The organism is Amycolatopsis halotolerans (assembly GCF_042647905.1).
Lineage (GTDB): Bacteria > Actinomycetota > Actinomycetes > Mycobacteriales > Pseudonocardiaceae > Amycolatopsis > Amycolatopsis halotolerans.
Map to the genome: position 1 here is coordinate 56709 of NZ_JBHRWI010000002.1, position 56363 is coordinate 113071.

53 protein-coding genes (2 of these 53 cut by a window edge) are annotated in these 56363 nt (G+C 69.0%); 22 read left to right on the forward strand and 31 right to left on the reverse strand.

Going from position 1 to position 56363, the window contains the following annotated elements:
- The 4 genes from ACFORO_RS00995 to ACFORO_RS01010 all read right to left on the reverse strand — a co-directional run.
- A protein-coding gene (locus tag ACFORO_RS00995; protein ID WP_377873966.1) for an SDR family NAD(P)-dependent oxidoreductase crosses the window boundary here: on the reverse strand, positions 1-364 show its 5' end (the start). 392 nt of this gene lie to the left of the window's left edge; the window shows 364 of its 756 coding nt (coding positions 1-364); its start codon is at positions 362-364; its stop codon lies beyond the left edge, outside the window.
- Complete coding sequence (locus ACFORO_RS01000; protein WP_377873967.1) at positions 361-1002, reverse strand: PaaI family thioesterase; 642 nt, start codon at positions 1000-1002, stop codon at positions 361-363. Before ACFORO_RS01000 ends, ACFORO_RS00995 begins: the two co-directional genes overlap by 4 nt.
- Positions 1002-1775, reverse strand: a complete 774-nt coding sequence (locus tag ACFORO_RS01005) for an SDR family oxidoreductase (RefSeq protein ID WP_377873968.1) — start codon at positions 1773-1775, stop codon at positions 1002-1004. The genes ACFORO_RS01000 and ACFORO_RS01005 overlap by 1 nt, the downstream gene beginning before the upstream one ends.
- A gap of 95 nt (positions 1776-1870) precedes the next feature.
- Positions 1871-2473 carry a TetR/AcrR family transcriptional regulator gene (locus tag ACFORO_RS01010; RefSeq protein ID WP_377873969.1) on the reverse strand — a complete coding sequence of 201 codons (603 nt, stop codon included), beginning with the start codon at positions 2471-2473 and terminating at the stop codon, positions 1871-1873.
- Between the two features lie 142 nt (positions 2474-2615).
- On the opposite strand from ACFORO_RS01010, the gene ACFORO_RS01015 reads away from it, so the two are divergent.
- The gene (locus ACFORO_RS01015; protein WP_377873970.1) at positions 2616-4121 is read left to right on the forward strand and encodes an FAD-binding protein; all 1506 of its coding nucleotides are present in this window, start codon (positions 2616-2618) and stop codon (positions 4119-4121) included.
- Positions 4118-4891, forward strand: coding sequence for a class I SAM-dependent DNA methyltransferase (locus ACFORO_RS01020; protein ID WP_377873971.1), 774 nt, complete (start codon positions 4118-4120; stop codon positions 4889-4891). The genes ACFORO_RS01015 and ACFORO_RS01020 overlap by 4 nt, the downstream gene beginning before the upstream one ends.
- A 124-nt stretch (positions 4892-5015) precedes the next feature.
- On the opposite strand, the gene ACFORO_RS01025 is transcribed toward ACFORO_RS01020, so the two are convergent.
- From ACFORO_RS01025 to ACFORO_RS01045, 5 genes are all read right to left on the reverse strand, one after another.
- Positions 5016-5936, reverse strand: coding sequence for a VOC family protein (locus tag ACFORO_RS01025; RefSeq protein ID WP_377873972.1), 921 nt, complete (start codon positions 5934-5936; stop codon positions 5016-5018).
- 28 nt (positions 5937-5964) lie between these two features.
- Positions 5965-7149 carry an acyl-CoA dehydrogenase family protein gene (locus ACFORO_RS01030; RefSeq protein WP_377873973.1) on the reverse strand — a complete coding sequence of 395 codons (1185 nt, stop codon included), beginning with the start codon at positions 7147-7149 and terminating at the stop codon, positions 5965-5967.
- Between the two features lie 100 nt (positions 7150-7249).
- Positions 7250-8860 (reverse strand): class I adenylate-forming enzyme family protein, encoded by a 1611-nt coding sequence (locus ACFORO_RS01035; RefSeq protein ID WP_377873974.1) that lies wholly within the window; start codon positions 8858-8860, stop codon positions 7250-7252.
- Between the two features lie 90 nt (positions 8861-8950).
- The gene (locus ACFORO_RS01040; RefSeq protein WP_377873975.1) at positions 8951-9436 is read right to left on the reverse strand and encodes a nuclear transport factor 2 family protein; all 486 of its coding nucleotides are present in this window, start codon (positions 9434-9436) and stop codon (positions 8951-8953) included.
- 1 nt (position 9437) lies between these two features.
- Positions 9438-10286, reverse strand: coding sequence for an LLM class F420-dependent oxidoreductase (locus tag ACFORO_RS01045; RefSeq protein ID WP_377873976.1), 849 nt, complete (start codon positions 10284-10286; stop codon positions 9438-9440).
- Between the two features lie 159 nt (positions 10287-10445).
- Here ACFORO_RS01045 and ACFORO_RS01050 point away from each other — a divergent pair, with 159 nt between their 5' ends.
- The 4 genes from ACFORO_RS01050 (at position 10446) to ACFORO_RS01065 (ending at position 13563) form a co-directional block, all read left to right on the forward strand.
- The gene (locus ACFORO_RS01050; protein ID WP_370936035.1) at positions 10446-11270 is read left to right on the forward strand and encodes an IclR family transcriptional regulator; all 825 of its coding nucleotides are present in this window, start codon (positions 10446-10448) and stop codon (positions 11268-11270) included.
- Between the two features lie 105 nt (positions 11271-11375).
- The gene (locus ACFORO_RS01055) at positions 11376-12524 is read left to right on the forward strand and encodes a Rieske 2Fe-2S domain-containing protein (protein WP_377873977.1); all 1149 of its coding nucleotides are present in this window, start codon (positions 11376-11378) and stop codon (positions 12522-12524) included.
- Positions 12524-12775 (forward strand): ferredoxin, encoded by a 252-nt coding sequence (locus tag ACFORO_RS01060; RefSeq protein WP_377873978.1) that lies wholly within the window; start codon positions 12524-12526, stop codon positions 12773-12775. The genes ACFORO_RS01055 and ACFORO_RS01060 overlap by 1 nt, the downstream gene beginning before the upstream one ends.
- Before the next feature lie 2 nt (positions 12776-12777).
- On the forward strand, positions 12778-13563 hold the full coding sequence (locus tag ACFORO_RS01065) for an SDR family NAD(P)-dependent oxidoreductase (RefSeq protein WP_377873979.1): 786 nt from the start codon (positions 12778-12780) through the stop codon (positions 13561-13563).
- Positions 13564-13616: 53 nt separating this feature from the next.
- On the opposite strand, the gene ACFORO_RS01070 is transcribed toward ACFORO_RS01065, so the two are convergent.
- From ACFORO_RS01070 to ACFORO_RS01095, 6 genes are all read right to left on the reverse strand, one after another.
- Complete coding sequence (locus tag ACFORO_RS01070) at positions 13617-14429, reverse strand: alpha/beta fold hydrolase (RefSeq protein WP_377873980.1); 813 nt, start codon at positions 14427-14429, stop codon at positions 13617-13619.
- A 20-nt stretch (positions 14430-14449) separates the two neighbouring features.
- Positions 14450-15934: an MFS transporter gene (locus ACFORO_RS01075; protein WP_377873981.1), complete on the reverse strand. Its 1485-nt coding sequence runs from the start codon at positions 15932-15934 to the stop codon at positions 14450-14452.
- A 136-nt stretch (positions 15935-16070) separates the two neighbouring features.
- Positions 16071-16790, reverse strand: a complete 720-nt coding sequence (locus ACFORO_RS01080) for an SDR family NAD(P)-dependent oxidoreductase (RefSeq protein WP_377873982.1) — start codon at positions 16788-16790, stop codon at positions 16071-16073.
- Positions 16791-16852: 62 nt separating this feature from the next.
- Positions 16853-17854 carry a 2Fe-2S iron-sulfur cluster-binding protein gene (locus tag ACFORO_RS01085; RefSeq protein WP_377873983.1) on the reverse strand — a complete coding sequence of 334 codons (1002 nt, stop codon included), beginning with the start codon at positions 17852-17854 and terminating at the stop codon, positions 16853-16855.
- Positions 17851-19494 carry an FAD-binding protein gene (locus tag ACFORO_RS01090; RefSeq protein WP_377874016.1) on the reverse strand — a complete coding sequence of 548 codons (1644 nt, stop codon included), beginning with the start codon at positions 19492-19494 and terminating at the stop codon, positions 17851-17853. The genes ACFORO_RS01085 and ACFORO_RS01090 overlap by 4 nt, the downstream gene beginning before the upstream one ends.
- Positions 19494-20354 carry an alpha/beta fold hydrolase gene (locus tag ACFORO_RS01095; RefSeq protein ID WP_377873984.1) on the reverse strand — a complete coding sequence of 287 codons (861 nt, stop codon included), beginning with the start codon at positions 20352-20354 and terminating at the stop codon, positions 19494-19496. Before ACFORO_RS01095 ends, ACFORO_RS01090 begins: the two co-directional genes overlap by 1 nt.
- A gap of 130 nt (positions 20355-20484) precedes the next feature.
- Here ACFORO_RS01095 and ACFORO_RS01100 point away from each other — a divergent pair, with 130 nt between their 5' ends.
- A complete protein-coding gene (locus ACFORO_RS01100) occupies positions 20485-21015 on the forward strand; it encodes a flavin reductase family protein (RefSeq protein WP_377873985.1) in 531 nt (176 codons plus the stop codon).
- On the opposite strand, the gene ACFORO_RS01105 is transcribed toward ACFORO_RS01100, so the two are convergent.
- Entirely contained in the window at positions 20988-21899 is a 912-nt protein-coding gene (locus ACFORO_RS01105; RefSeq protein ID WP_354746266.1) for a LysR family transcriptional regulator, read from the reverse strand. The genes ACFORO_RS01100 and ACFORO_RS01105 overlap by 28 nt on opposite strands.
- Before the next feature lie 463 nt (positions 21900-22362).
- On the opposite strand from ACFORO_RS01105, the gene ACFORO_RS01110 reads away from it, so the two are divergent.
- The 3 genes from ACFORO_RS01110 to ACFORO_RS01120 all read left to right on the forward strand — a co-directional run bounded on the left by ACFORO_RS01110 (position 22363) and on the right by ACFORO_RS01120 (position 25157).
- A complete protein-coding gene (locus tag ACFORO_RS01110; RefSeq protein ID WP_354746264.1) occupies positions 22363-22761 on the forward strand; it encodes a DUF1508 domain-containing protein in 399 nt (132 codons plus the stop codon).
- Positions 22762-22897: 136 nt separating this feature from the next.
- Positions 22898-23977 (forward strand): substrate-binding domain-containing protein, encoded by a 1080-nt coding sequence (locus tag ACFORO_RS01115; protein WP_377873986.1) that lies wholly within the window; start codon positions 22898-22900, stop codon positions 23975-23977.
- A 94-nt stretch (positions 23978-24071) separates the two neighbouring features.
- Positions 24072-25157: a substrate-binding domain-containing protein gene (locus ACFORO_RS01120; protein ID WP_377873987.1), complete on the forward strand. Its 1086-nt coding sequence runs from the start codon at positions 24072-24074 to the stop codon at positions 25155-25157.
- 55 nt (positions 25158-25212) lie between these two features.
- Here ACFORO_RS01120 and ACFORO_RS01125 read toward each other — a convergent pair whose 3' ends face one another.
- Together ACFORO_RS01125 and ACFORO_RS01130 are read right to left on the reverse strand one after the other, a co-directional pair.
- Entirely contained in the window at positions 25213-26091 is an 879-nt protein-coding gene (locus ACFORO_RS01125; RefSeq protein ID WP_377873988.1) for a sortase, read from the reverse strand.
- Positions 26088-28352, reverse strand: coding sequence for a hypothetical protein (locus ACFORO_RS01130; RefSeq protein WP_377873989.1), 2265 nt, complete (start codon positions 28350-28352; stop codon positions 26088-26090). The genes ACFORO_RS01125 and ACFORO_RS01130 overlap by 4 nt, the downstream gene beginning before the upstream one ends.
- Positions 28353-28486: 134 nt before the next feature.
- Between ACFORO_RS01130 and pstC the strand changes: the two genes are divergently transcribed.
- Genes pstC through ACFORO_RS01150 form a run of 4 tightly spaced genes read left to right on the forward strand, consistent with a single transcriptional unit; the run spans position 28487 to position 32969 of the window.
- On the forward strand, positions 28487-29467 hold the full coding sequence (gene pstC / locus ACFORO_RS01135; protein ID WP_354746254.1) for a phosphate ABC transporter permease subunit PstC: 981 nt from the start codon (positions 28487-28489) through the stop codon (positions 29465-29467).
- Positions 29464-30570: a phosphate ABC transporter permease PstA gene (gene pstA / locus ACFORO_RS01140; protein ID WP_354746252.1), complete on the forward strand. Its 1107-nt coding sequence runs from the start codon at positions 29464-29466 to the stop codon at positions 30568-30570. The genes pstC and pstA overlap by 4 nt, the downstream gene beginning before the upstream one ends.
- 32 nt (positions 30571-30602) lie before the next feature.
- On the forward strand, positions 30603-31394 hold the full coding sequence (locus ACFORO_RS01145) for a phosphate ABC transporter ATP-binding protein (protein ID WP_370940722.1): 792 nt from the start codon (positions 30603-30605) through the stop codon (positions 31392-31394).
- Positions 31395-31409: 15 nt separating this feature from the next.
- Positions 31410-32969 carry a substrate-binding domain-containing protein gene (locus tag ACFORO_RS01150; protein ID WP_377873990.1) on the forward strand — a complete coding sequence of 520 codons (1560 nt, stop codon included), beginning with the start codon at positions 31410-31412 and terminating at the stop codon, positions 32967-32969.
- Positions 32970-32976: 7 nt separating this feature from the next.
- Here the strand turns inward: ACFORO_RS01150 and ACFORO_RS01155 are convergent, their stop codons facing one another.
- Complete coding sequence (locus tag ACFORO_RS01155) at positions 32977-33741, reverse strand: group II truncated hemoglobin (protein ID WP_377873991.1); 765 nt, start codon at positions 33739-33741, stop codon at positions 32977-32979.
- A gap of 80 nt (positions 33742-33821) precedes the next feature.
- Between ACFORO_RS01155 and ACFORO_RS01160 the strand changes: the two genes are divergently transcribed.
- A complete protein-coding gene (locus tag ACFORO_RS01160; protein ID WP_377873992.1) occupies positions 33822-34157 on the forward strand; it encodes a winged helix-turn-helix transcriptional regulator in 336 nt (111 codons plus the stop codon).
- On the opposite strand, the gene ACFORO_RS01165 is transcribed toward ACFORO_RS01160, so the two are convergent.
- The gene (locus ACFORO_RS01165; protein WP_377873993.1) at positions 34158-34517 is read right to left on the reverse strand and encodes a DUF488 domain-containing protein; all 360 of its coding nucleotides are present in this window, start codon (positions 34515-34517) and stop codon (positions 34158-34160) included.
- 98 nt (positions 34518-34615) lie between these two features.
- Between ACFORO_RS01165 and ACFORO_RS01170 the strand changes: the two genes are divergently transcribed.
- Complete coding sequence (locus tag ACFORO_RS01170; RefSeq protein ID WP_377873994.1) at positions 34616-35482, forward strand: LysR family transcriptional regulator; 867 nt, start codon at positions 34616-34618, stop codon at positions 35480-35482.
- Positions 35483-35526: 44 nt separating this feature from the next.
- On the opposite strand, the gene ACFORO_RS01175 is transcribed toward ACFORO_RS01170, so the two are convergent.
- On the reverse strand, positions 35527-36366 hold the full coding sequence (locus ACFORO_RS01175; RefSeq protein WP_377873995.1) for a GH25 family lysozyme: 840 nt from the start codon (positions 36364-36366) through the stop codon (positions 35527-35529).
- Between the two features lie 211 nt (positions 36367-36577).
- On the opposite strand from ACFORO_RS01175, the gene ACFORO_RS01180 reads away from it, so the two are divergent.
- The gene (locus tag ACFORO_RS01180) at positions 36578-37513 is read left to right on the forward strand and encodes a DUF5829 family protein (protein WP_377873996.1); all 936 of its coding nucleotides are present in this window, start codon (positions 36578-36580) and stop codon (positions 37511-37513) included.
- Positions 37514-38090: 577 nt separating this feature from the next.
- Here ACFORO_RS01180 and ACFORO_RS01185 read toward each other — a convergent pair.
- Genes ACFORO_RS01185 through benA form a run of 4 tightly spaced genes read right to left on the reverse strand, consistent with a single transcriptional unit; the run spans position 38091 to position 45132 of the window.
- Positions 38091-40724: a helix-turn-helix transcriptional regulator gene (locus tag ACFORO_RS01185; protein WP_377873997.1), complete on the reverse strand. Its 2634-nt coding sequence runs from the start codon at positions 40722-40724 to the stop codon at positions 38091-38093.
- 29 nt (positions 40725-40753) lie between these two features.
- Positions 40754-43243 (reverse strand): benzoate 1,2-dioxygenase electron transfer component BenC, encoded by a 2490-nt coding sequence (gene benC, locus ACFORO_RS01190; protein WP_377873998.1) that lies wholly within the window; start codon positions 43241-43243, stop codon positions 40754-40756.
- A gap of 12 nt (positions 43244-43255) precedes the next feature.
- Positions 43256-43765 carry a benzoate 1,2-dioxygenase small subunit gene (benB, locus tag ACFORO_RS01195; RefSeq protein ID WP_377873999.1) on the reverse strand — a complete coding sequence of 170 codons (510 nt, stop codon included), beginning with the start codon at positions 43763-43765 and terminating at the stop codon, positions 43256-43258.
- Positions 43762-45132 (reverse strand): benzoate 1,2-dioxygenase large subunit, encoded by a 1371-nt coding sequence (benA, locus tag ACFORO_RS01200; RefSeq protein WP_354750591.1) that lies wholly within the window; start codon positions 45130-45132, stop codon positions 43762-43764. The genes benB and benA overlap by 4 nt, the downstream gene beginning before the upstream one ends.
- A 224-nt stretch (positions 45133-45356) precedes the next feature.
- Between benA and ACFORO_RS01205 the strand changes: the two genes are divergently transcribed.
- From ACFORO_RS01205 to catC, 4 genes are read left to right on the forward strand one after another with little or no spacing between them, the layout of a single operon-like run.
- Positions 45357-46265, forward strand: a complete 909-nt coding sequence (locus ACFORO_RS01205) for a LysR substrate-binding domain-containing protein (protein ID WP_354750590.1) — start codon at positions 45357-45359, stop codon at positions 46263-46265.
- Positions 46262-47365, forward strand: coding sequence for a mandelate racemase/muconate lactonizing enzyme family protein (locus ACFORO_RS01210; RefSeq protein WP_377874000.1), 1104 nt, complete (start codon positions 46262-46264; stop codon positions 47363-47365). The genes ACFORO_RS01205 and ACFORO_RS01210 overlap by 4 nt, the downstream gene beginning before the upstream one ends.
- Before the next feature lie 32 nt (positions 47366-47397).
- Complete coding sequence (gene catA, locus ACFORO_RS01215) at positions 47398-48243, forward strand: catechol 1,2-dioxygenase (protein WP_377874001.1); 846 nt, start codon at positions 47398-47400, stop codon at positions 48241-48243.
- A 29-nt stretch (positions 48244-48272) separates the two neighbouring features.
- On the forward strand, positions 48273-48551 hold the full coding sequence (gene catC / locus ACFORO_RS01220; protein WP_377874002.1) for a muconolactone Delta-isomerase: 279 nt from the start codon (positions 48273-48275) through the stop codon (positions 48549-48551).
- 104 nt (positions 48552-48655) lie between these two features.
- Here the strand turns inward: catC and ACFORO_RS01225 are convergent, their stop codons facing one another.
- The 6 genes from ACFORO_RS01225 to ACFORO_RS01250 all read right to left on the reverse strand — a co-directional run bounded on the left by ACFORO_RS01225 (position 48656) and on the right by ACFORO_RS01250 (position 55108).
- Positions 48656-49273, reverse strand: coding sequence for an ABC transporter ATP-binding protein (locus ACFORO_RS01225; protein WP_377874003.1), 618 nt, complete (start codon positions 49271-49273; stop codon positions 48656-48658).
- Entirely contained in the window at positions 49270-49899 is a 630-nt protein-coding gene (locus tag ACFORO_RS01230; RefSeq protein WP_377874004.1) for an ABC transporter ATP-binding protein, read from the reverse strand. Before ACFORO_RS01230 ends, ACFORO_RS01225 begins: the two co-directional genes overlap by 4 nt.
- 19 nt (positions 49900-49918) lie before the next feature.
- Entirely contained in the window at positions 49919-52570 is a 2652-nt protein-coding gene (locus tag ACFORO_RS01235; RefSeq protein ID WP_377874005.1) for an ABC transporter permease, read from the reverse strand.
- A gap of 153 nt (positions 52571-52723) precedes the next feature.
- Entirely contained in the window at positions 52724-53518 is a 795-nt protein-coding gene (locus ACFORO_RS01240; protein WP_377874006.1) for a crotonase/enoyl-CoA hydratase family protein, read from the reverse strand.
- Positions 53508-53921 (reverse strand): Zn-ribbon domain-containing OB-fold protein, encoded by a 414-nt coding sequence (locus tag ACFORO_RS01245; protein WP_377896478.1) that lies wholly within the window; start codon positions 53919-53921, stop codon positions 53508-53510. Before ACFORO_RS01245 ends, ACFORO_RS01240 begins: the two co-directional genes overlap by 11 nt.
- A 2-nt stretch (positions 53922-53923) precedes the next feature.
- Complete coding sequence (locus ACFORO_RS01250) at positions 53924-55108, reverse strand: thiolase family protein (protein ID WP_377874008.1); 1185 nt, start codon at positions 55106-55108, stop codon at positions 53924-53926.
- Between the two features lie 220 nt (positions 55109-55328).
- On the opposite strand from ACFORO_RS01250, the gene ACFORO_RS01255 reads away from it, so the two are divergent.
- Positions 55329-56363 carry the 5' portion of an acyl-CoA dehydrogenase family protein gene (locus ACFORO_RS01255; protein WP_377874009.1) on the forward strand. Its footprint extends 27 nt past the window's final position, so only the first 1035 of its 1062 coding nucleotides appear in the window; the start codon lies at positions 55329-55331; its stop codon lies beyond the right edge, outside the window.

Sequence of the window (56363 nt, forward strand, 5' to 3'; positions counted from 1 at the left end):
CTTTCATAAAAGCGAACGCGGCAAACGGTCCGGTCGAGAAACCGCGCGTGAAATCCTCGTCGCTCATTTTCAGCAACGGCCCGAAAGCGCCGGAGTAGGCGTTGTTGACCAGAATGTCCAGCCGGTCGAATCGCGAAACGACCTCGTCGACGACCCCGGGAATCGACGCGGTGTCCGCGACATCGCACTCGAACGGTTCCGCGGTGGCACCCCGCTCCCGCAGGAGGCGGCAGGTCTCGTCCAGCTTGCCGCGCGTGCGCCCGAGGACCGCGATCGACGCTCCCGCCCCTGCCAGCGCGATTCCTTGCCCGACGCCTTGTCCGGCGCCAGTCACCAGGGCCACCCGGCCCGCGAGCGTGTTCATCGGCCTCCTTCGTCAGCAACCGGTCGCGCCACGTGCTTGGCCACGAAAATTCCGTCCGCGGAAACACAAACCTGACCGTCGGCGAGAATTTCGCCGGTCGTGTGGATCCGGCGGCCCTCGCTGGATTGCTGCCGCGCGCGAATCGTCAGCTCCTCGAACAGCGGGGTCGTCCGGTGGTAGCGGACGCTGAGCGTGCCGGTCATCCCGTCCGGTCCAGGCCCCCAACTGTTGGCGACGCCGAGCGCGTGATCCAGCAGCAGCGCGGAAATCCCGCCGTGCACGCAGCCGGGCGGGCCTTGATACGGCAGGCCGAGCGTCACCGTGCCGGTCACCGAACCGTCTGGCAGGCCGTGCAAGTGCAGCGGCGGGGCGAGCGCGTTTTCCGGGCCGGTGACGGGATCGTGCCGTGGTCGCCCGGCCCACATGCCGACGAAGCGCTCCTGCCGCTCCGGCGCGTGCTCTTCGAGCTGGGCGGCGATCCGGTTGAGATCGCGGGCGATGTCCGTCATCGGCGCTGCGCTGTTCGCGCCAGCCTGCAGGAGCGCGTTGACGACCCGGCGGGCCGCAGTGACAGCAGCGTCGATGCCGTCGTCGTTCGGGACGGGCGACAGCGGGACGCTTTCGGCGTAAGTCGTCATCAGTAGTGCGCCGCCGGGCGGAGGGTCGCCTCGGCGCCGCCGTCGACGTAGACGACCTGACCGGTGATGTGCGTCGTCGCGGCGTCGGCGAAGTACGCCAGCACTCGCGCGACGTCCTCCGCGGTCGCGTAACCGTGCAGCGGCATCGGGACTGCCTTGTCCATCACGGCTTTCATCTTCGGGTCGGCGAAAAGCTCGTCGGTCATCGGCGTCAGGACCACGCCGGGGGCGACCACGTTGACCGCGATTCCCGCGTCGGCCCAGCCTGGCAAGACGGACGTCCGGCGCGCCCATTGCGCGATCGCGGACTTCGAGGACGGGTACAGCTGGAGCGCCCGGTTGTCCGCGATCGCCTCGCGGGCGGCGGTCAGCGCGGCTTGTTCGTCGCCGCGCAGACAGGCCTCGACCACCGCGGGGTCGTTCGGCTGGGTGCCGGAGATCGAGCCGACCAGGACGACGCGCGGCGCTTCGGATTTCGCGAGCAACGGCTGCAGGGCCTCGATGAAACCGGTGCTGCCGAAGTAGTTGACCGTGACCATCGCTTCGCCGGGGTTCGACGTTCCGGCGCAGGTGACCACCGCGTCGACGTGCCCGGTGCGCTTGCCGACCTCCTCCGCGGCGGCAGTACGGCCGTGCGGGGTAGAGAGGTCCGCGTCGACGTCGCTGCCCGCGAGGTCGACGCCGAGGACTTGATCGCCGCGCTCGGCGAGGAGGCTGCTGAGTGCCGCACCGATCCCCGAACTCGCTCCGGTGACGACGACGGTGCGCGGCATGACGGCCTCCTGAGGTGGGGTTCCGGGAACGGCCGCGACGCTACGGGGACTCCGCTTCGGGCGGCGGGCCCATCCCGGTCACCGGGAGAAACCGGTCAGCGGCCCAATTCGGCGAGCAGCAACCGGCACGCCAGCACCGTGTCCGCCTCCGCTTCCTCCGCCGTGATGTGCCCGTTCAGCTGCGAGGTCAGCACGCCGTACCAGGTCTGCTCGATCAGCCGGACCAAGCGGCGGTCGTGCGCACTGGCCTCCGCCACCCCGGCGACGCGCAGGATCAGGTCGGCGAACTCGACCGTCGCGGCCATGTTCGGCGACTCCCCCGCGACCGTCGCGTTGTTCGACTGCAGCATCGCCTGCGCGAGCCGCGGCCGTTCCAGCAGGCGGCGGGCGGCGTCGACCAGCACGCGCGCGACCGCCTCGGCCGGTTCCTGGCCGGGCTCGACCGGGACGCTGTTGCGGTCCAGCTGTTCGACCTGGCTGTGCAGCAGCGCGGTGAACAGGATCGTCTTCGACGGGAAGTACCGGTAGAGCGTGGCGATGGCGACGCCGGCGTCGCGGGCGACGTCGAGCATCTGGATCCGGTCGAGGCCGTGCTCGGCGCCGTGGTCCGCGGCCGCTCGCAGGATCCGCCGGTAGCGCTCCTGCTGCGCGGGCGAACTCGGCGTGGCCGGCGCCCGGTTTTCGGCGACTCTCGGCACCGCGACTCCTCCGCTCGTGATCAGGTCATTCTCGCGCACGATCCTCCCACCGGGCGCCGCCGCTACCGGTGAGTGGGATGACCGCGCCCCGGCGCGGCGGCGATGCGGTTGGCTCGCCGGGTCGCGACGACTTGGAGGACTCATGGCTTTCGACGACCAGTTCGACGTGGTGGTGGTCGGGTCCGGCGCGGGCGCGCTGACCGGCGCGTACCTCGCCGCCCGAGCGGGACTGCGCACCGCGGTGGTCGAGGGTGCCGCTCTGCTCGGCGGGACGTCGGCGTACTCCGGCGCGGCCTGCTGGCTGCCGGGCACGCAGGTCCAGGAGCGGTTCGGCGTCGCGGATTCCACCGCCGCCGCGCGCGAGTACCTGCGCGCGCTGCTCGGCGAGGACCGGACCGGGCGGCAGGAGGCGTTCCTGGCGAAGGCGCCGGAGCTGGTCGCCGCGCTGGAGGCGGACCCGGCGATCGAGTTCGAGTGGCGGGCGTTCCCGGACTACTTCGACCGGCCCGGCCGGGTCCCCGGCGGACGCTCGTTCGTGCCGGTCGACCTGCCGCTGTCCGAGCTGGGCGAACGCGCGGAGCTGGTGCGTCCGCCGGTGGACCGCGACCGCACCGGCCGCGGGCACCGGGACGCCCCGTTGGACGGCGGCCGCGCGCTGATCGGACGGCTGCTGCTGGCCTTCGACGCGACCGGCAACGGCACCGTGTTCACCGGGACCCCTGTCGACGAGCTGGTGGTCGAGGATGGCCGGGTGGTCGGCGTCAGCGTCGGCGTCGGCTCGCGGCGGATCGGGGCGACTCACGGCGTGCTCATCGGCGCGGGCGGGTTCGAGCGGAACGCCGGCCTGCGGGAACAGTCCGGCGTGCCGGGCTCGGCGGCCTGGTCGATGGCCCCCGCGGAAACGAACCGCGGCCAGGTCCTGGAGGCGGCGATCGAGCTCGGCGCGGCCGTCGACCTGATGGACGAGGGCTGGTGGTGCCCGGGAATCGCGATGCCGGACGGCGGCGCGTCGTTCACGCTCGGCTTCCGCGGCGGCATCGTCGTGGACCGCGACGGGCGGCGGTATGCGAACGAATCGCTGCCGTATGACCAGATGGGCCGGGAGATGGCAGCGGATCCGGCGCGGCGGGTCCCTTCGCACCTCGTGTTCGACAGCCGGGAGGGCGGCCGGTTGCCCGCCATCGCGTTGCCGGGCGGACGGCCGGACGACCACCTGGCGGCTGGCACGTGGGTCGAGGCGGACACGCTCGCGGAGCTGGCGAAGCTGATCGACGCACCGGAGCTGCCGGAGACGGTTGCTCGGTTCAACTCGTTTGCCGAGGCCGGGCACGACGCGGATTTCGGCCGCGGCGAGGATGAATACGCGCGGCATTTCGCTAATCCGGTGCTGGTTCCGGTGGACCAGCCGCCGTTCCGCGCCGCGCGACTGGTGTTGTCGGATCTGGGCACGAAGGGCGGGTTGGTGACCGACCCGGACGCGCGGGTGCTGCGCGCGGACGGTTCGGCGGTGGAAGGCCTTTACGCGGTGGGCAATTCGGCGGCGTCCATGACCGGGGGCTACTACCCGGGACCGGGAATTCCGTTGGGCACGGCGATGGCTTTCGCCGCCCGCGCCGTTGACGATCTGGTGGCACCGGTCGGAAAATGACCTGCGCCCCGGCGATCGGGTCGGTTACCGTCGCCGGGGTGGAGGACTATTTCGGAGAAACTGTAGCTGCGAGGTACGACGAATCTTCGGCCGAAATGTTCGCACCGGAGGCGGTGAATCCGGCGGTTGACGTCTTGGCCGGGCTCGCTGGCGACGGCCGTGCGCTGGAGCTGGGCATCGGCACCGGCCGGATCGCGCTGCCGCTCGCCGGGCGAGGCGTGCCGGTGTCCGGGATCGACCTGTCGTCCGCGATGGCCGCGCGGTTGCGCGCCAAACCCGGCGGCGACGGCATTGAAGTGGCGATCGGCGACTTCGCGACGACCCGGGTCGAGGGGACCTTTTCCGTCGCGTATCTGGTTTACAACACGATCGGGAACCTGACGACGCAGGACGCGCAGGTGGAGTGTTTCCGCAATGCCGCGGCGCATCTCGCGCCGGGCGGGTGCTTCGTGATCGAAGTCGGGGTGCCGGATCTGCGGAAACTGCCGCCCGGGCAGACCGTCGTCCCGTTCGACCTGAGCCCGACGCATTGGGGATTCGACCTTTACGACGTCGCCACGCAGTCGATGAGTTCGTATCACGCGCGAGTGGCCGACGGCCGGGGTGAGTTCCGGGCGATTCCGTTCCGGTACGTGTGGCCCGCCGAACTGGACTTGATGGCGCGGCTGGCGGGGCTGCGGCTGCGGTCTCGGTGGGAATCCTGGGACGGGAAGCCGTTCACGCACGAAAGCGAGCAGCACATCTCAGTCTGGGAGAAGCCGCTGGGCTGAGCCGGGCGGTGCGCACCGCGGAAAGCGCCCCAATGTGGCATTGGGTGCGTCCCACGCACCCAATGTGGCGTTCGGTGCGTCAGATGCACCCAATGCCACATTGGGGCGCGCGGGCGGGGCCAGGTTACTTAGGCGGGCTGAACGCGGCCAACTGCTCCGACCCGGACCAGTCATGCCCCCAGTAACTGTCCCGCGTGATCTCCTCCGCGGTGTAGAACCGCTCGTCCACCAGCATTCCCTCGGTCCCGTACTCCAGGTCCCACCCACCGGGCGCCCGGACGTAGAACGACACCATCTTGTCGTTGGTATGCCGACCCAGCGTCGAGGAAACCGAGAACCCGCGCTTGCCGACCTCGTCCAGGGCGCGGCCGACGGCGTCGAGGGAATCGACCTCGACCATCAGGTGCACCAGGCCCGGCGGTTCGCCGTGCGGGGCCGGGCAGATCGCCAGGCTGTGGTGGCGCTCGTTGACGCCCATGAACCGCACCCGGCGCGGTTTCTGGTCGGGGGCCGCGCCGCTCATCGAGACCGCGCCGCGCGGGAGGAAGCCCAGCACCTCGGTGTAGAACGTCTCGACCTCGGCGAAGTTCGTCGTCGGCAGCACCACGTGGCCCATGCCCTGCGCGCCGGTCACGAACTGCTGCGTCCACTTCGTCCGCACCGGGTCGTGGTCGAGGACCGGGCCGAAGAAGACCTCGACCGGGGTGCCGGACGGGTCGTCGAAGGTGATCGCCGAATCGACGCGGCGTTCGCGGCATTGCTTTTCCGACAACACTTTCACCGCGGTTCCGGACGCTTCCACCGCACGCCCGACCGCGGCCAGCGCGAACTGGTCGCGCACCTCCCAGCCGACCGCGAGCACCCGGTCGTCCTCGCCGGGCAGCACGATCAGCCGTGCCTCGCGTTCGTCCATCCGGAGGTACAGACCGTCGGGAACCGGGCCGGACGTTTCGGCGAAGCCGAGCGCCTCCACGGTCAGCTCGCGCCAGCGCGGCAGGTCCCGGCTCTGGACCCGGAGGTATCCGAGTCCTCGGATGTCGGTCATAGCGAAACTCCTTGCGGGGTAAGAGAGTTCAGATCATGGAGAGCATCGGGCCGGGTGGCGGCTCGACGTCGAGGTCGGTCAGCGCGGACGCGTGGAACACCGAGCCGGGCACGTGGATCGCGTGTGCCAGGCCCATGTGGCCGTCGCGCCAGAATCGCTGGATCGGGTTGTCCATCCGCAGGCCGTTGCCGCCGCTGCGGGCGACCACCTCGTCCATCGCGCGCACCGCTCGCCACGCCGCGGCGACCTGGGTGCGGCGCGACGCGGCGCGGTCAGCGAGCGTAACCGGCGAACCGGTGGCTGCCTTGTCGTAGAAGCGGGACACGTTGTCCAGCATGGCAATTCGCGAGGCTTTGATCTCCTCGGCGGCGGCGCTGATCGCGAACAGCACGTACGGGTCGTCTTTCACCCGAGTGCCGGTGATTTGCACACGCGTGCGTTGATAGGCCAGATGCGCGGCCAGCGCGCCCTCGGCGATGCCGATCACCGCGGACGTGATGCCGAGCGGGAAAATCGTGGTGAACGGGACGCCGTACGTCGGGTTGGTACGGCCGGATTCGCGCAGCGCGCTGCCGTCGGTCATCCGGCTGAACGGGACCGCGCGGTACTCCGGAATGAACGCGTCCTTGACGACGATGTCCTTGCTGCCGGTGCCGCGCAGGCCGACGACGTCCCAGGTGTCCTCGACGATTTCGTAGTCCGCGCGGGGCAGGATCACGTGGTAATTCCGGGGCGGCTGCACGACATTGCCGTCCGCGTCGCCGAGGAAGCCGCCGAGGAAAATCCAGTCGCAGTGGTCGGTTCCGGACGAGAACTGCCACCGTCCGTTGAAGACATACCCGCCGTCGACCGGCTTCAGCACGCCCATCGGCGCGTACGGCGAAGCGATCCAGGTGTCGTTGTCAGCGCCCCAGATCTCTTCCTGCACACGACGGTCGCAGAGCGCCATTTCCCACGGGTGCACGCCGACGATCCCGGCGACCCAGCCCGTCGACCCGTCGAGCGACGCCAGCCGCATGACCGTTTCCGCGAATTCGCGCGGATGGGCTTCCGCGCCGCCGTAATCGGCGGGCTGGAGCATTTTGATCGCGCCGGTTTCCCGGAGCACCTTGGCCGCTTCGTCGGCGAGCCGGCCGAGCCGCTCGTTTTCCGGCCCGAGCGCCGAGATCTCCTCGGAGCGCTCGTCGATTGCGGCAAGAGCGGGATGGGTCATGGCGCTTCCCTTTCTCCGGTCCGGATACGATGCGGTCCCGGCTGCCCCGAGCCTCCCAGCGGAGCACCCGGGCGCGCGGACGCGCTCCCGGTCAACGGGATCAGGGCCGCGCCACCCGGTTTCGCACCACCTTGCCGGTCACGTTGCGCGGCAACGGTTCCGTCCCGATCCGCCACCGCGACGGGACCTTGAAATACGCCAGCCGCTCCGCCGCGAACGCCCGCAGCTCGTCCTCGCCGACCGACACGGAAACCACTACCACCGCGGCCACTTCCTGGCCCAGGTCGACATGCGGCACGCCCAGCACGATGCATTCCCGCACCGCCGGGTGTTCGGCCAGCACGTTCTCCACCTCGGCCGGATAAACGTTCTCCCCGCCGTGCAGGATCAAATCCGACCGGCGCGCGGTGAGCCGCAGCTGGCCGCCTGAAAGAACGCCGATATCCCCGGTGTGCAACCACCGCTGGTCGTCAATAACGGCGGCCGTGGCTTCGGGATCTTCCCAATAGCCCAGCATCGTGAACGGGCTGCGGACGCAGATCTCCCCCGCGCTGCCCTCGGGCGCTAACTCGCCGAAAGCGTCCCGGATCTCCAGCTCCACCGTCGCGATCGGATGTCCGACAGTGCCTGGCGATGCGGCGAGATCAGCAGACGTGGCAACAGAAATCGCTGTGGACGATTCCGTCAGGCCGTAGCTGTCCACCAACCCCTGCTCCGCCACCGGAAGCTCCGCGCGCAACCGTTGCTGGAAAGCCGGGGAGGAAGGCGCAGCGCCGAGAGTGAAAGCAGTCAGCGAGGAAAGGTCGTACCGGTCAAGATTGCCGTGCTCCAGGAGACGGTGCGCCATCGTCGGCACAACGCCCCAGTTCGTCACCCGCTCAGCCTCGACCAGCCGCAACACGCGCTCCGCGTCGAACCCGCCCTGGTGCAACACCACCGCGCTGCCATCAGCCAGCCGCGGCACGACCAGATTGTGCAGTCCGGCGATGTGGAACAGCGGCACCCCGAGCAAGTACCGCCGCGCGGACGGATCCGTGGGGTCGCCGAGCACACGGGCGACTTCGCTGTTCAGGCGGTGGAACTCGATCACCGACGTCAGATTCCGGTGCGTGTGCACCGCGCCTTTCGGCCGCCCTGTGGTGCCGCTGGTGTAGAGGATGACCGCCGGATCGTCCTCATCGACCGCGCAGGAAGGCAGCGGTCCATCCGAACAATGCGCTAACCGGGGTATGTCCTCCTCGACGGTCAGCACCGGTACCCCGTCCAGCAGCGCGGCCCGCTTCGCGTCGGCGACCACCAGAGCCGGTCGCGTGTGGCCGAGCGCGTACTCCAGTTCCGGCCGCGACCACCACGCGTTGTAGCCGACCGCGATCGCGCCCAGTGACACCGTCGCCCAGAACGCGACCACCCACTCCGGACTGTTCGCCGCCGCGATCGCGACCCGGTCGCCCTTGCCGATCCCGTACTCCTCGCGGAGCGCGCAAGCCACCGACGCCACTTGGCGGGCATGCGCGGCGAAGGTGATCCGGCGGTCGGCAGTCACCAGATACTCGCGATCGCCGTGCCGCGCCGAAGCCGCCAGCACCTCACCCAACGACCGCGCACGATGAGCGAACACCGTCATCGGCACGCCCAACACAGTCTCCGTGCGCAGCTCACAAGGCCCGCCGGGCGCGGTCAGCGCCTGCCGAGGATCAGCGGAGAGGCTCATCAAAGGTCTCCCTCCTCGCGCACCGGTGCGGCGTGATTGTGCCTGCTCACCGCCGCCAGCGCCGGGCCGATTCCAGTGACCGGGACCGGCTCAGAGGAACGCCGGCTCGCCGTACGCGCCCTGCCGCAGCAGCCCGGGCGACTCGGCCCGGCCGTCGAGAACCCGGTTGGTGCGCCGGGTGACCTTCCATCCCTCCTCGGTGCGGGCGAGCGCCCAATGGTTCGCCGTGGCGCGCCGGACGACAAAGCGGTCGTCCTGATGCACCACCATCAGCGAGTGGCAGACCGCGATCGCCGTGTCGCCGTCGACGGTCACGTGCGGCGGGCCGACGAAATGCGCGCAACCGGCGGAAATCCAGCCTTGATGGGCGCTCGACCGGATCATCCGGGCCAGCTGTTCGCGGCCTTCGAGGTAGATCTCGTCGACGTCGTACACCCCGTCCTCGGTCCACAGCGCGGCGACGTCCTCGGCCGCGCCGGCGTCCGCCAGCGGACCGTACGCGGCGATCAGCCCGCTGATCTCGCGTTCGTCCTCCAGCCGCGCGAGCCGTGCCTCCAACTGGGCGATCCGGTCCACTTCAGACCTCGCTTCCTAGCTCGGCGAGCGCTTCGAGCTGCTCGCGGTAGTGGTCGGCCGAGTTCGCCGCGATCCGTGCGCTGACCGTCGTCGCCCCGGCCTCGACCACCCTGGCCAGCCGATCCCGGCAGGAGGCCGTGCCCGGGTCCAGCGGCCTTCCGGGCGACAGCACGACCTGGAAGCCGCCCGGCAGCTCAACGGCGCCGAGCATCCGGCTCAGTTCCTCCAGCGACAGCCCGAACGGGACCCAGCCGTCGGCCAGTTCCACCGCCCGCCGGAGCGAGCGCTTGGTTCGGCCGCCGATCCACAGCGGGACTTTCGCCTGCACGGCATGCGGTTCGACGATCATCCCGGCGAAGTCGTAGTGCGGTCCGTGATACTCCGGCAGCCGCTGCGACAACGCGGCTCGCAGCGCCCGCAGCGCGTCGTCGGCCCGCTCGCCGCGTTGCTCGAACGGCGCGCCCAGCAGGTCGAACTCCTCCCGCAGCGACCCGACGCCCAGACCGAGCACAAGCCGCCCGCCGCTGACCGTGTCGAGCGTTCCGTAGCGCTTCGCGATCTCCAGCGGATGGTGATACCCCAGCACGAGCACCTGCGTGACCAACCGGATCCGGCTGGTGCGAGCGGCGAGGAAACCGAAGGTCGCGAGCGGATCCCAGTAGGTCGAGCCGCGCTGCTCCGCGACCGCTTCCGGCACCGCGACGTGCTCGCTGCAGGTCAGGTGATCGAAGCCGAGCCGGTCCGCGGTCTCCGCGATCCGCGCCAGATCTTCGATGCCGGCGGTGTCCTCCCAGGCGTTCGGGTCCCCCGGCAGCCGGGTCACCACGGGGCTCACGAGGCCGATGTCCATGCCGCCATGCCTACCGGCCGCCGGGCCGGCGCGAGCGGCTTCTCCCGCTGATCGGGAGCCGTGCCGCAGTCGTGACCCGCCGCGTGTTGACGCCCCGGGAGGCCGCCGTGTTACCTTCAAAACTAGAAATGATTTCAATTCGTCCGCGAGGAGCACAGCATGACGGTTGTCGCGATCGAAACGGACTCCCTCGGCACGGATGTCGCGCAGAACCGCACCTTGCCGCCGTCGATGGTCGAGCGGATGACGCTGATCCTCGACGCCTTCGACGCGCCGAGCACCCGGCTCACCCTCGAACAGGTCGCGCGCACGACCCATCTCCCCCGTTCGACCGCGCACCGCATCCTCGACCAGCTCGTGCGGCTGCAGTGGCTGTCGCATTCGTCGTTCGGGTACGCGCTCGGCGCACGGGCGCTGAACCTCGGCGGCACCGGCGGCAACCATCTCGAACTGCGCGAGGCGACCGCGGCCGTGCTGCACGAACTGCAGCTGCGCACCGGCATGGTCGCGCATCTGGCTATCCTCGACGGCGCTGACGTCCGGTATCTCGACAAGGTCGGCGGCCGGTTCGCCGCGGTCGTCCCGTCGCGCGTCGGCGGCCGCGCGCCCGCGCAGTGCACCGCGCTCGGCAAGGCGATGCTCGCGTGGCTCCCCGCCGAACAGGTCGAGGACCGCGTCATGCCGACGCTCGGCCGTCAGACCAGCCGGACGATCTGCGACATGGTGACGCTGCACCGCGAGCTCGGCCGGATCCGCGACCGCAACGGTCTCGCTTTCGAACGCGGCGAGTGCTTCTCTGACATCTCCTGTGTCGCCGCTGCCATCCGCGGACCGGAAGGGCCGGAAGCCGCGATCTCTCTGGTCGGCGACGCGCAGACCGCGCTGGAGCGTGTCGCGCCGCTGGTCGTGGTCGCCGCGCGGCAGGTCACCCAGGAGCTGTACCCGATGGTTCGGCTGCGCACGGCCGAACCCGCCTGGAACTAATAGTCCACAAAGGACTCTCAGTCACCGAGATAGCACCGGCTCGCGCACCGCCCGCCGTTCTACGTTCAGCCTCGCAGAAGCGGGGCACTGGAAGGAGATCCGACAATGACCACAGTGGAGCCGGCACCGGACGAGGTCCGCGTGATCGAGGCCGGCGCGGCGCCCACGCGGTTCGCCCGCGGGTGGCACTGTCTCGGGCTGGCCGAGAGCTTCGCCGACGGCAAGCCGCATCCGATCACCGCGTTCGGGCAGAAGCTCGTGGTGTTCGCCGGCGAGGACGGCAAGCTCAACGTGCTCGACGCGTATTGCCGGCACATGGGCGGCGATCTGTCGCAGGGCACGGTCAAGGGCAACGAGGTCGCCTGCCCGTTCCACGACTGGCGCTGGGGCGGCGACGGCCGGTGCAAGCAGATTCCTTACAGCCGCCGGGTTCCGCTGCGGGCGCGCACCGCGGCGTGGACGACGCTGGTGCAGGACAAGATGTTGTTCGTCTGGAACGACCCGGAGGGCAATCCGCCGCCGCCCGACGTGGTCATCCCGCGCATCGAGGGCGCGACGCGCGACGACTGGACCGATTGGACCTGGTACGAAACGCACGTCGACACGAACTGCCGCGAGGTCGTCGACAACGTCGTGGACATGGCGCACTTCTTCTACGTGCACTTCGCTTTCCCCACGTACTTCAAGAACATCTTCGAGGGACACGTCGCCACGCAGCTGCAACGCGGGACTTCGCGGGAAGACGTGCGCCCGCCGGCGAAGGAAGGCCAGCTGAAGTCACTCGGCAACACCTCCGTCGCCGCGTACTACGGGCCGTCCTTCATGATCGACGAACTGACGTATCACTACGAGGGCATGGACATCGACGCCGTGCTCATCAACTGCCACTACCCCGTCACCGCGAACTCGTTCAAGCTGCAGTACGGGATCATCGTCAAGCGCACGGACAAGCTTTCCGGCGCGGAGGCCGAGGCGACCGCGCGCAAGATGGGCGATTTCATCCGGATCGGCTTCGAACAGGACGTGCAGATCTGGAAGAACAAGACCCGGATCGAGAACCCGTTGCTGTGCGAAGAGGACGGTCCGGTCTACCAGCTGCGGCGCTGGTACGAACAGTTCTATGTGGACGTCGCGGACGTCACGCCGGAGATGACCGAGCGGTTCGAGTTCGAACTGGACACGGCGAAGCCGAATGCCGCGTGGCGCAAGGAGGTCGAGGAGAACCTCAGCCGCCGGACGAGCGAGCCCGTCTGATGGCGATCCGGGCCGACAACCGGCTGCTGGACGAGCCGATGCGGCCGGTCCAATGCGGAACGTGCGAGGCGTGGCTGAAGGTGCGCAAGAGCAGTTGGCAGCAGACCAGCATTCAGTGGGACACCAACGCTTCCGCGCGATGCGTCGAACGGTCGGCCTGTGCGGACGACCTGTTCCGCGGCTGTGGTGCGCTGCGGGATTCGATTGACCGGGCGGTCGCGGGCGGGGGAATTCCGGTGGCTGGAGAATGAACATGGTCGAGAAGTACGGGCCGTGGGCCGTGATCGCGGGTGGTTCGGAAGGCGTCGGTGCGTCGTTCGCGCATCAGCTCGCCGAGGCCGGGATCAATCTGGTGTTGATCGCACGCAAGCCTGCACCATTGGCGGAAACCGCGGCGGCGGTTCGGGCGCGCGGCGTGGAAGTGCTTACCGTGCAGGTGGATCTGCTCGATCCGGACGCGCTCTCGACGATCCGGGAAGTGACTGACGGGCTCGAGATCGGGTTGCTGATCTTCAACGCGGGTGCGAACAGTTACGGCCACGAGTTCGTGACCGGTGATTTGTCGCGGGTGCGCGGGGTTATTGATCTCAACATCACCGCGCAGCTCGCGTTGACACATCACTTCGGCGCGCTGATGGCAGCACGCGGTCGCGGCGGGATCATGCTGGTGGGTTCGCTGGCCGGGTACCTCGGGCAGGAGGAGATCAGCGTGTATTCCGCGGTGAAGGCGTTCAGCCGGGTGTTCGCCGAGGGGCTGTGGCTCGAGATGCGGGAGCGCGGCGTGGACGTGCTGGAGCTGGTGCTGGGCGTGACCCGGACACCGGCGATGGAGCGGGCCGGGCTGGCGTTCGACCTGCCGGGACTGAACGTGGCCGAGCCGGACGACGTCGCGCGCGAAGGGCTGGCGCATCTCGCGGACGGGCCGGTGTGGGTGGCTGGCGGGAATCTTGCCGCGGCGGAGAAGCGGAGCGGGTTCCCGCGCGCTGAACTGGCGCTGGCCGCACACGAGGCGACGCGAAAGCTGCTCCCGACGCGATAGCCGACGTTCCGTGAGGGGAACCCTGAGGGACTCAGATTCCCTCAGGGTTCCCCTCACGTACTTGCCAAAAACCCGCTGACCGCGGCGTGGAAGCCGGTCGGATCTTCTACCCACGGCAGATGACCAGCCATCAGTTGCACGCGCGAGACGACCGGCAACGCCCGTTCCAGCGAGTCCACCGCCCACCGCGGCCGGATGTCCGCGGTTCCGTCCACGATCAATGTCGGCACCTTCAGCGTTTCGCACTGGTCACGCAGGCCTGGCGAACGCTCACGGTTCAGAGCCGCATTGCACTCGAAGTTCACGTCGAACCACGGGTCAGCCATGGCTTCGGCGTGCTCCAGCGCGCGCTCCCGGTCCGCGAAGTCGGCCGACCACTGCAGGACGCAGTACTCCCGGTCCTCCTCCGCGGTACGGTCCCGGTCCCGCAGCGCCTCCCACCGCGGAAGACGCCCGCCGAGTGCGTCGCGGAGGTTGCGCTGGTAAGCCGCGTGCCAGGTCGAGTCGTCGTCAATCCCGGTGCCGGAGACGTAGACCAGCTTCGTCACGCGCTCCGGATGCGCCAGCGTGTAGCGCAAGGCCAGCTGCGCGCCCCAAGAATGCCCCAGCAGCGCGACGCGGTCCCAGCCGAAATGGGCCAGGACCGCGTCGAGATCAGCCATTGTCCGGGCGACCGAATACGGTCCTTGACGCGGCGACCGGCCGCATCCGCGCTGGTCCCAACGACAGACTGTCGCGGCTCCCGAAGGGGAAGCCGCGACGTCCGCCATCATGTCCCACAGCCCCGGGCCGCCGTGGCAGAAGACGACCGGTTCGCCGTCGCCCGTCCGCGCCGTCCAAAGGCGGATACCATCGTCCGTCTCCACGTGACGCAGTATGGCGGTGCTCAGGCCTGCTCGACGCTCACCCGAGCGGTCGTGTCGTTCTCCTCGACCATCCCGCCCTGCGCGGGTTTGCGGCCGTGCTTCATCAGCAGGATGATCGCCACCCCGAAGACGCCGACGACGCCCGCCCACAGGTAGGACTGGGTGAACGCGGCGTCGCCGTAGATCACCGCGTGCGATTGGGGCAGCGTCATCCGCACGTGCCCGGCCATGATCGCGCCGGTCACCGTCACCGCGGCCGACGACGCCAGCATCGCGATCACGCCGGCGATGCAGTTGCCCGCGCCGCCGAGCCGCTCGGGCAGCGCGTCCTGCAGCAGGTTCGCGTTGGAGGAATGCAGGAATCCGACCGCGAACCCCGCAACGAAGCTGGTGATCGCGACCTGCCACTGCACGGTGAACATCCGCGAGCCGAGGAACATCACGACGAGGAAGCACAGGCTGGACGCGAGCAGCACCTGCCGCGCGCCGATCCGCTTCGACAGGTAGCCGCCGAGCGGGCCGACGACCATGCCCACCACGCCGAGCGGGAACGTCCACAGTGCCAGTTGCAACGCGGAAAGCCCAGCACCGTAAGTGTTTCCGGGGATGTGCGGGGTTTCGAACATGGTCGGGCTGAGGATGCCGTGCGCGTTCATCATGTACGACACCAGCCCGACGGCGACCACCGTCGGCAGGAATTTGCGGCCGACCAGCACCCGCAGGTCGATCAGCGGCTCCCGGGCCTTCAGCTCGCGCAGCACGAACGCGGCCAGCAGCAGCACTCCGATGCCGAACGCGCCGACCGTGGTCGTCGAACCCCAGCCCCACGTGCCGCCCTTGCCGACCGCGACGAGCAGAATGCCGAGGCTCGCACCGAGCAGAATGGCGCCGAGAATGTCGAACGACGATTTGACCCGCACCTTGCTTTCCGGCACCAGCCACGCGTGCAGCGGCAGCAGGACGCCGACGTAGATCGCCATGAACCAGAACACGCTGCGGAACCCGAAATTGTCGATCAGCCACCCGGCGAGAAACGGTCCGGCGACCGCGCCCATGCCGATTCCGGTGACCACCGAACCGAGCGCGACCGGCACGTAGGAGCGCGGGATGACGTCGCGGACGAGCGCGTAGGAAATGTTCACGATGCCGACCAGGCTGCCCTGCAGCAGGCGGCCGATCAGGAGCAGCGCGAACACGTCGGTGGTCGCGCACACGACGCTGCCGAGCAGGAAGATCGCGCCCATCACCAGGATGATCCGCTTCTTGCCGTAGCGGTCGGCGGCCTTGCCCGCGAGCGGCAAGACGACCGCGCCGGCGAGTGTCACCACCGAGGCTGCCTGCGCCACGTCGAGGGTCCGGAAATGCGCGGCCATCCCGGGCAGCGCCGGATACACCATGAGGATTTCGAACGTGGCTATTTCGGAGAGCAGAATGATCAGCGCGCAGACCGCGATGATCCGCCCGCGGGATACAGGTCCGTTCGCCGGATTCAGGTCGAGTGCCATGCCGGTCCCTTTCCAGAAGTGATCAGGGGAATCCCCGCCGGAATACGAGGTCCCGCGCTGATGAGGCCGGAATCGACGTGAGCGTAATCACGGCCTCCCGGCGGTCCCGGCGCGATCCCGCTCACCGGGAGTCTGCTCAGATGTGCGAACCGCCGTCGACGCGGATTTCCGTGCCGGTCAGGTAGCCGGCGTCGGCGGACGCGGCGAAGGCGATCGTCGCGGCGATCTGGTCCGGCTCCGCCGCGCCCAGCGGCGAGCGGATCCGGCTGTAGTAAGAGACGTCGAGACCGGCCAGGACGTCCGGCCCGACCAGCGGCGTCGCGACCGTGCCCGGCGACACGACGACCACCCGGACGCCGCGGCCGATCACCTCCGCCGCGAGGCTCAGCGAGAATCCCAGCACCGCGGCTTTACTGGCGGAATACGCCGTCATGTAAGGATTTCCGTGCGTGGCGGAACTGGAGGACACGTTCACGATGACGCCACCGTCGGGCAGGTGCGGCAACGCTTCCCGGCAGCACAAAGCCGTGCCGATCAGGTTCACGTCGTAGAGCCGCCGGAGGTCCGCGACGGTGAGCTCCGCGATCGGGGTGGTGCGGTGGATTCCGGCGACATTGACGACCACGTCAATACCGTCGAGTTCAGCCGCCGCGGCCCGGACCGCGGCGGAAACCGCGGTCTCGTCGGAAACATCCGCCTGATGCGGGAGGATCCGTTCGGTCTCCGGCAGCCCGGAATGGTCGACGTCGACGGAGAAGACTGTCGCGCCTTCGGCCGCGAGACGGAGCGCGGTGGCTCGGCCGATCCCCGAGCCGCCACCGGTGAGCAGGACTTTCGCGTTCTCGAATCGGTGCACCCGTCGCACGCTGCCACCGGTGCCGCTCGCGACGCGGCGGCGATCCCGCTCACCGGACTCGATCAGGCCTCGTAAGTAACCTTGACCTCGTCCGTCCGCGGCCGGGCCTGGCACGCCAGAATCAGCCCGTCCGCGAGGTCCCGCGCGTCGAGGACTTCGTTGTGCACCAGGTCCACCTCACCGCTCACCAGCACACAAGCGCAGGCACTGCAGGCACCCTCCCGGCACGAGAACGGCGCGTCCAACCCTGCTGCCAAGAGGACGTCGAGCAACGCGTTCTCCCGGGGCCAGCGCAACGTCCGCGTCTCACCGTCGAGTTCGACTTCCACCGTGCTCGCCGGGCCGGACTCGTCCACCTCCACCGAGGCGAACGGGTCGCCGGTGAGCGACGTGAACCGTTCCACGGCAACGCTTTCCACACTTAGTCCACTAAGGACTTCCGAGGCCAGCTCCATGAACGGACCAGGCCCGCACAGGAACGCCGCTCGCTCCCGATACGGCACGGTCAACGCCCGTAGCCCGGCCTCGGTCGGCATCCCCTGCACCGATTCCAGCCAGTGCAGCACGGTCAGCCGGTCCGGAAATTCCTTCGTCAGCCGCAGCAGCTCGTCCCGGAAGATCACCGACTGCTCGTCGCGGTTCGCGTAGACCAGGGCCACCCGGCCGGAACCGGCGCGCAGACAGGACTTCAGGATCGACATCACCGGCGTGATCCCGCTGCCAGCGGCGAGCAGCAGCACGTCGGTGTCGAGCGATCTCGGGGTGAACGTGCCCGACGGCCGCAGGACGTCCAGCACAGTCCCCTCGACCGCGTTGTCCACCAACCAATTCGACCCGTACCCGCCCGCCGTGCGCTTCACCGTAATTCTCGGCGGCTCCTCGGAGTGCGGTGAACTGCACAGCGAATAGCAGCGTGCGACACTGTCCTCTGTGGACGGAATACGCACAGTGAGGAATTGCCCGGGCAGATAGTCGAAACTGCCGTCGATCGGTTCCAGCACCAGCGAATGCGCGTCAGCGGTCTCGCGGACCACCTCGGTCACCCGCACGCGCATCGTGCTCATGCCGAGCGCGCGGCGTGCTGCGCCGCGAGATAGCCGAAGACGATCGACGGCCCGATTGTCGCGCCCGGGCCGGCGTATTCGTTGCCCATCACCGCTGCGGTCGTGTTTCCGGTGGCGTACAGGCCGTCGATCGCCGAGCCGTCGTCGCGCAGGACACGGCTGTTCTCGTCGCACACCAGGCCGCCCTTGGTGCCGAGGTCGCCGACCTCGATCCGGAACGCGTAATACGGCCCCTTCTCGATCACGTCGAGACACGGATTCGGCAAGGTCGGGTCGCCGTAATACCGGTCGTAGGCGGATTCGCCGCGACCGAAATCGCCGTCCGCTCCAGCACGGGCGAAACCGTTGAACTGCTTCACAGTTTCCGCCAGCGCGTCAGCCGGAACACCGATCTTCGCGGCAAGGCCGGCCAAGGTCTCGGACCGGTGCGCGATTCCCGCCGCGTAATACGGCTCCGGAATCGGCGCGCCCGGCAGGATCTGCGCGAACGGATACCGCGCGCGGGCCTTGGCGTCCATGACGAACCAGGCGGGTACGTGTCCGCCCTCGAGCTGGGCGTGCACGAAGGTGACATACGGCGCGGACTCGTTGGTGAACCGCCTGCCCTCGGCCGACACGATGACCGAACGCGGGATCGACCGCTCGGACACCAGCGGCACGACCGCGCCGGACGGGTGCCGCACCGACGGCATCCACCACGCGTCGTCCATCAGGTCCGTAGCCGCGCCGACGCCCAGCCCGGCCTCGATGCCGTCGCCGACGTTCTCCCGCGCGCCGCCGCTGTAGTCGTCCCAGGCAGCTTCCGGAAGATAGCGTTTCCGCAGGTCCGAGCTGTGCTCGAAACCGCCGGTCGCCAGCAGCACGCCACGGCGGGCGCGGATCCGCTTGTGCGCCCCGTCGTGCTCGGCGACGATCCCGGTCACCCGGCCGTCCTCGACCACCAGCTCGGTCATCGGCGACCGCAGCCACAGCGGGACCCCGGCGTCCTTCAACGCCATCCGCAACCGCGCGACCAGCGCACGGCCGCCGGTCGCCATGTGCCGGCGCCGCACCACATTGGACGACACCCGCCACGCCGCGATCACCGACGCCCACCGACCGCGCCAGGTGCGCTTGACCATCGCCAGATCGTGGTAATCCTTCGCGGTGACCCACAGGCCGAGCGGACCCTTCATCGTGTTCGGCCGCTGGTGCCGCTCGTCCTCGCCGAGGTTCCGGGTGTCGAACGGCTTCGCCTCGACGGACCGGCCCAGCGGGCGGCCGCCTTCCAGCTCCGGGTGGTAGTCGGCGTAGCCCTTCACCCAGAAGAACCGCAGCCATTCGCTGCGCTCCAGCAATTCCATCGCCGCCGGACCGTGGTCGACATACGCGTCGAGCCTCTTCGCCGGAACGCGTCCTTCGGTGAGCAGGTCGAGGTAACGGCGGATCGACGCCCGGCTGTCGTCGTGCCCGGCCGTGCGCAGCGTCGGGTTGTTCGGGATCCAGATGCCGCCGCCGGAAATCCCGGTGGAGCCGCCGTACATCGCGCCTTTCTCGACGACCAGCACGTCCAGCCCGGCCGCCGCGGCGGTCAGTGCCGCGGTCATCCCGCCGCCGCCCGACCCCACGACGACGAAGTCGTGCTCCGCGTCCCAGGCCATCATTCGCCGTCCTTCCGGAGCAGGAACGCGAGAACGGCGCTTTCCCACGCTTCTTTCTGCTCGATCATCGTCCAGTGGCCGCAATTCGGAAGAATGTGCAGTTCCGCGTGGGGAATCGTGCGCATCGGGATCAACGCCATGTCGAGCGGGCTGACCCGGTCGTCCCGGCCCCAGGTGATGAGCGTGCGGGCACGGATCTTGCGCAGCGTCGCCCACAGCGGGGTGACGTCGAAGGTCGCGGCCGCCTGCGCCCGCAGCACGCCTTTGCCGTACATTTTCTTGGCGCTGGCCAAGGAATCCGCCGCGGTCGCGAGTCGCCACCGCTCCTCGATCAGTTCCTCGGTGATCAGGCCGCGGTCGAAAACCATCGAATTCAGCCACTGCACGAGCCGTTCGCGCGTCGGGTCCTCGACGAATTCGGTCAGCAGGTTGATGCCCTCGCCCGGTGCCGGGCTGAAGATGTTCGTGCCCATCCCGCCGACGGTCACCAGCCTGCGGACGCGATCCGGATGCGCGATCGCGGTGCGGGTGGCGACGAACCCGCCCATCGAGTTGCCGACGAGGTCGGCGGCGGCGATGCCGAGCCCGTCGAGCAGGTCGAGCACCGCGCGTTCGGCGGCGGGCATCGGCGGTTCCGCGACCGGGTCGCTCACGCCGAATCCGGGGAATTCCAGGATCAGGCACCGGAAATGCGCGGCGAACGACGGCAGATTCGCCCGGAAGTTCTGCCATCCGGTGACGCCGGGGCCGGATCCGTGCAGCAGCACGACCGGCGGGCCGTCGCCTGCTTCGTGGTAGCGCAGCACGCCCCGGTCGGTGCGGAGTTCGCGCAGCGTCGCGTCGTGGCTCAGTTCCGGCATGGCTGACCTCTTGCTCGTGGGTGCGGGATGCCGCCGAAGCTAGCCAGCCGGCGCACGCGCGCGGGTCGCCAGTCCCGGTCACCGAGAGAGCTCCTCCCGGGCGATGTCGGCGGCTTTTACCGTCGAGCCCATGCAAGCCACCGAAGCACCGACCCCGTTGGAAATGCGCCGCGCGCTGAGCCGGTTCGCCAGCGGGGTCACCGTGGTGACCGGCGTCGACGGCGGCGAGGCGGTGGGATTCACCTGCCAGTCCTTTACGTCGGTGTCGCTGGAACCGCCGCTGGTGCTGTTCTGCGCCGACCGCGGCGGCCGGGCCTGGCCGCGCATCCGCGCCGCCGGGCGGTTCTGCGTCAACGTGCTGGCCGAACCGCAAGCCGATCTCTGCGCTCGCTTCGGATCCCGGCACGGCCTTCGCTTCGAGGGGCTGAATTGGGAGCTTTCCCGCTGGGACACACCGGAATTACCCGAGGTGCTGCTCCGCGTGCACGCCGAGATCGAGACTGTGCACCACGCGGGCGACCACGACGTCGTCCTCGGCCGGGTACTCGCACTCGACCCGGGCGCCGATGAGCGGCCGATGATTTTCTACCGCGGCGATTTCGGCGTCGAAGGCCGTCCGGACGAGGTGCCTGGCTACCTTTGGGGCTGGAGCGACCGCTGAGCCTCTTCCTCCAGCGCACGCACCATCGCCACCGCCGCCGGACCCGGCTGCTCCCCCGTCACCGCCCACAAGCTGCGCCGCAGGCCGCCGCACTCGTCGCGCACGGGGATCCACCGGACGTCGGCGGGCAGCGAGTCCGCCGCGAAACCGGGCACCAGCGAAATTCCCAGTCCCGCCGCGACCAGGCCTAACCGCGTCGGCCACGCGCGCACCGCGAACGCGATCATCGGCCCGGCGATCCCCGGCCACGTCCCGAATTCCGGCGAACCGCCCGCGCCGACGATCCAGTGCTGCTCGGCCAGTTCGTCCGGTTCGACCCAGCTGCGCCCGGCGAACGGATGCGCTTCCGCGACCGCCACCCCGTACCCGATTCCGCCGCGCAATTCGGTGCGGCGCAAGCTGTCGAAGTCGTATTCCGGCACATCGTCGCCGGTCACGACCACCGCGACCTCGAGCCGTCCGCGCCGCAGCGACTGCAGCTGCGCCGGGGTCGCGGACTCGGCGAGCTGCACCTCCACGCCCGGATGCGCGCGCATCAGCCGGGAAACCGCCCTCGGCAGCAAAACCGCCGACGCGGCGGGAAACGCGCCGACCGAGATCCGCCCGCCCAGCCGGTCCCGGAGCCCGGCCAGTTCTTTTCCGGCCGCGCTCACGCTTTCCAAAACCCGCCCGGCGTGCCGGATCAGCACCTCTCCCGCTGTCGTAGGACGGATTCCGCGGGCATGCCGTTCGAACAACGCGGTTCCAGTAGCGCGTTCGCTCGCCGCGATCTGCCGCGACACCGCCGATTGCGTGTAGCCGAGCCGGTGCGCGGCAGCACTGAACGACCCGGTGCGGGCCACCTCCACCACGACCCGGAGGCCCGTGAGCGTCAGATCAGCCATTCCGCCAACCATATCCGAAACGCGCTTTCCCGGACGTCCACAGTAGACGCCACCGCGGTCCCCTCCCCTTGGCCACGACGCAAAATACCGACCCGATCCGCGCGGGCCGCGATTTTCGCGCCCCGAAGGACACCGAGAGTGCCCCAATTACCCAGCCGCAGGTGCCGCCGAACGCCCGAATCGCGGTTGCGGCGAACAGTCGAACTCGCGGCGAACCGCTCCGCGCGCGAAACACCGGCGCGGCGACGGGCGATGTCATTGCGAGGAGTGGCGAAAAGAATCTCGAGCGTGACCGTCGGCCGACGGTCTACTGTGGAATGCCCGCACGCACCCGCTGTTCACCGGGTGGCCGTCGCCGCTTAACCGCTGACGGTAACTTTCCGGCCGCGCGCCCGCGATGTCCATTCTGACTGCGACGGCTTGTCACCGGACGGCCGTCCGAGCCGGACTGAGGTTGCGACACATGAAAAGCGCTCGAAGTCCACGTCGGACTCCCCGGTTTCAGCTGATCGGCGGCCCGGGAAACGCGACGAGGTGGCGGCTCCTCGGCACGAACAACGCCTCGCTGGGGCTGGGCACCGTCGACTACCGCAACGGAGAGGAATGCGTCGCGGCGATCCAGTGGCTGTGCGCGAACATCCCGCGCACCCGTATGGAACTGACCCACGACCACGGAATCGACTGGCGGTGGCTGCTGCGCGCGGGCAACGGCACGATCGCGTCGGCGAGCCACGCCTACGGCCGCCGGATCGAAGCGCAGCACGGATACGAACGCTTTGTCACCGCGATCGGGGAAGCGGCGGAATTCGCGGCGGAGGGCCGGATCACCGACTGGCGAACGAAGTACCGGCTGCCGGGCTGACCGCGTTCGTCGGGCATTAACTCCCGCGCCGTCGGGTGGGAACGCGACCAACCGGGCACTGTTTGCCGAACCCCGCGAGGTTTGATCTCGGCCACGGAATCCCGTGGTCGAGACCAGACAGAAAGAGTACAAACTGATGCGTGCTCGTACTGCCCGGTTCGTGGGCGTCTCCGCCGCGGTCGCCGCGGGTGCGGCCTTGATTTTCCCGGGTACCGCCAGCGCAATCCCCGGTCCCAACCAGCTCCAGGAGGTTGTGGCGGCGGTGGGCTCCGACACGATCGCGGACGTCACCACCGCGGTCTTCGCCGCCGCCAACAGTTCCGCGGCGAACACCGACCCCGACAACTACGTGAACGTCCCGCCGGTTCTCGCGGGCAACCAGTCGTTCGCCGTGCCCGGCGACATCTACGACGGCGGCACCACCTACAACGTCTCCAACCCGCCGCCCAACGGCTCCTCCGCGGGCAAGACCGCCCTGGCCAACGCCGCCGCGGCGGGCAGCGGATCGGTCGACCTCGCCCGCTCTTCGTCTCCGCGGTCGGCTTCCGACCCGTCGACCTTCCAGTACTATGCCTTCGCCAAGGACGGTGTCTCCTGGGCCGCCTCGTCGACCGGCGCCGGTGCGGGCGTCACCCTGACCCTGGACCAACTGCGCGGCATCTACAGCGGCACCATCACCAACTGGAACCAGGTCGGCGGCACCAACGCCGCCATCGCCGTCTACCTGCCCCAGGCCGGTTCCGGTACGCTTTCGTTCTTCACGAACACGGTGCTCGGCTTCGACCCGACCACGAAGCCGGTGACCATCAAGCGGTTCCAGGAGAACGAAGGCAACACCATCCAGGCCGGCGACCAGTCGACCGCGATCGCGCCCTACTCCGTGGCCCAGTGGGTCGCGCAGGGCAACGGCGTCGTGAGCGACAAGCGCGCCGGCTTCTTCGAGGGCACCCTGACCGGTGCCGGTTCGGACGGCGCCCCGGTTTCGGGCTCCGCGCCGAACTACGCCCCGGCCTTCGCCGACGGCTTCCTCGGCGCCCGTTTCGTGTACTACGTGCTGGACACCCGCTCGCCGTCGCATGACGCGGCACTCAACGCGGTCGGCTTCGACTCGGCCGGCCCGAGCCCGCTGTGCAACGGCAGCCTCGCCGCCACGCTGAGCCAGTACGGCTTCAAGCCGCTCGCCCCGGTGAACGGCGTCACCTGCACGCTTTCCTGACCCGCTGAACGACAGGACCGGCCCGGCCGGGGAACTTCCTCCCCGGCCGGGCCGGTTTCGTCGTCCGCCGAACACGACCACCGAAGGAGCGCACGTGAGACGACGCACTCGCACTGCCCCGATCTCCGCGACGGCCGCCATGGTCGCGGCCACCAGCCTTTTCTTCCCCGGTCTCGCCGACGCAGTGGTCGGCCCGGACGGCGTCCAGGAGATCGTCGCCGCCGTCGGAGCCGACACCACCTACGAGGTCACCGGCGCGATCTTCGCCGCAGCGAACTCTTCCGCGGCGAACACCGATCCAGACGCTTATGTCAACGTCCCGTCGGTCCTGACGGCCGGTCAGGCCTTCACCGTGCCCGGCGACGTCTACGATCCCGGCACCATCTACCGATCGGCAAACCCTCCGCCCAACGGCGCGATCGCGGGCGGCTATGCGCTGGCCGACGCCGCCGCGGCCCACAGCGGGTTGATCGACCTCGTCCGCTCCGACTCGCCGCGATCTTCTTCGGACCCGCCCACCTTCCAGTACTACGCCTTCGCCAAGGACGCAGTCTCGTGGGCTGCCTCGTCGACCGGCGCGGGCGCTGGCGTCACCCTGACCCTGGACCAGCTGCGCGGCATCTACAGCGGCGCCATCACCAACTGGAACCAGGTCGGCGGCGGCAATGCCCCCATCGTCGTCTACCTGCCCCAGATCGGCTCCGGCACGCTGACCTTCTTCACCGGCACAGTGCTCGGCTTCGACCCGACGACGAAACCCGTTGTGGTCAAGAGGTTCCAGGAAAACTACGCCGCTACCATTTCCGCCAGCGACCGGGCAACAGCGATCATGCCCCACTCCGTGGCACAGTGGGCCGCTCAAGGCAATGGCGTTGCCGACGACCAGCGCGCTGGCTTCTTCGAAGGCACTCTCCTCGGCGGCGGTTCAGACGCTTCCCCGGTCTCGGGCACCCCGCACAACTACGTGCCGACCTACTCCGACGCCTTCATCGGCGCTCACTCTGTCTCCTACGTGCTGGACACCCGCTCGCGGTCCTACGACGCCGCGCTCAACGCGGTCGGCTTCGACTCGGCCGGCCCGAGCCCGCTCTGCAACGGCAGCTACGCAGGCGTCCTGGCCCAGTACAGCTTCAAGCCGCTGCCGGCCAGATCCGACGGAGTCACGTGCACTCTCTCTTGACCGCATTGAGCCGGGGGCTGGCACCAACTCCGTGCCAGCCCCCGGTTGCGTCAGCTCAAGCCCAGGCAGGCAGCAACCGCCAGACCGCCGAAGCCGCCAGCACCGCCAACGCCAGCAGCGCCGGTGTCGTCAGCACATACGTCGACACCGAGCGCCAGCGCCGGTACAGCACGGTCGCCCCCACCGCCACCACCGCGAAACCGCCGAAGGCGAGCACCAACCGGGCCCAGCCGCTCGGGTCTCCAGTGCGACCGTCCTGGGCGTCCGCCCGGCCGTTCTGCGGCGTCGGCCGGAACGGCTTGCCGTCGAGAACCGCGGTCACCACTGTCGCGCTCGAAGCTGAACCTGGCCACCACGAACCGGACGTGACAAGCGTCAGCCGGTCGTTCTCCGTACGGCCGTAGTCGCGATCTTCGTCCAGGTCACGAGCCGCCGTGTCGGTCACGGTGTAGACCGATTTCCCTTGCGTCGTAGCGACCACCAGCTTGTCTCCCCGAGACAGCTCGCTGAGCCGCGAGAAGGGAGCACCGTATCCGGAATACCGGCCGACCACAGCGGAGTTCCCCGGCTGGCCGGGGCCCGAAGTGCCCGGCACATGGCCCGGCCCCGACATCGTGTCGCCCGGTTCCACACCCTCGAGCACCACCTGCTGTACCTCCAGCTTCGGGATCTCCAGCACCGCCGCCGGCGCACCGAACTCCGGCGGTTTCGTCACCGGCGCGGCGCCGAGCAACGTGCGGGCCGCGCCCTGCGCCTGAGCCATCCGTTCCTGCAGCACCGACAGCGCCGCCCGCTGGTCGTTGTTCGCCAGCATCGGCCCGAGTGCGTAGGCGACGATGCCGAAGCACAGCACCGTGGTGACCAGCCAGCCGACCACCCCGATAACCGTCCATTTAGGATTCAGGTGCGCCGGGGCACGGAGCGTCGCGGTCATGCGCGGCGTCGCAATGCGACGAGCCGCTCAGCGAGCCGATTCACCCACGAGGGCAACGGCCTCCCCGCGGTCAGGTAACCAGTCGTCGGCGGCAACAGCACCAACGCGACCAAAGCGAGCAACGGAATCAGCGCTCCCAGAACGCCTGCTCCCGGGAACAGCGGGATCTTCACCGCCGCGGCCAGGCTGCGAGCCTCTTGGACACTCGCCTGCGTCGGCGCCTTCATCGCCAGCGCAGCGGCTTCCGCCGCACCGGTGCCGTTCGAACCGGAACGGGGAAGCGGACCGCTCAAGGCACCGCTCGGGGGTGTCGAGCCCGCGGCGGCACCCGGGCCGCCAGTCGCTGCCGAGCCGGGATGCTGCGCTTCCTTCTGTTCATGGCAGGACGCCGCGGCTGTGCCAGTGCCGACCTTCGACACGGCGGCCTGGGCCGCGGAAAGCAGGTCCGGCGGCAGCGGAACGAGACCCGGTCCGAGGCTGCTCTGACCGCCGTTGGTCGCGGCTTTCAGGAAGGTCGTGAGCTGGGCTTGCTTGGCGGCTTCCGGCGCACACGAAGCGTCTACCAGCGGGTTCAGCGGTGCGGTAAGAGACTCGAGGTACGTCAGCGGGTACGCCTCCGGATCGTCGCTGGGGACGATCCGCACCGAGCCGTCCTTGGCCTCCTGAGTGTGCGCGGCCGCGGCCTGCAACGACTTCGGCGTCGGGGCGACGTAACCACCCTTGCCGTTGGGCAAGGCGACCGGGGCCCAGCCGTTCTCGGTCGCGGTGGCCAAGTCGGTGACGACCCAGTTCAGGCATCCCTTCCGGCATTCGTTGCCCGTCCCCAGCGTCGCGTTGCCGACCTGCTTGCGGACGTTGACCTGGCCGGTTTTCGCGTCGACGTTGTGCACCCCGCCGTCGCCGAGGTTGAGCGCGTTCAGATCAGTCACCACGCCGACTGGCCCGTCGCTTCCTGCCAGCTTCTGCTTGTCGAGATTCACAAAAGTCCCGTATCTCCACGCGGGCATCCCATTCAGCCTGCCGCTGAGCACCAGTGGGACAGTGCTTGTCCCGATTTCGCCGGTGACCCCGAAGAAATCGGTGTTGAACTGCCCGGCACGCGTGTTGGGCGAGACGAGAGGACTGTCGGCCCCGCTGATCGCAGCCAGCGCCGGATTGCGCCGCACCAGCGCTGATCCGTCGACGAAGATGCCGCCCCGGCCGGTTCTGTCGGGCGACAAACCACCCTTGCTCAGCAGGTTGGCGAGGTCGTCCCAGCCGAAGTTCAGATTGGCGGCCAGCCGAGAGTTCAGTGCGCCGCCGTCGTCTCCGCGATCCGTCGGCGCCCATCCGACGGCGGCGAGCACCGTGGCGTTGAGCGCCGTCGGAACGTAGCTGCGAGCACGGACTTGCTGCGCGGCCAGCGTTCCGCCAGAACCGGTGACCTGCACATCCGACTCGCCTTTGTCGAACGACGTCAGCCCGACGTCCTCGCTCTCGTTCACGATGTTGACCGGCTGCACCGCCTTCGTCGGCGCGCAGAGCATCTGGTTCCAGCCGACCGCGGTGCGTCCGAACCGCTCAGGCATGCTGCCGGTCAGAGTGCTGGCTCCGACGCCTCCGCACCCTTTGATCTTGAGGCCTGGAGCAGACGCGCGGAACGTGATCGAACTGTCGAACACAGTCTGTGCGGGAGCGGTCGCCGTCGCCGGGACGACGATCCGCAGCGTCATGGTGCACGGATGATTCTCGTCGCAGGAGAACGAATACTGTTTGTGGTCCGGGTTGTTCGGCCACTTCAGCGTGCCCGTCTTCTTGAGAGTCGTGAAATCCGGATCCAAGACGATGGTTCCGGGCGTGCGCGCCCCCCGCGGCACGTAAGTGTCGAACACGATGTCGTGCGTGGTCGCGCTCCGGCCGACGTCCTGGGGCGGCGGCTTGAACTCCGCGCCCGACAGCTCGTCGTTGAAGTTCTTGCAGTAGGCCGTGACGCGGGCCGGGACGGACGGATCGTGCACCCAGGACCCGGCCTTCACGAGCGAGTCGCGCAACGGCAGCGGGCACACCGAGTAGTTCGCTGTAGCCCCGGCGGGCAGTCCCGAGATCGTGATGCGCAGCGGGTCCCCGTCCTGCGCGTTCATCGGGTCGGCACCCGTCACCTGCACCTGATAGTTCAACGGACTCGGCTGCGTCTGCGCGGACGCGGCCGGCACGACGGCGACGCCCAGCACCGCGAGCACTCCGGCGGCGAGCACGTGCGCCACGCGTCTGAAGCGGTTCATGGGTTCAACTTCTCCAGCGTCGCGCGCGGCGTCAACAAACGGGAACGGAACGCGGGCACCGGTTCACGTACGCGCCGTCGGGCCTTCGCTGTCCAGCCAACTTTCTCCGCTTCCGGCTCGTAATACTCGCTGCCGTGACCGTCTCGTCCTCCTCGTCCGGCCCCGCGCCGCCGGAGCGTCTCGTCCTCGCCGATCTGCCGTCCCGGGCCGATCGGCTCTTCCGCCGCGTCACGAGCGGGGCCGGGCTTTCGGTGCTCGCGCTCTTGATCGTGATCGGGTTCTTCCTCGTCTACCGGTCCGCGCCCACGTTCGAGGCCAGCGGTTTCGGCTTCTTCACCACGATCCAATTCGACCCGGCTTCCGGGCATTTCGGCGTTCTCGGCCTGCTGTACGGCACGGTGGTGGTCGCGCTGATCGCGGTCGCCGTCGCGGTGCCGTTTTCGGTGCTGGCCGCGCTGTTCATCAGCGACTACGCCAGTCCGCGGATGCGCGGGTTCCTCACCGGGCTGGTCGACCTCCTCGCCGCGATTCCCAGTTTGCTCTACGGCCTCTGGGGATTCAGCTTCCTGCGCCCGTACATCACTCCATTGTCGCAATGGATGACCGACAATCTCGGCTGGTTCCCGCTGTTCGACACGAAACCGGGCGCGGTGCTGTTCAATTCGATGTTCGTCGCGGGGCTCGTGGTTTCGCTGATGGTCATTCCGATCACGACGTCGGTCATCCGCGAGGTTTTCACCCAGACTCCGCCCGGGGAAAAGGAAGCCGCGCTCGCACTGGGCAGCACGCGCTGGGGCATGGTGCGCACCGTCGTGCTGCCGTTCGGCCGCGGCGGGATCGTCGGCGGCTCGATGCTCGGGCTCGGCCGCGCGCTCGGCGAGACCATCGCGGTTTCCCTTCTGCTGCCTCAGGTTCCGGAATTGACGACGCATCTGCTCGAGTTCGGCGGCGCGACTATTTCGGGCTTCATCGCTAACAACGCCGGGCAATCCGGGCCCGCGTTGAGCGGGTTGATGGCGGCCGGGCTGGTGTTGTTCGCCTTTACGCTGGCGACGAACTTCAGCGCTTCGGTGATCATTTCCCGCAGCCGTTCCGGAGTGGGGGTGGACGCGTGACCGCCACCGAAGTCCGTCCCGAACAAGTGCGTCCGATTCCGGTGCGCCGCCGGACCTCCGCGACCACTCCGCAGGACCGGCTCGTAGCGCTCGGCTGCGCCGTGTCGGCGACGTTGCTGACCTGGTTCGTGATGCACCAGCTGCTGGTGTCGCCGGGCTGGCTCGCCGACCTGGTCGTGGCCTATCTGCTGCACCTCGGCATGCTCTACCTCGTCACCCGCGACCGGCTCGGGCGGCTCGCGGCGGTCGACAAGCTGGTGTCCGCGGTCGTGGTGAGCGGCGCGGTCGGTCTGCTGATCCCGTTGCTGTTCCTGCTCGGCTACATCGTCCTCAAGGGCGTGCCGAGCCTGCGGCTGGCGTTCTTCGGGCACGACATGTCCGCCGTCGCGCCGACCGATCCGGCGACGGCGACCGGTGGTCTGCACGCGATCGTCGGGACCCTGGAACAGACGGCGCTCGCGCTCGTGTTCGTCGTTCCGCTCGGCGTGCTCACCGCGGTGTTCCTCAACGAGACCCGGTCCCGTTTCCGCCGTCCGGTGCGGATTTTCGTGGACGCCATGAGCGGTTTGCCATCAGTGGTCGCCGGTCTTTTCGTATACGCCGCACTGATTCTGCCGCCCGCTCAGCTCGGCTTCTCCGGATTCATGGCGACGCTCGCGCTGACAATGATCATGCTGCCGACCGTCACTCGCACCGTGGACGTCGTGCTTCGCCTGGTGCCGGACGGTCTGCGCGAGGCATCACTCGCCCTCGGTGCGAGCCGCGCGCGCACGGTCTGGTCAGTCGTGCTGCCGACCGCGCGCACCGGCGTGAGCACCGCGATCATTCTCGGCATCGCGCGAGTGGTCGGCGAAACCGCACCATTGCTGTTCACCTCCTTCGGCACGCTTTCGATGAATTTCAACCCGTTCAGCGACCCGCAGGAAAGCTTGCCCCGCTTCGTTTACCGCTACATCAAAGAACCGCTCGCCTCGGCGCAGGAACGCGGGTACATCGGCGCGCTGGTGCTGATCCTGCTGATCTTCGCGCTGTTCGCCCTGACCCGGCTGATCGGCCGCAAACGCTGGTCGGCGCGCCGCACGAAACCCAGGAGTGCCCGGTGACCGAAACCCTCGAAGTCCGCGAACCCGTCCGGGTGCTGGGCGGGCCGCCGCCGGGCGCGGCGACGCTGGAGGCGCGCGGCGTCCACGCCTGGTTCGGCGACCGGCTCGTGCTGGAAGACGTCACGCTCGCGATGCCCGCCAACGAGGTGACCGCGCTGATCGGCCCGTCCGGCTGCGGGAAATCGACGTTCCTGCGCATTCTCAACCGGATGCACGAGCTCGTCGGCACCGCGAGCCTGGCCGGCGAAGTCCTGCTGGACGGCGACGACATCTACGCCGAGGGCACCCGCGCGCAGCACGCCCGGCTGCGGATCGGCATGGTGTTCCAGAAGCCCAACCCGTTCCCGGCGATGTCCATCCGGGACAACGTCCTCGCCGGGCTCAAGCTCGCCGGCGTCAAATGCGCGGACAAGGACGGGCTGGTCGAGCAGAGCCTCGAGCGGGCCGGGCTGTGGCGCGAGGTCCGCGACCGGCTGAACTCCCCCGGCGGCGCGCTCTCCGGCGGGCAGCAGCAGCGGCTGTGCATCGCGCGATCGCTCGCGGTGCAGCCGAATGTACTGCTGATGGACGAGCCCTGTTCGGCGCTCGACCCGACGTCCACGCGGCGGATCGAGCAGACGATCGTGGAGATCTCCGACGAGGTCACCGTCGTGATCGTGACGCACAATATGCAGCAGGCGCAACGGGTTTCGCATCATTGTGCGTTTTTCCTCGCCGGGGAGAACGAGCCTGGGCGGGTGGTCGAGCACGGGTCCACTGAGCAGATTTTCGAGAGTCCGGAAGACAGCCGTACGCACGACTATGTCCATGGCCGTTTCGGCTGAACTGGGGAGTTTGTGATGCGTCGCACGAGATGGGCCGGGCTTGGCTGCGCGGGGGCGTTGCTGGCCTGTCAGGTTTTGCTCGCTCCGGCCGCGGAGGCGTTCAGCCAGGTCAATGGGTCCGGGTCCACGTACGTCGGACTCGCGATGAGCGACTGGCAGAATGGCGCTAATTCACGCGGCATTCCGGTCAATTACAGCGCGCTCGGCTCTCCGGCCGGGGTCAATCAATACGGCGATCACACCGTCGACTTCGCGGGCACTGAAGCCGAGGTCAGTTCGCTGGAGGCGGCGGGCGGCGGCGGGGCTACCGCCAAGCAGCGTGGCTATCAGTACGTCCCAGACGTCGCCGGCGCGGTCGCGGTGATGTACAACGTCACCGATGCCGGCGGACGCCGCGTCGACACCCTGCACTTGACCCGCGATGTGGTGGCACGGATCTTCGCGCGGCAGATCACCCGCTGGAGCGACCCGGCGATCAGTGCCACCAACGGCGGGTTTGCCCTGCCGGATCAGCCGATCACGCTGGTCGGCCGCAGTGGGCAGTCCGGTACGACGGCGCTGTTCTACGACTTCGTCGCGCACATCGCGCCCGGGCCGTACGGGGACTTCATCGGCCGCAATGTCGACAAGGGGATCGGGCCGCTGCCGTCCGGGGTGCGGCCGATCCAGCTGCCGACCCGGGGACCGGACGCGGACTTCTACCGGCTGTTCGCCGATTCCGACCAGATCGCGCAAACCCTCGCCAACGGCAGCGTCCCGTTCTCTATCGGATACGACGAATTCGGTTACGCGAAGAAGTACAACGCGCCGACCGCGTGGGTCGAGAACCAGTCCGGAAAATACACCCTGCCGTATGCGGCCAATATCGCGGCGGCGTTGACCAAGGCGAATCTGCGGCCGGACCTCAGCCAGGAACTGTCGGGGGTCTACGCCAATCCAGATCCTTCGACCTACCCCGTTTCGGCGTATTCCTATTTGATGACGCCGTGCGGATCAGGACGGGACACCTGCAAGGGCGGATACCCGGACGGGGCCAAGGCGGACACGATGACCGCGTTCATCGAGCATGTCGCCTGCGACGGGCAGATCAACATGGCGCGGATCGGATATTCGCCGCTGCCGCCGAACCTGTCGCAGGAGATGATGAACGCCAACGCCCGGCTTACCGGGCGTCCGCCCAAGCAGCTCAATGCGGACAATTGCGCCAACCCGACATTCCACGGAGGACTTGGCGCGGGGGCCACCGCACCGCAGGATCCCTTCGTCGGGATGGGCGGGGTGGACGCGCTGACCCACCCCGGCAATGGCGGCGACCCCAAGGCCAAGGCGAAGGCAGGATCGAAGCCGTCGGCCGGCGCGCAAGCGTCGGCCGGACCGGGAGCGTCGTCCTCGGCGGGACCGGATGCTTCGGAGGCCAACGGCGGGTCGAAGGACTGGCGCAATGCCGAGCCCGCCGCTTATCAGGGCGGCGGATTCGGCGGATTCGGAGCATGGGCGGCGCTGGTGTTGTTCGCCGCGATTTGCGTGCCGTTAGTGGTGCGCGGACTCATTCGGCGCTTGCGGCGGACGGGCTAGCGCGGATTCAGTTTCCGGTCCAGGGAGGAGCCGAGCCCCAGCCCCAGCGGGGCACCGGCTGCTCGCCCGCGCGCCCGGCGTCCGGCGCGGAGAACACCACCGCGAGCCTGCTGCCCCATTCCAGGTACCCCGCGAGCGCGGCGCGGAACTCCGGGTCGGCAGGCAGCCCGGCCTCGTCCGCGGTGGCCAGCAGCAGCGAAACCCACCGTCGTCGCTGCGGCTCGGTGATCGCCCGGCCGGAATGCCTGGAGATCATGTGCGCGTGCCCGCCGTGGCCGGCGGTGTACGCGGCCGGGCCGCCGAACACCTCGCCGAGCCAGATCGCCACGTGCGCGGGGTGTTCCGGACTCATCCCGGCGAACACCTCGGCGAGCAGGTCGTCCTCGGGCACCTTCGCGTAGAACGCCTCGGTCAGCCGGGCCAGCGCGGCCGCTCCGCCCGCCCATTCGTACAGCGTCGGCACCGCGCCGCCCGGACCGGCCACCTCGGTTCGTTCGTAATGCCGCATCTCCTCGATGTTCTCGACATACGGCCGGATCTCGGCGAAGAACGCGGCGAACTGGGGCCCGCCCCGGAAACCCTGGAGGTGCGCGTCAGCCGAAGTCCAGACGATGCGCAGGACATAACTGCCCGGCTCGTCGACGGCGTGCGCGAGTTCGTAGTCGTGACACTGTTCCGCGGCGGCGAGCGACTTGGCTGCCCGTCGGTAGGCGGCTTCGAACTCCGCGTGCCCGCCGTCCGGAATGCGGTACCGGATGTACTCGATGATCACCGTGCCAGCCAAGCACGCGCCGGGGCGGTCGCCTAGTACGCACTTGCCGGTGCGTACCCGCGGCAGGCGATGATGGAGGGATGAAAGCGCGCTACTCGTGTGCGGTCGAGCTGGCTGTCGACGTCATGGGCGGGAAGTGGAAGCCGGTGATCCTGGCGCGGCTCAAGGAAGGCCCGCACCGGTACGGCCAGCTGCGCCGGGCCATTCCGTCGATCACCGAGAAGGTGCTGACCGCACAACTGCGCGAGCTCGTCGGGGCCGGACTGATCGACCGGACCGAAGTGGCCGGCCGAGTGCCGACCGTCGAGTACCGGCTCACCCCAGAAGGCGACGAACTGCGCCCCGCGCTGACCGCGCTGTACGAATGGGGCAGCCGGTACGCCGAGCGCAACGGCATCCCGGTCGGCACTTCCTGACTAGGAGCTAAGCAAGTCCGCCAGCACCGCAGCTTCGCTGATGTCGCTGCGCTTCGTCGCGGTCAACAGCGTCAGCGAGCCCTTTTTGGACAGTGCGCGCAAGTGGTCCAGCGCCTCCGCGCGTTCCGGTTCTTCCAATTCCGCGCGGTACCGTTTCGCGAATTCGCCGTAGCGGTCCGGGTCGTGCGCATACCACTTGCGCAGCTCCGTCGACGGGGAGATCTGCTTGAGCCAGTCGTCCAGGTGCGCGCGGTCCTTGCTCAGCCCGCGCGGCCAGAGCCGGTCGACCAGCACCCGCGAGCCGTCGGCGGGTTCGGGATCGTCGTAGACCCGGCGCACCTGGACTTGGCGTTCGCTCATCGGGGCAGCGGCTCCTTCCGGCGTCTGGGGCTCCCGTCGCCGCCCAGCGTCCGCCGGTGGACGCCGCGGTGCAACCGAAGGGGGTATAACCCCAGGGTATGGAACTGCGTCAGCTGCGGTACTTCGTCGCCGTCTTCACCGAGGGGTCGATCAGCCGGGCGGCCGGGTCGCTGCTGATCTCGCAGCCCGCGCTGACCCGGCAGATCCGCGTGCTCGAACGCGAGCTCGGGACGCCGTTGTTCGACCGGGTCCCGACGGGCGTCCAGGCGACCGTGGCCGGGCGCGCGCTGCACGAGCACGCCCGGCAGCTGCTGCGGCTCGCCGACGCGACGCGGGAGGTCACGCGGTCCGCGGCTCCGGTCAAGGAGCAGGTCGAGATCGCGTTGCCGCCGGGGATTCCGCAGGACTGGGTGCTCGTCGCGCTGGCGCAGATCCGCCGCCAGGTGCCGGACGCGGCGTTGTCGTTTCTGGACGCCAGCAGCACCGAGCAGCTCCGGATGCTCAGCGAGGGCCGGATCGACATCGGGCTGATCCACCAGAACCCGCCGTCCACCTTGCACGGGCGGTTGTTGTTCGAGCATCCGTTCGGCGTCGCGATCCGGCCCGGCCACGCGCTTTTCGGCCGCGCGCAGTGCCGGTTGCGGGACCTCGACGACGTCCGGGTGCTCGCGCACTCGCGGGCGCAGGTTCCCGCCGGGCACGACCAGATGCGCGCGGCCGCACACGGGCTCGGGGTGTCGCCGAATTGGCGGCTCGCGCGGTTCAACGAGAACGCGCTGGCCTGTGCGGAAGCCGTCGAGGCGGACGCGGTGCTGTTGAGCAGGCCCAGCGCGAACCGCATGCTGCCCGGCTGGGCTTGGAGCGAACTGGTCGAACCGAGCGTCCCGCTGACAACCTGGGCAGCGTGCCAGCCGCAGACCCGGCGGATCGTCGGCGCGGTCATGGAGGTGCTGGCGGGGTCCTGAAAAGCCCGCCCGGGAGCGCTTGCGGCTCCCGGACGGGACGCGGATCAGCCGGTCGCCAGCACCTTCAACCGGTCAAGGCCGGCGCTGAAGTAGTCCTGGTCGAGCGGCGTCGAGGTGTACTGCCAGAAGGTGTAGAACCCCCAGGCGTAAGGCAGCGTGCCCGGCGACGACGAGTACGCCGCCACCCACAGCGGGTTGGTCGAGCTGAAGTCGCCCTTGTTGCCGGTGCACTGGGTCCACCAGCTGTTGGCCGTGTAGATGACCGGCCAGCGCGACGTCTTCGCGTGGTACTCGTCGCTGAACGCCTTGATCCACGACACCATCGCGGACTGGCTCAGCCCGTAGCAGGCCGAACTGGGCCCCCACTCGATGTCGAGCGTGCCGGGCAGGGTCTTGCCGTCCTTCGACCAGCCGCCGCCGTGCGAGACGAAGTAGTCGGCCTGCGCCGCGCCGCCCGAGAGATCAGGACGCCCGTAGTGGTACGACCCGCGGATCATGCCGACGTTGTACGAGCCGTTGTACTGCTGGCTGAAGTCCGGATTCTGGTACCCCGTGCCCTCGGTCGCCTTGACGTAGGCGAACCGCTTGCCCTGGTTCCAATAGGACTGCCAGTCGACCGCACCCTGGTAACTGCTCACGTCGATGCCGGACGTAGTGGTCTCGACCGACGCCGGCGCGACCGCCCCGCCGCCCGGTTCGTGCGCCCGGATCGAAGCGCCCATCTGGTGGTTGTCCGGAGTCTCCGTCGAGGTGCTCGCGGCTGCGGCAGGTGCAGCCGAAGCGTTCGACGCGGTCGCCACGAGCAGGGCGGCAGCCGCGGCGAACACCGCCCCGGTCAGGCGACGGCGCGCCCTCCCGGCGGGTCCCCAGTGGTGAGTGGTCATGACAGGTCCTTTCGGATGCCCTCGCGACGTGCCACCCGATCAGGTGGCACGAGGACCTGATTCTGTTACTCAATGCGAGACACTGTCACTGCTCCAAGTGACCTAATTTCCACTTGACCGGACAACGAGAAAGACATTCTCAGTAGGCCGTTGCGGTCAAGTTGGCCGAAAACCCCACCAACCGGCCGCGCCCGCCTTACTCTCCTCCGCCATGTCGACACAGCGAAGAACCCGGACAATCCTGCAGCTCCTGGCCGTGCTCCTGGCCCTGGCCGCGACCGGTACCGGCACTGCTACCGCTGCCGCTACCGCGCAAGCAGCCGAACAGCCGCTTCTGCACGTCAACCACTCCTACGGAGTCCTGGACCGCGAAACAGCCGACGCCATCGAGCATTCGGCCTATCTGAAGGATTTCGCGAACTTCCAGGTCCGCACCACAACCGGCGCGGGCGGCGAAAAATGGACCGGCCGCTACCTGATGGGCCGCGAAACCTACCTGGAACTGTTCGGTGTCGGCGACGTCCCGGGCAAGGACGGCGACCTGGGTTCGGCGGGCCTGGGAGTCTCGGTCGAACACACCGGCCAGCTGTCCACAGTGGTCCAGCGTCTTCACGACGCAGGCATCACGAACCCGCTGGAATTCCTGCAAACCCGCGACTTCGGCGACGGCAAGCCAGTCCCGTGGTTCGACGGAGTTTTCACCACCGACCAGTACGACACCTTCGGCGCCTGGGGCATGGAATACCGCCCGGAGTACTTCGCCGACCCGCGCAGCAACACCGGCCCGGCGCAATACCCCGGCGACATCAGCCGCAACCGCTACCTGCCTGACGACTACCGCAACCACCAGATGCGCGACGTCACCGGCATCCGCCTCGGCATCACGGCCCGCGACCTCACCAACACTCTGCCCCTGCTGCGCGCCGGAGGCATGACGGTACGAGAGCTGCCCACCGGCGCGACCGCGACCGACGGCATGACCACCATCCGCTTCGAAACGGTAGCCGCGGACCAGGTCGGCCTGCGCCAAATCGACCTGGCCCTGAACTGCCCCACCGGAACCAAACACGTCGAGCAACTAGGCCACTCCACGCTCGTGGTCGGCCCCGGCGCACACGCCCGCTGGACCTTCAACATCCGCAGCTGACCCCAGTCGTTCCGTGAAGGGCTCCTTGAGGGAATCTGATTCCCTCAAGGAGCCCTTCACGACCCGCCTGCCTCCCTGAGGGCCGCCTTCACGGCAGTTCCGTCCGTGAGGGGAACCCTCACGGACTCTGATTCCCTCAGGGTTCCCCTCACGACCTTCCTTCCGCACGCCGCGCCGCGCCGTGAGGGGCTCCTTCACGGACTTAGATTCCCTCAGGGCCCCTTCACGGACCGCCCACCGCCCGCCAGAACGCGCCCCAATGCGGCATTGGGTGCGTCCCACGCACCCAATGTGGCGTTCGGTGCATCCCACGCACCCAATGCGGCATTGGGTGCGTCCCACGCACCCAATGCCACATTGGGGCGCTAGCCCCACCCGCAAACCGCAGCCAGCGCACCCAACCATCGAGGCACCCAGCCCCACCCCCGCACCCCGATACGAAGCCTCCCTGCGGTCTGGGGGTGCTTGTCAAGGCATCTTTCCAGCCTTGACAAGCACCCCCAGACCGTCAGCACAATCAAGCTTCGGGGTGCCCCACGCAACCAACGCAGCAATGTCGCCGCCAGGCGACGAGCCCCTACGAATCCTCCCCAGAACGCAACACAGCCAACTCAGTCCTCCCCCGAATCCCCAACTTCGCATAAATCCGAGTCAAGTGATACTGCACAGTCTTCACCGACAAAAACAACTCCGCAGCCACCTCCCGATTAGACTGCCCCCGAGCCACCATCCGCGCCACCGCCTCCTCCTGCGGCGTCAACCGATCCACCCCGCCCCGCGGCAAATGCACCCCACCAGCCCGCAACTCCCGCTCACACCGAGCCACATAGGTAACCGCCCCCATAGAAGCAAACCCGTCCCGAGCAGCAACCAGTTGCGTATCCGCCCGAGCCCGCCGCCCCAACCGCCGCAACGTCTGCCCATAAGCAAACGCAATCCGCGCCTGGTCATACCGCAGCGGCAACCCCCCAATCAACTCCACCGCCGCATCAAACGCCGCCACCGCCCCCACATGATCATTACGCGCCCCTAGCAACCGCCCCCGAGCAGCAGCAAGACGAGCCCGAGCCGAAGCATGCTCCCGCTTCCCGGCAGCCCGCTCATGCGGAGCCAAAAAAGCATCCGCCTCCTCAGAACGTCCACTGAGGACAAGAGCATGGGCATAGAGATCGTGCCAAGGCCAATGCCCAGGCTCATCCACCGAAGTAGGCAACGACAACCGGGTCAACGGATGCAGCGCCCGCAACACCCCGGCGGAATCCGCCGCCGCCTCCGCAACCTGCGCCCGCGCCAGCAAGGCCGGAACCCGCATGATCTCGTAATCCTGCGACCCAGCGGCACAAGCCAGCAACGCCTCCTCAGCCCGCCCCTGATCCCCGCGCAACGCATGGACCGCGGCCGAAGTCCAGTGCAGCAACGGCGCAGTGACCACAATCCCAGTCCGGTCAACCAGAACAAGCGCTTCCCGAACCACTCGCAAAGCGTCGTCCCACTCCCCGCTCAGGAACAACGTCCGCGCCAACCAAGCCTGCGCCCACAAGGAAATCCGCGCCGACCCACCCAAATAACTAGTCGGCACCGCACTTTCCAAATCCACCCGAGCGTCGTCGATCCGATCCGTCAGCAGATTCAGCCACCCCCGAGCCATCACCACTCGCTGAGCCTGCGCACCGTGCCGAATCCGCTCGGACAACTGCACGTAATCCCGCCGAGCCTGCTTAGCCCGCCCCGAAGCCGCGAGCCCCAGCCCCCGAATAGCCGCAGCCTCGACCGCAGCCGGCGTCTCCGGTACAGCCAATTCCAGAGCCCGATCCGCCCACCGCACCAGATCCTCAGCGGAATACCGGCAAAGCGCATCAAGCACATACCGCTGACAAATCAACGCGGCCGTCTCCGGATCCCGCGAAGCATTGACGATATCCCAAGCCCGACTCAACCGTCCGCCAGCTTCAGCAGCCCGACCGCGCACCACCGCGAGATAGCCCAGAACCGCATCCCGCAACGGCGTCTCACGCACACTCTCGACTTCCGGAGCAAGCGCGGCGGCCCGAAACACATCACCAGCACCGATTAACGCGTCGACAGCCCGAGTGATCCGAGCCTGCCGCAACTCAGCATCCTCGGTAAGCCGCCCAGCATCGTTGAGCAGTACCGCGGCCGTCCCCCAAGCCCCCGCCGCGGCCCGCTCGACCGCCAGCGCGTCCAGCCGATCCGCGACACCCGCGTCCGGCACCGGACTGGCCGCGACCAGCAACCGCAAACTCCGCGCCGGATCCTCGACCAGCTCCGCCGCCCGCCGCTGCAGCTTCGACCGCCTCTCCGGCCCCAATCCAGCGAGCACAGCCGCCCGAACCATCGGATCCGGCGGCCCCACCTCGGCAAGCCCGCGCGGCGCGAGCTCGACCAATCGCGCCGCACACGCCTCGTCCAGCACCGGCAACGGATCCCCGTCGAGATTGGCCAACGACGCCACCGACCGCACCGTCGCACCAGCACCGAGCACCGCAGCGGCCGCGACAAACCGTTCTGCCGCAGGGGAAAGCTCCGAAACTCTCTCCCGAACCGAAGCAGCAACCGCGACCGGTGCGGGCAGGTTGGGATCGAACCCAGCCCAGGCAGCCCGAGGGACCTCAGTCAGCAGCTGCACCACATACCGCGGCCGGCCAAGAGTGTGCCGACACAACCGTTCGGCCATCGTCGGATGCAACGCGATGCCGCGCGCCGAGGCCATTTCGGACACTTCCGCGGCGTCGAGAGGCGGCACGCGCACCTCGTCCCCGGACATCCGGGCGAGCAACTCCAGAACGTCCGCACGCGCGCGAGAATCCCCGGTCGCCGCAGTGAACAGCACCGTGACCCGCGCCGCCGGATGATGCCGCAGCAGCGACGACAGCGTCCGGATGGAGTCCACATCGGACAGATGCGCGTCGTCGACCACCAGCAACGTCCCCGGCACCAGCTCCGCCGCGATCCGCCCCGCGACCGGCAACGGTCCGCCGTCCGCGGGCAGGTCCGGGAACAGCTGCCGCAGCACGGCGAACGCGCTGCAACTCTCCCATTCGGCCGCGGTCGCCAGGAGCGCCGGCCCGGGGAACGCGTCGGCGGCCCGCCGCGCCAGCGTGGTGCGCCCGCATCCGGCCGGACCGCACACCAGCACCGCGCGCCCCGCCCGGGAAAGCAGGCCGGCCAGCTCCTCCGCCGCTGTCGTCACGGTCCTCCCCGCTTCGCCGGATGCCGCCGTCAGCCGAGATCGCCCCCGGCCACGGGCAGGACGGTGCCGGTGACGTACGAGGCCTCGTCCGAGGCCAGGAACGCGATCGCCGCGGCCTGCTCGTCCAGGGTGCCGTACCGCTTCAGCAATGACGATCCGACAGTCTGGTCGATGTGCGCCTGGAACCACTCCCGTTCCCGGTCGGTGGCCGGATCGGGGCCGCCGCGCGGGATCCGCCGCGGCGGGGCCTCGGTCCCGCCCGGCGCGGTCGCGACCACGCGCACGCCGGCGTCAGCGTACTCGAACGCCAGCGACGCGGTAAGCGCGTTGATCCCGCCTTTCGCCGCCGAGTACGGGATCCGGTGGATGCCGCGGGTAGCCGCCGACGAGACGTTCACGATCACCCCGCCGCCCCGCTGCGCCATCGACGGCAGCGCGGCCCGGCAGGAGAACAGCGTGGTCAGCAGGGACCGGCGGACCTCGGCCTCGATCTCGTCCGGACCGAATTCGGTGAACGGCTTGAACCGCAGCGCGCCGCCGACGTTGTTGACCAGCACGTCGATCCGGCCGAACCGGGCCAGCGCCGCCTCGACGACCGCCTGCGCTCCCGCCCAGGCCTCCAGGTCGGCGACCACCGCGGCGGCCTCGGGCAGCTCGTCGGCCAAGCCGCTGACCAGGCCGGACCGGTCGGCGAGCACCAGCGCGCCGCCCTCCGCGGCGATCCGCCGGGCCGTCGCCTCGCCGATCCCCTGCGCGGCGCCGGTGACCACCACGACCTTGCCCGCGAACCGTCCTGGCGACAGGAATTTCGGCCCCTCGGCAGCGCCGCCCATCGCCCGCCGGGTGGTGACCTTCGACCGTTCCGCGTGCTCGGCCACCAGCCGTCGCGCGGTCGCCCGGTCTCCGGACTCGAACGCCGCGACCAGGTCCAAGTGATCCTGCGTGCACCGCGGATGGCACCAGGTCGCGTTGCGCAGCGTCTCGGCCATGTGGCCTTTCACGCCAAGCGCCTGATATGCCTGCAGCAGGTGCTCGTTGCCGGTGAGCGTGAACAGGTAGTCGTGGAAGGCCGCGTTGGTTTCGGTGTAGGCGGCGGCGTCCAGGAACCGGTCACCGTCCACATAGGGCACTGTCGACTCGGCCAGCAGCCGGTATCCGGCGAGCTGGCCCGAGGTCAGCCGTCCGATGGTCAGTTCGAGCGCGCCCAGTTCGAGGGCCTGCCGGGCCTCGAATACCGCGTCCGATTCGTGTACTGACGGGTGTTCCTCGCCGATTTCGTACTCGCCCGGCGTTTCGTCGGCCGCGGGCAGCATTTCCTGGCCCGCGATCGTGCGCGCGACCCGCGCTTCTTCCGCCGCGGACAACGTCGCTCCGGCGCGCAGCGGGGCCAGTTCGACCGGCGGAAACAGCTCCTGTCCGGCCAGCGCCCGGCCCGCGACGAACTCCAGCTCCGGCTCGGGTTCCGGATCGGCCGCCACCACCGGCGGCACGGGGATCTCCGGCGCGCGGACCGGCGCGGCGAGCGCGAACTTTTCGTAATAGAAACCGGTCGGCTCGAACCCGGCCGACGCGAAATGCCCCCGCACCGCCTCCACCATCGGCGGCGGACCGCACAGATACACCGCGACATCGCCGCCGTGCAGGTGCTCGTCCCGGATCAGCGTGGTCACATAGCCCTTGTTCGGCGCGGCACTCCCCGGATCCGAAACGCAGTAATCCCAGGTCAGCCCGGGAACCTCCGCAGCGAGCTTCGCCAGCGTCGCCGTCTCCACCAGGTCGTCGTCGGTACTCACGCCGTACACCAGATGCGCTGGCCTGGCCGCGCCAGAATCACGCATAGTGCGCACAATGGACAGAATCGGCGCGAGCCCAGTGCCCCCAGCGAGCAATAACACCGGTCGGTCCGTCTCGCGCAGGAAGAAGCTTCCGTGCGGGCCGGTGAACGTCAGCTCGTCGCCGGATTTCGCCCGTCCAGTCAGGTAATCCGACATGACCCCGCCCGGCGAGAGCTTCACCAGGAAAGTCAACTGGTCGTCCTCAGGCGCGTTGCTGAACGAGTACGACCGAGTCACCTCGGTGCCCGGAACAGTGATGTTCACGTACTGCCCGGGCAGAAACGCGAGCCGGTCCCGATCACGGATCTCCACCGCGAGCGACATCGTCGTCGGCGAAAGCCGTTCCAGCGCAACAAGAGTGCCGTGATGCTCCGCAGCCTGCGTCTTCGCGACCGCCGACGTGCTCGCGATCTGCAGCACCAGATCGGACTTCGGCTTCATGCTGCACGGCAGCACATACCCGCGATCGGCCTCGTCAGTGCTCAGGGCGTCTTCGAGATAGGAACCGCCCTCGTACTCCCCCGATTCGCAGAACGCCTTGCACGTTCCGCACGCACCGTCGCGGCAGTCGAGCGGAATGTTGATGCGCTGCCGGTACGACGCGTCCGCAACAGTCTGGTCCGGCGCGCACGTGACGAAGCGAGTGACACCGTCCTCAAAGGACAGAGCGATCCGGTGGTTCATGACCGCCTCCGCTCAGAAGTGGTACACGTCAACGACGTGGTGGATGTAATCGTTCTTGAGCACCACGGTCTTCCGCCGGATCAACGGCGACGGCCCGGAGAAATCGACGGTGTAGAACGAGGTCCCGTAATACGGATCGACCGTGTGGTACCGGAAGTACATCGTGTGCCAGTTGAACCGCACGTCCACGAGATCGCCGTGCCGCTCGATCAGCTCGACATTCGAGATGTTGTGACTAGTCCGCGGTTCCGGAAGAGACGTCGCGCTCGACCGTTCAGTACGGATCCGGAACACCCGGTCCTCAAGCCCGCCCTTGTTCGGGTAGTAGATCAGCGAAATGTCGCGTTGCGGGTCCTCGGTGAGCAGGTCGTCGTCGCCCCAGGAAGGCATCCAGTACACGACGTCGTCGGCGTAGCATTCCAGCCACTTCTCGAATTCGCGGTCGTCCAGATACCGCGCCTCACGGTAAAGGAACTGCTCGACGTCGTGCTGGGTGATGGTCTTCTCAGCGGCGGTGGTCATCGGGTCTCTCCTCGAACGGCCTGCTCGCGGGCGATCGCCGCACGCATGGTTTCCTGCCAATACCCGTGCTGCACCGGATAAAGACCCTCGTCCTCGTTCTTCTGCCCCGCCGAGACGACACCATCGAGCCCGAGCGACGACGCGACCTCGTCAGGCCCGGTGAGCCAATGCCGCGCGCCGCGGCTCATGTCGTTCCACGGCGCGGCCGTCGCGCGGAAAGTGAGCTGGCAGGACCGGAATTCCTCCAGGTCGTCCGGCGTCGCCATGCCCGAAGCGTTGAAGAAGTCCTCGTACTGCCGGATCCGCCACGCCCGCGATTCGGCGCTTTCGCCCTTCGGCGCGATGCAATAGATGGTGACCTCGGTCTTGTCCGGCGCGATCGGCCGGAAATGCCGGATCTGCGTCGAGAACTGGTCCATCAGGTACACGTTGGGATACACGCACAGGTTCCGGGACCCGCGCACCATGAACTCGCCCTTGGCGTCGCCGTATTTCTCCTTCAGCTCCGCCATCCGCGGCCACAGCGGACGGTCCTGCGGATTGCCCGCCCAGGTCCACAGGCACAGGTGCCCGTGCGGGAACGACCAGTAGCCACCGCCGGACTTGCCCCACGAACCGGCGTCGAGGGTCTTCGTGTCGTTGGCCGATTCACCGGTGTTGCGCCGGGCCGTGGTGGCCGCGTAATTCCAGTGCGTCGCAGTGACGTGGTAACCGTCCGCGCCGTTCTCCGCCTGGACCTTCCAGTTGCCGTCGTAGGTGTACGTGGACGCGCCGCGCAGCACTTCAAGCCCGTCCGGCGACTGGTCCACGAGCATGTCGATCACCTTCGTGGCGTCGCCGAGGTGCTCGGTCAGCGGCAGCACGTCCGGATTGAGGCTGCCGAACAGGAACCCGCGGTAGGACTCGAACCGGGCGACCTTCGTCAGGTCGTGCGAGCCGCCGGTGTCGAACGACTCCGGGTAACCCGCGCCGTCCGGGTCCTTGACCTTCAGCAGCTTGCCGTCGTTGCGGAAGGTCCAGCCGTGGAACGGGCAGGTCAGGGTGGGCCGGTTGTCGCGTTTGCGCCGGCAGATCATCGCGCCGCGGTGCGCGCAGGCGTTGATCAGGCAGTGCAGCTCGCCTGCCTTGTCGCGGGTGATGACGACCGGCTGGCGGCCGATCGTGGTGGTGAAGTAGTCGCCCGGGTTCGGCAGCTGGCTCTCGTGGGCGAGGTAGATCCAGTTGCCCTCGAAGATGTGCTTCATCTCGAGTTCGAAGATCTCCTCGTCGGTGAAGATCCGGCGATTCGCGCGGTAGACGCCCGCCTCCGGGTCCTCCACCACCGCGTCCGCGACTACGGAAGCGGCGTGGTCCAGCATCTCGGTCATGACTCCTCCAACGGGCCTCTGATCTGCACTGATCGGCTCCCCAGCAGGGCGTTTCCCGCACTGTGCCACCCCGTGCCCGCGGTCACACCAGGGCAAGACCCAGTCCTGACCTAGGGTGTGATTATTCGATTCTGTTTATCAATCGCACGCAAACCGCTCCTTGTCTTCACTCAATGCCGGAACTTACGGTGAGCGAGACGAGGAGCCGGTGAGGAGGCAGCCCGATGGAACTGCGCCACCTGCGGTACTTCGCCGCCGTCGCCGAGACCTGCCACTTCGGCCGCGCCGCCGAACGCCTGCACCTCGCCCAGCCCGCGCTTTCGCACGCGATCCGGCAGCTGGAGGACGAGCTGGGCGTCGCCCTGCTCAGCCGCACGACGCGGCAGGTGCAGGTCACCCCGGCCGGCCGGTTCTTCCTCGCCGAGGCCCAGCGGATCCTGGACGCCGTCGAGGCGGGTGCGCGCGGAGCCCGGCGCATCGCCGACGGCCGTCGCGGGCTCGCCCGGATCGGCTTCACCGGCACCGCCGCGCTGTCGCACCTGCCGCGGGTCGCCCGCGCGCTGCAGCACCGGCTGCCCGAGGTCGAACTCGAAGTGCACGCCGACCTGCTCACCGGCGAGCAGTGCGAACAGCTGCGCGACGGCACGCTCGACATCGGCGTGCTGCGTCCGCCGGTCACCGGCGGCGACCTCGACCTGCACGTCATCGAGACCGAGCCGCTCGTGCTCGCCGTCCCGGCCGACCACCGGCTCGCGGTGGAACCGGTCGTGGCGATGAGCGATCTGCGCGCCGAAGCTTTCGTCACCTACCCAGCCAGCTACTCCGTCGTCAACGAAGCGGTGCTGCGCAGCTGCCGCGACGCCGGATTCACCCCGCAACGCGAGCACGAGGCCGCCGGTACCGCAGTGCTGCTCGCCCTGGTCGCCGGTGGTCTCGGCGTCGGCGTCGTCCCCGCGTCCGCGCGGGCGCTGCCGCTGGCCGGGGTCGTGTTCCGCGACCTCGCCGGCGCCGCCACCGTCCAGCTCGCGCTCGCCTGGCACCGCGACCGGGCCTCGGCACTGGTCCCGGCCGTGCTCGACGCGCTCGGCGAGCTGTTCCCCGTCGAAGTGCCCGTGTCAGGGAGGACACGATGAAGATCACCCGGGTGGAGGCGATCCCGTTCGCCATCCCCTACCGCAAACCGCTGCGTTTCGCGTCCGGCGAGGTGCACACGGCCGAGCACGTGCTGGTCCGCGTGCACACCGACGACGGCGTGGTCGGCGTTGCCGAGGCGCCGCCGCGGCCGTTCACCTACGGCGAGACCCAAGCCGGGATCGTGGCCGTGCTGGAGACGGTGTTCGCCCCGCAGGTAGTGGGTCTCAGCCTGCTCGAACGCGAAACGGTGCACGCCCGGCTTTCCCGCACCGTCGGCAATCCGGCCGCGAAGTCCGCTTTGGACATGGCGATCTGGGACGCGCTGGGGCAAAGCCTCGACGTCTCGGTCACCGAATTGCTCGGCGGCTACACCGACCGCATGAAGGTCTCGCACATGCTCGGCTTCGACGAGCCCGCCGCGATGGTCGCCGAGGCGGAGCGGATTCGCGACAGCTACGGAATCACGACGTTCAAGGTGAAGGTCGGCCGCCGTCCGGTTTCCCTTGACACCGCGGTGGTTCGCGCACTGCGGGAACGGTTCGGCACCGAGGTCGACCTGTACGTGGACGGCAACCGGGGCTGGACCGCCGCGGAATCCGCCCGCGCGATGCGGGAAATGGCCGACCTCGACCTGCTGTTCGCCGAGGAGCTGTGCCCCGCCGACGACGTGCTCGGCCGCCGCTGGCTGGTGTCCCGGGTGGACATTCCCTTCATCGCCGACGAATCCGCGGTGACCCCGGCCGACGTGACCCGCGAGGTCCTCTCCGGATCGGCCACCGCGATCAGCATCAAGACCGCCCGCACCGGCTTCACGCGTTCGCAGCGCACGCACCATCTCGCGGACGGTCTCGGGCTGGAAGTGGTGATGGGCAACCAGATCGACGGCCAGCTCGGTTCACTGTGCACTGTCGCGTTCGGATCGGCGTACGAGCTGACCTCGCGTCGCCCCGGCGAACTGTCCAACTTCCTGGACATGACCGACGACCTGCTCGCCGAACCGCTGTGCATCGCGGACGGCGAACTGGTCATCCGCCCCGGCGCCGGCCTCGGCGCCGCACTCGACCCCGGCAAGCTCCGGCACTACCGGCAAGACCGCTGAGCCGGAAACCCCCGATGGATCAAGGAGGATTCATGACTGCTACGCATTCCCCCACCGCCGCCGCGTCCGGAGCCAACGCCACCGAACGGTTCAAGAGCGACAAGTTCGCCGGCGTCGAGGGCACCCCGCCCGAACGGGTCAGCCTGCTCGCCCGCGAGGTGCTCGAGGCCGTGCACGCGACGATCCGCAAGCACAAGGTGACCTACGAGGAGTACAACGCGCTCAAGTCGTGGCTCATCAGCGTCGGCGAGGACGGCGAATGGCCGCTGTTCCTGGACGTCTGGGTCGAGCACGTCGTCGAGGACGTCGCCACCGAGCACCGGCAGGGCAACAAGGGCACCATCGAGGGCCCCTACTACGTCCCGGACGCCCCCGAACAGGGCGCGCGCGGTTCGATCCCCACGCGGGACAACGAGCCGGGCACCGCGCTCACCTGGACCGGGCAGGTCACCTCGACCACCGGCGCGGCGCTGGGCGGCGCGAAGGTCGAACTGTGGCACGCGGACGCGGACGGGCTGTACTCGCAGTTCGCGCCGGACATCCCGGAGTGGAACCTGCGCGGCACCTTCACCACCGACGACGAAGGCCGCTTCGAAATCCACACCGTGCGCCCCGCGCCGTACCAGATCCCGACCGACGGCGCGTGCGGCAAACTGATCGCGGCAGCGGGCTGGCACGCCTGGCGTCCGGCGCACCTGCACGTCAAGGTGTCCGCGCCGGGCCACGAACTGCTCACCGCGCAGCTGTACTTCCCGGGCGACGAGCACAACGACGACGACATCGCGTCCGCGGTGAAGCCGGAACTGCTGCTCGCCCCCCAGCCGTCCGGCGACGGCGAGACCATCGAGTACAACTTCGTCCTCGACCCGGCTCTCTGATTCCGCCCCTCTGATTCGGCAGGAGACTCATGCTTTACCACGTGCGGATGGACGTCCGCCTTCCCCCGGACCTGGACCCGGCGGTCCGCGACGCCCTCATCGCGCGCGAGAAGGAGTACAGCCAGCATCTGCAGCGCAGCGGGAAATGGCCGCACATCTGGCGGATCGCGGGCGAGTACGCGAACTACTCGGTGCTGGACGTCGCCGACCACGACGAGCTGCACCAGATCCTGTCGAACCTGCCGCTGTTCCCGTACATGGACATCCAGGTGACCGCCCTCGCGCGGCATCCGTCCAAAGTGGACTGACTCACTCGCCGCCTCCCGGCGGATCTTCAAGTGCGTGAGGGGAACCCTCAGGGACTCTGATTCCCTCGGGGTTCCCCTCACGGACTCACGCGAGGTGGACTGACTCACTCGCCGACCGCGACGATGCGGTCCGCGTGCTCGGCCAGCAGCGGATCGTGGGACGCCACCAGCACCGCCGTCCCGCGATCCGCCGCTTGGCGCAAAGCCGTCAGCACCATCTCCGCGTGCGCACGATCCTGATGAGACGTCGGCTCGTCCGCGAGCAGCACCAACGGGCCCGACGCCAGCGCACGTGCCACCGCGCCCCGTTGCTGTTCCCCGCGCGAGACCTCGCTCGGCAATCGGTCTGCCAGCTTCGCGAGGTCCAGGGTTTCCAGCAGCTTCGACTGATCCGGCGGCTCCACCGCGGTCCGCGCGGCGAAAGCGAGGTTGTCGGCGACTGTCAACTCCTCGAACAACGCGATCGACTGCGGCACGAAAGCCAGCGCGTGCCACGGCTGTTCCGAAACGGGCGCGTCCGGCATCGGCGGGTGCGCAGTGACCGTCCCGCTGTCCGGCGCGTCCCAGCCACCCGCGATCATCAGCAAGGTGCTCTTTCCCGAGCCGGACGGACCGGTCAACGCGACCAGTTCGCCCGGCATCAGGTCCAGGCTCGTGTGCCGCAGCACCGGCATCCCGCCGTGCGATCGGCTTACGTCCGACAGACTGAGCAAGGCATTCATCGGACCCTCCCGTCCACGAGTTCCACCACGTCGTCCGCCGCTTCCGCCAGTACGGGGTCGTGCGTCGCGACCACGACGGTCTGCCCTGCCTCAGCCAAAGCGCGGAACGCCTCCGCCACCAGTCCGGCCGACGAGCGGTCCAGTTGCGCGGTCGGTTCGTCCGCCAGCACCGCGTCCGGATCACCGACAGCCGCGAAAGCGAGCGCGGTTCGTTGCTGTTCGCCACCGGAGAGCTGGCGTGGGCGGTGGCCGCGGCGGTCGGCCAAGCCCAGCCGCTCGAGCAAGGACAGGGAAAGGCCGGTGCCGCGCATCCTCGCCGCCAGCTCCAGATGTTCTTGCACTGTCAGGTAATCCAGCAGATTGTCGACGGGATTCTGGAACACGTAACCGATCCGCCGCCGCCGAACGGCCCGGCGTGCTCGCGCGGACAACGCGGTGACGTCCGTCCCGCCGACCTCGACCCGGCCCTCGTCCGGTCGTTCCAGGCAAGCCAGCAACCGCAGCAGGGTCGATTTTCCCGAGCCGGAAGGCCCGACCAGCGCGGTAATCCGGCCGCGCGCGGCGGCGATCGACACCTCGTGCAAGGCGGTCAGCGAACGACCGGCGGTGCGATAGCTGTGGGTCAATCCAGTACCCCGAACAGCATCAGGCAGTGTCACGCAGCACCTCCGAAGGCAACGCCCGCGCAGCCGCACGCTGGGCCGCATAAGTAACGACAAGCGCGACGACCACAGCCGCGAGCAGCAACTGCCCGCCCGGCCCCCACGGCACCGGGATCACAGTGCCCGGCGGCGTCGACGGATCGAGGTCGTAGCCCTCGTAAGTCACCGAGACCGCGATGGCCGCGAAGCCGACGCCCAAAGCGAATCCGGCCGCCAGCAGACCGCCGACCTCGTAGGCGAGCGCCCGCCAATGCGCACCCGAGGTGATCCCCATCCGGCGCAATAGGACATACGCTCCGCGGCGAGCGCGTGCCCGGGCGTTGAGGTACAGCAAGAGTCCAACTAGGACAACCACACCGACCAAAGCGGACACTGCGGTCAGAAACGCGAAGGTGTAAGTGACTCCGCCGTAGACGCCGTGCGCGGTGACGTCGGTCGCGCGGCTCACCGTCCCGGACGGAACCCCGGCCTTGCCCAATTCCGGCAGCACCTGCGCCGGATCGCCGCGCGCCCACAGCTCGCGGTGCACGCTCTCTCCGGCGAACTTGGCGAGGATGTCCTTGCGCAGCAGCAATTCCGGGAACCCGGCGCTCTTCCCGGGCAACTGCGCCACCGTGACGACGCGCAGCGGCAGGTCCTTGCCCCCGATGCTGAGTGTCGCCTGCTCGGGCGCGTCCGGGACTCCGGCGATGACGCCGACGGGGGTGTCGCCGGACATCTGGTCGAGCAGCTCCGACAGCGTCGGCCCGCTGAGGTGGTCGTCCCAGAACGCGGCGGAGCCGAAGGTCGCCGGGTCGACGCCGAGCACGTTCACCGTCTTGCTGCCCAGGTACGCGGAGTCGTAGCGATCGACCAATGTGGACTGTCCACTGAGGCCGGGCGGGATCTCGGCGGGACCGGTCAGATGCACGACGACATCCGAGCCGACCACGAGCTGACCCTCGTCGTCGAGTGTGCGCTGCACGGATCCGGTGACCGTGGTGGCGAAAATCGAAAGCGCGACCGGGACCGCAGTCGCCCCGACCAGCACGGCCGCCGCGGCGGGTGCCGAAGCAAGCCGTCGCCAGGCCAGGAACGCCACTGCCCGTTCTCGCCGTACCGCGCGTATCCGGGGCAACGTCAGCCGCACGACCCGGGTCACCAGCATCGCCAACCCCAGCACCAGCAACAGCGGCACGACGATCAGCCGCGGCGGGATCCGCGCGACCGAACCGGCCTGGCCGAGCCCGGTCTGCGTGCCGTCGCCGAGCGCGAAGTAGCAGACCACGGCGGCGCCCAACGGCAGGATTTCCCACGGCAGGTGCCGGATCCGCGAGGCTCGCGCGTCGAACATCGCCCGCGTGCGGAGGACGACCGAACCGGCGATCCCGGCGAGCGTCGCCAGGAACGCGACCGCCGCGCCGCCGATCGAATACCTGAGCGCGGACGGCGTCACCAGCGGACTCGGCCCCAGCGCGCTGACCAGCCCGCGCGCGGCGAACCAGCCGCCGACAGTGCCGAGCAGCGCGATGGAACCCAGCTCCAGCAACGCTTTCCCGGCGAGTGCGCCCGGCCCGGCCCCGCGCGCGGACAGCACCGCCAGCTCGGCCCGGCGGCGTTCGACCCAGAACGACCCGACCGTCACCGAGATGACCAGCCCGGTCAGCGACCCGGCGACGCCGATCGGCACGACCGTCGCGGCGAGCGAGGATTCGACCTGGTCAGCCCGGTCGGCGATGCCGCGCAGCGACGAAGTGAACTGCATCCGGCCGCGCTGCGCGAACAGGTCTGGCTGGTTCTCCGTCCGCGCCCTCACCTGTTCGAGGCCAGCGATGGCGGCAGGCGCGTTCTCCGTGGTCAGCCCGTCCTGGTCGACCGAGGCCTCGAGGGAACTGCCGACGCCCGACTCCGCCGGGGTCAGCCCGAACAGCGCGTCCCGCGACACGAACGCCACCGGGAACACCGGAGCCTCGCTCAGCGGGTTCGGCCGGTACAGCGACTGCAGATGGCACCAGAACGGCTGGTCAGGCAGCTCTCGCAGGTCCCGGTACACCGCGGCGACCGGCATCGTCGCCACCGGCGCGCCCGGCGGCACGCCCGTCTTCGGCGCCCAGCCGCCCTGGATCACGACCTGGTCGCCCGCGTGCAGCCCGCGCGCCTGCGCGAACTGGCTCGACACCCAGATCCCCTGGCCTTTGCCGCCCTCCAGGACCTGCAGGTGGGCGGCGAAATCGTCCTGATAGACCAGCCACGTCGCGGACTGTTCCGGATTCGGCGAGCCCGGCCGGACCGGGTTGACCTTCGCGCTGCTGGTGAGCGTCGACTGCACGCCAGACAGCCGTGGCACCTGACGAGCCGCGTCGCGGGCGGCCGTGAGCCGGGCGTCGTAGAGCGCCTTCCCCGCCGGTCCGGTGTCTTCGGGATACGGCCGCGACATCGGCAGCCCGCCGGTCCATTCCGCGCCGACCGCCCACTGGCACGCCCGGTTCATCTGGTCGTGCAGCGTCGCGTTCCCGGCTGAAGAGAGGAACAACGCCACCGCCGCGGCGGGCAGCGCGACGAGCACCGCCGCCGCGATCGCGGCCACTACGACCGCTGGTTGCCGCCACCCCGTTTTCGGCGCCCGCGTCCACGGCGTCGCCCCCCACCCGCGCATCTGCCGAGTCTGCCACGATTCCCGCACCCGCGGGGCCGCGTTGCCCGATGTCCGTGAAGGGCTCCTTGAAGGAATCTGATTCCCTCAAGGAGCCCTTCACGGACGTTCACGGGCCCGATGCGAACAGAGCGCGTTTTCCCGAGTACAGAACGCTTACTTGGCCTGCCAAACCGGCGCGCGCTTCTCGACGAACGCCAGCGTCCCCTCGCGGACGTCCTCGCTCGTCATGACTCCGACAGCGTTCTCGCGGGTGTTGTCCCACGCGTTGTCCTCGGCGGAGATAGCACCGTCCACAATGCCCAGTGCGACACGTTTGCTGGCCTGCACCGCCAACGGCGCGTTCGCGGCGATCTTCTCCGCCAGCGCCAGCGCTTCAGTCAGCACGTCGGCGTCCGGGACCACGTGGTTCACCAGCCCCAGCGTCGCCGCGCGGGCGGCGTCCAGCGGTTCGCCGGTGAACATCATCTCCATGGCGATCTTCTGCGGGATCTGCCTCGGCAGCCGGAACACGCCGCCGGCGGCGGCGAAGAGGCCGCGCTTCACCTCGGGCAGCCCGAATTTCGCCGACTCGGCCGCCACCACCAGGTCGCTGGCCAGAGCGAGTTCGGTGCCGCCGCCGAGGGCGAATCCGTTCACCGCGGCGATTGTCGGCTTCGAGATCGGGTGCCGCACGTATCCGGCGAAACCCCATTGCTCGTTGCCCGGCGCGGCGAGCGATTCGCCGCGCGACACGGCTTTCAGGTCGGCTCCGGCGCAGAACGCCCGCTCCCCCGCGCCGGTCAGCACGACGACGCGCGTTTCCGGATCCTGCTCGGCCCGTTCCAGCGCGGTGCCGACGAGTTCGCTCAGCTCGGCGTTGACCGCGTTCATCGCGTGCAGCCGGTTGAGCGTGACGACCAGGACGTGTCCGCGCTGGTCGACGAGCGCGGCCGGAGCGTCATCGGGCATGGTCTGCCTCCTCCGCCGGTGCGAAGACCGGCACCTTCTCGTGGTCAGGGTCGGGACCGGAGGGCACGAACACTGCCCGCACCGGCAGCTGCCAGAGGTCCGCGTCCGGGTCGGCGTCGAGCCGGCACCACCACCACGGTCCCTCGGCCAGCTCCACGATGCCGACGACCACGCGCTCCGGCTCGCCGCCGTCGCGCGCCCGCTTGTGCACCACCGACCACGACACCACCGTGCCGGTTCCGGCGGCGGCCGTCCACTCCAGATCCTCGTCGGGGTCCGGGACCGTGCGCGGGTCGAGGTACTCGCCGGTGCCGCGCCGCCGCACCAGCCGGAACTCGCCGATCGCGGTGCCGTCGAAGAACGCCGCGGACTCGTCGTCGCGGGCGACTGGGTTGATCCGCACTGTCATCCCTCCGTTCCGAGCACGAGCGTGCTGTGGTGGTCCAGGATGCCGCCGTTGCCGGAGACCAGCACGGTGTCGTGCTTCGGCACCTGGCGTTCGCCGCCCTGGCCGCGCGCCTGGATGATCGCCTCGGACAGCGGCGTCATGCCCCACAGGTAGTAGGACGACAGCTGGCCGCCGCCGGTGTTCACCGCGAGCTTGCCGTCCGGGCCGAGCATGCCCGGCGTCGCGACGAACTCGCCGCCTTCGCCCTTGCCGCAGAACCCGTAGTCCTCCAGGGTGAGCAGCGCGGTGAAGGTGTAGCAGTCGTAGATTTCGGCGACGTCGATGTCCTCAATGGTCACTCCGGCCATCTCCATCGCCGCCGGGCCGGACTGTGCCGCGCCGCTCACGAGACCGAGATTGTCGTTGCGGCGGAAGGAGTTCCCGGGGTGCGACTGGCCCCAGCCGAGCACCTGGACGGCAGGCTGGGCCAGAGAAGCCGCGCGCTCCGCGGAAGTCACGATCACCGCCGCACCGCCGTTCGACACCAGGCAGCAGTCCAGCAGGTGGAACGGTTCCGCGATGAACCGGGACGCTTGATGGTCGGCCAGGGTGATCGGCTCCCGCAGCTGCGCCAGCGGGTTCTTCGCCGCCCACGCGCGCTGGGCGACCGCGATCGCGCCGAGTTGTTCGCTCGTGGTGCCGTAAGTCTTCATGTGCCGTCGCGCGGCAAGGGCGTAGAACGAATTCGGTCCGGCGAAACCGCTGGAGCCCAGCAGGCTTCCCCAGCCGGTCGGAGTCGTGCGCCGGCCGCCGTAGGCCGCGCCGGTCGCCTTGCCCTGCCGCAGCGGCGCGTCCGCGAACACGCAGGCGACAGTGTCCGCCATGCCCGCTTCGACGGCCATCGCGGCGTACTGCACCATCGCGCCCGCCGTCGAGCCGAACGCCTGCATTTGGGTGAAAAGCCGCAGGTCCCGCAGTCCTAAGTCGACTTGCAGGCTCAGGTCCACTCCGGGCGTCGTTCCGGCCGACACCAGCAGCCCGTCGATGTCGGACAGCCCGATCCCGGCGTCGTCCACCGCTCGCCGCACCGCCTGCGCGGCGAACTGCCGCGCGCTCGGACCGTAGACTTTTCCCAGCTCAGTGAGCCCGAGGCCGGCGATTGCCGCCCTCCGGCGCGCCGGGGTCTCCCGCCTGCTCGTCATCTCGTCGCACTCCGTTCCCGACCGGTGGTCGCCCCTCCACGTTCGCATCCCGCTGACGCGGCGTAAACGACCGGTCGGCACACCGGCAGATGAGCGCCCGCGACACGTGCGCCGGTGTCCCTTCCGGAAACCTGCCGGTGTCGGAATCCGTGATGTACACCGCCGTTTTCCGCGCCCAGCATGGGAATCGGGACCCGACGACGGGAAAGGCGGTCCGGCGATGGCGATCAGCGCCGCGGAAACCGAACAGCTGCGGGAGGCGGTGCGCGACCTGCTCGCGGACCACTGCACGGAGGCGGACGTACGCCGCGTGATGGCGACGGAGTCCGGCTACGACCCCGAACTGTGGAAACAGCTGGCTGAGCTGGGATTGCCCGGCCTGCTGATCGCGACCGAATACGGCGGCGTCGGGCTGGGCGCGGAGGAACTCGAAGCGGTCTCGGAGGAAATCGGGGCGGCGCTGCTGCCGTCGCCGTTTCTGTCCAGTTCGGTGCTGACCGCGACGCTCATCGGCGCGGCCGGGTCCGAAGAGGACAAACGCCGTCTGCTGCCCGCGCTCGCCGACGGTTCTTCGATCGGGACTGTCGCCATCAATAGCACCTGGACACCCGAAAGCATTGCGGTACAAGCGAACGGAACTCTCACTGGGACCGCGGCCTACGTCACCTGGGGCCAGCTCGCCGACGTCATTCTCGTAGTGGCTCGCGCTGGCGACGACATCGGCGTCTTCGAGGTCTCCCCCGACGCGTCCGGCTTCACCCGAACGGCGGTGGAGGTATTCGACCCGACCGTACGGCTATCTCAATTCACCTTCGCTGATACCCCGGCGCGGCGAGTCGGTACCGCGGGTTGGGAAGCTGTGCGGAAAGCCTTGGACCTCAGCGTGATCGCACTCGCCGGAGAACAAGCGGGCGGCGCTCGCAAGATCTTTGAGACGACCGTCGACTATCTCAAGACCCGCGTGCAGTTCGGCCGTGCGATCGGCAGTTTCCAGGCGATGAAGCACCTCGCCGCGGACCGCCTGCTGGACGTCGAATCCGCGACCTCGGCCGCCCGGCACGCCGCGGCCGACGGCAGCCCCGGCGCGATCGCGCTCGCCGGATTCGCCTGCGCGGAAGCGTACGAAACCGTTGCCCTGTCAGCGATCCAGATGCACGGCGGAATCGGCTTCACCTGGGAACACCCGGCGCACCTGTACCTGCGCCGCGCCCGCTCCGGCGCGCAGCTGTTCGGCGGCTCGCGGCTGCACCGGGAG

Coding starts and splice junctions, on each gene's coding strand:
- ACFORO_RS01175 (WP_377873995.1), bottom strand. CDS start 36,366: ATGACCACTCACCACTGGGGACCCGCCGGGAGGGCGCGCCGTCGCCTG.
- ACFORO_RS01035 (WP_377873974.1), bottom strand. CDS start 8,860: ATGAGCCTCTCCGCTGATCCTCGGCAGGCGCTGACCGCGCCCGGCGGG.
- ACFORO_RS01180 (WP_377873996.1), top strand. CDS start 36,578: ATGTCGACACAGCGAAGAACCCGGACAATCCTGCAGCTCCTGGCCGTG.
- ACFORO_RS01105 (WP_354746266.1), bottom strand. CDS start 21,899: ATGGCTGATCTGACGCTCACGGGCCTCCGGGTCGTGGTGGAGGTGGCC.
- ACFORO_RS01065 (WP_377873979.1), top strand. CDS start 12,778: ATGGTCGAGAAGTACGGGCCGTGGGCCGTGATCGCGGGTGGTTCGGAA.
- catA (WP_377874001.1), top strand. CDS start 47,398: ATGACTGCTACGCATTCCCCCACCGCCGCCGCGTCCGGAGCCAACGCC.
- benC (WP_377873998.1), bottom strand. CDS start 43,243: ATGAACCACCGGATCGCTCTGTCCTTTGAGGACGGTGTCACTCGCTTC.
- ACFORO_RS01240 (WP_377874006.1), bottom strand. CDS start 53,518: ATGCCCGATGACGCTCCGGCCGCGCTCGTCGACCAGCGCGGACACGTC.
- ACFORO_RS01125 (WP_377873988.1), bottom strand. CDS start 26,091: ATGACCGCGACGCTCCGTGCCCCGGCGCACCTGAATCCTAAATGGACG.
- ACFORO_RS01110 (WP_354746264.1), top strand. CDS start 22,363: ATGAAAAGCGCTCGAAGTCCACGTCGGACTCCCCGGTTTCAGCTGATC.
- ACFORO_RS01210 (WP_377874000.1), top strand. CDS start 46,262: ATGAAGATCACCCGGGTGGAGGCGATCCCGTTCGCCATCCCCTACCGC.
- ACFORO_RS01075 (WP_377873981.1), bottom strand. CDS start 15,934: ATGGCACTCGACCTGAATCCGGCGAACGGACCTGTATCCCGCGGGCGG.
- ACFORO_RS01025 (WP_377873972.1), bottom strand. CDS start 5,936: ATGACCGACATCCGAGGACTCGGATACCTCCGGGTCCAGAGCCGGGAC.
- ACFORO_RS01060 (WP_377873978.1), top strand. CDS start 12,524: ATGGCGATCCGGGCCGACAACCGGCTGCTGGACGAGCCGATGCGGCCG.
- ACFORO_RS01030 (WP_377873973.1), bottom strand. CDS start 7,149: ATGACCCATCCCGCTCTTGCCGCAATCGACGAGCGCTCCGAGGAGATC.
- ACFORO_RS01085 (WP_377873983.1), bottom strand. CDS start 17,854: ATGAGCACGATGCGCGTGCGGGTGACCGAGGTGGTCCGCGAGACCGCT.
- ACFORO_RS01090 (WP_377874016.1), bottom strand. CDS start 19,494: ATGGCCTGGGACGCGGAGCACGACTTCGTCGTCGTGGGGTCGGGCGGC.
- ACFORO_RS01130 (WP_377873989.1), bottom strand. CDS start 28,352: ATGAACCGCTTCAGACGCGTGGCGCACGTGCTCGCCGCCGGAGTGCTC.
- ACFORO_RS01050 (WP_370936035.1), top strand. CDS start 10,446: ATGACGGTTGTCGCGATCGAAACGGACTCCCTCGGCACGGATGTCGCG.
- ACFORO_RS01170 (WP_377873994.1), top strand. CDS start 34,616: ATGGAACTGCGTCAGCTGCGGTACTTCGTCGCCGTCTTCACCGAGGGG.
- ACFORO_RS01045 (WP_377873976.1), bottom strand. CDS start 10,286: ATGGACATCGGCCTCGTGAGCCCCGTGGTGACCCGGCTGCCGGGGGAC.
- ACFORO_RS01205 (WP_354750590.1), top strand. CDS start 45,357: ATGGAACTGCGCCACCTGCGGTACTTCGCCGCCGTCGCCGAGACCTGC.
- ACFORO_RS01100 (WP_377873985.1), top strand. CDS start 20,485: ATGCAAGCCACCGAAGCACCGACCCCGTTGGAAATGCGCCGCGCGCTG.
- catC (WP_377874002.1), top strand. CDS start 48,273: ATGCTTTACCACGTGCGGATGGACGTCCGCCTTCCCCCGGACCTGGAC.
- ACFORO_RS01115 (WP_377873986.1), top strand. CDS start 22,898: ATGCGTGCTCGTACTGCCCGGTTCGTGGGCGTCTCCGCCGCGGTCGCC.
- ACFORO_RS01150 (WP_377873990.1), top strand. CDS start 31,410: ATGCGTCGCACGAGATGGGCCGGGCTTGGCTGCGCGGGGGCGTTGCTG.
- ACFORO_RS01000 (WP_377873967.1), bottom strand. CDS start 1,002: ATGACGACTTACGCCGAAAGCGTCCCGCTGTCGCCCGTCCCGAACGAC.
- benA (WP_354750591.1), bottom strand. CDS start 45,132: ATGACCGAGATGCTGGACCACGCCGCTTCCGTAGTCGCGGACGCGGTG.
- ACFORO_RS01160 (WP_377873992.1), top strand. CDS start 33,822: ATGAAAGCGCGCTACTCGTGTGCGGTCGAGCTGGCTGTCGACGTCATG.
- ACFORO_RS01225 (WP_377874003.1), bottom strand. CDS start 49,273: ATGAATGCCTTGCTCAGTCTGTCGGACGTAAGCCGATCGCACGGCGGG.
- ACFORO_RS01015 (WP_377873970.1), top strand. CDS start 2,616: ATGGCTTTCGACGACCAGTTCGACGTGGTGGTGGTCGGGTCCGGCGCG.
- ACFORO_RS01005 (WP_377873968.1), bottom strand. CDS start 1,775: ATGCCGCGCACCGTCGTCGTCACCGGAGCGAGTTCGGGGATCGGTGCG.
- ACFORO_RS01020 (WP_377873971.1), top strand. CDS start 4,118: ATGACCTGCGCCCCGGCGATCGGGTCGGTTACCGTCGCCGGGGTGGAG.
- ACFORO_RS01095 (WP_377873984.1), bottom strand. CDS start 20,354: ATGCCGGAACTGAGCCACGACGCGACGCTGCGCGAACTCCGCACCGAC.
- ACFORO_RS01250 (WP_377874008.1), bottom strand. CDS start 55,108: ATGACGAGCAGGCGGGAGACCCCGGCGCGCCGGAGGGCGGCAATCGCC.
- ACFORO_RS01235 (WP_377874005.1), bottom strand. CDS start 52,570: ATGCGCGGGTGGGGGGCGACGCCGTGGACGCGGGCGCCGAAAACGGGG.
- benB (WP_377873999.1), bottom strand. CDS start 43,765: ATGACCACCGCCGCTGAGAAGACCATCACCCAGCACGACGTCGAGCAG.
- ACFORO_RS01055 (WP_377873977.1), top strand. CDS start 11,376: ATGACCACAGTGGAGCCGGCACCGGACGAGGTCCGCGTGATCGAGGCC.
- ACFORO_RS01165 (WP_377873993.1), bottom strand. CDS start 34,517: ATGAGCGAACGCCAAGTCCAGGTGCGCCGGGTCTACGACGATCCCGAA.